This window comes from Ochrovirga pacifica (genome assembly GCF_000220525.1).
Lineage (GTDB): Bacteria > Bacteroidota > Bacteroidia > Flavobacteriales > Flavobacteriaceae > Ochrovirga > Ochrovirga pacifica.
This window is the reverse complement of the sequence record NZ_AFPK01000024.1, coordinates 1-46,245: the sequence shown is the minus strand read 5'-3', so window position 1 is coordinate 46,245 and position 46,245 is coordinate 1. Positions and strand designations below refer to the sequence as shown.

Below are 46,245 nucleotides of genomic sequence, written 5' to 3'. Positions count from 1 at the left end.
AAAGGATTTTGCTTTTTTTATGGAATATAGCAAGTACTTAAGCTAAAATTTCTAACTGAGTAAAATCTTTAGGGATTTCTAAGACACGTAGGCCAATCATGGTTTCTTCTAGGCTAACATCTTCATTGTCTATTCTAATGGTGCCTACAATAAACGGAAGTCCAATCAAATTGATGATAAAACTATCGTATTCTGTAACAAAAGCTCCAGACTTGTGTTGTTTAATGGTTAGGCTGTCAGATTTACCTTTTACAGTAAAGTTTCTTAAGCTAAATCTACCTTTGGTGTAATCGTAACCATCGTTTGCATCTTCGTAAACATCTGATACCTCTTTACCTTCTTTAAAGAAAATGTCTAAATACAATTTGTCAATTTTCTTTTCTCCAACGTATTGTTGTATAGGGTATTTTGGAATTACAGCACCTTCTTTAACAAAAATAGGCATGCTGTCTAAATCAGCATCTACCCACATTTCTTTTCCTCCGTCTACAGGCTCGTGAGACCAAAAGTTAAACCATTTTCCTCGAGGAATATATACTCTTCTTCCTTTAGAATTAGGTTCTCCTATTGGACAGGCAAGAATATGTTCACCAGAGATAAACTCATCTGTTCTGTAATGAGTTTGGTTGTCTTCTTGATCGTATAAGACAAGAGATTTAATCATTGGAATTCCCTCTTGGATATATTTGTAAAAAGCGGTGTAGATATAAGGCAATAATTGGTAACGTAATTCTATAAACTTACGAACCACATTGGTAATCTCTTCTCCAAATGTCCAGGGCTCTTGATCTCCATGGTCTCCTGATGAGTGTGTTCTACAAAAAGGATGAAATATTCCTAACTGAATCCAACGAGCATACAATTCTCCGTTAGGTTGTTGAGCAAATCCACCAATATCAGAACCTACAAAAGAAAAGCCAGACATTGCCATTCTTTGAGCTTGCACATTAGCAATCCATAAGTGCTCCCAATTGGCCACATTGTCTCCTAACCAGGTAGAGGTGTAACGCTGCGTTCCTGCATAAGCAGATCTTGTAATTACAAAAGGTCTTAAAGGATAGTTGTATTTTTTTAGCCCCATGTAGGTGGCTTTGGCCATTTGCATTCCGTAAATGTTGTGTGCTTTTCTATGTGAACAAGGGTTGCCGTCATAATCGTGTCTTACATCGTCTGGAAAGGATTTTCCGGGTACGTCCATTACAGCAGGTTCGTTCATGTCATTCCAAACTCCTTTTACACCAATATCCTCTATAAGCTCTTTAAATAATCCAGCCCACCATTCTCTAACTTCTTCTCTGGTAAAGTCTGGAAAGTAACATTCACCAGGCCAAACCTTTCCTTTCATGTATGGACCATCAGCACGTTTACAGAAATAGTCTTTTTCTAGACCTTCTTTAAAAATTTCGTATTCGTGATCTATTTTAATTCCTGGATCTATAATTACTACCGTTTTGTAACCGTCTTCCGAAAGTTCTTTAACCATTCGTTTTGGGTCTGGAAAATAGTCTTTGCTCCAGGTAAAGCATCTAAAGCCTTCCATATAATCAATGTCTAAGTAGATGGCATCACAGGGAATTTGTAAGTCTCTAAATTTTTGAGTGATTTCTTTTACATTAGATTCCGGATAGTAACTCCATTTACATTGATGGTATCCTAAAGCCCATAAAGGAGGTAGCTCTGGTGCTCCTGTTAAGTTGGTGTAAGAAGCAACAACATCTTGCATTTTGGGTCCGTAAAAAAAGTAATAGTTCATCTCTCCTCCATCAGCCCAAAAGCTGGCAACATTTCTTCTTTCAGAGCAAAAATCAAAATAAGAGCGGAAAGAGTTATCAAAGAAAATTCCGTATGCTTTTTGGTTATGAATCCCTGTAAAAAAAGGAATGGCTTTGTAAATAGGGTCGGTATATCGGCCAAAAGCGTAAGAATCTGTTGCCCAATTTTGAAAGCGTTTTCCTTTTAAGTTCGTGTGGTCGGCTTTGTCTCCAAGTCCATAAAAACTTTCTCCTTGTGGAGAGTTTTTGGTCATTTTTACAATATTTCCACCTAACTCGTAGCTTTCTTCCCAGTGAAAACCTAGTTCGTCTTCAGAGATTAGGGTGTGGTCTACGGCATCGTATATACGTGTTCTTAAATCGTTTTTAGAAATGTAACAAACCAGTTTAGATGTGGTAATAATGTATTTTTCTAGGTCTTCGGTAATTTCTAATTTATTGTATCCTTTTACTGCTTCTTTAGAGATGGCATAAGAAAAGTCATTCTCAAACTTTGCTTCGGTAGCAAAACGAAATCTAAACACACTGTCTCTTAGAATAGTCATTTGTAGTATAACTCCATTTTCGGTATGAAAATGTAAGGTATCGACATCTTTGGTAAAATCAACCACTTTAGAAGGAAACAAATTCCCTTTGTGTTCAATTTTTTCGTTTAAAATCATAATTATAAGTTGTTTAGAATAATAGCAATGCAACCAAATTAACAAAAATTGATAAAATTCACCTCTCTAAAAAGTGTTTTTTTAGAAAAATAAAGGATATTTAAAAAAGGTTGATTTTTTTCTATTTTTTTTAATGTTTGAATAAAAAAAACTCTCTTAATCTTAATAGAAAAAGAGAGTTAGAACTTGTACTGCAATGGTGATTTTTAGATTATTTTAAAGATAACTACTGCAAGTGGCGGTAAAGTGATTTTTGCGGAATTAGATTTCCAATTCCAACCTTCTTTTTCAATCTTAATGGCTTTGCTGTTGTGAACTCCACTACCTCCGTATTTTGTGGCATCAGAATTAAAAACTTCTTTCAATTTTCCTTTTCTGTGTACACCAATAAGATAATTTTCATGCACTGCAGGGGTGTTGTTGCAAACCACAACAAGGTCGTTTTCTATGTTGTGACCTTTTCTGATGTAGCTTAGTACGGAGTGTTCTCCATCTTCGTAATTAATCCATTCAAACCCTTCAGGAGAAAAGCTTTTTTCAAACAGGGCAGGAGCGTTTTTTAAGAAAGTGTTTAAGTCTTTTACGTATGTCTGAACCCCTTTGTATTCGGGATAATCTAGCAAATGCCAGTCTAAGCTTTTGGCAAAACTCCATTCGTTTTCTTGACCAAATTCCGCTCCCATAAACAATAGGTTTCCTCCAGGATGGGTGAACATGTTTCCGTAAAGCAAACGCAAATTGGCAAGTTTTTGCCAATGATCTCCTGGCATTCGTCCTATAATTGATTTTTTTCCGTATACAACTTCATCATGCGATAAAGGCAGCATATATCTTTCGGTAAAGGCGTAAGCTAAGCTAAAGGTGATTTCGTTGTGATGGTATTTTCTATGAATAGGGTCTTTTTTAAAATAACCTAAAGTATCGTGCATCCATCCCATCATCCATTTCATTCCAAAACCTAAGCCTCCGTGTTTTACAGCTCTTGTTACTCCAGAAAAAGCTGTAGACTCTTCGGCAATAGTTTGTATTCCAGGAAAACTATTGTATACTTCTTGGTTAAATTCTTTTAAGAAAGAAATTGCTTCTAAATTTTCGTTACCTCCGTATTGGTTAGGTTCCCATTCTCCATCTTTTCTAGAATAGTCAAGGTAAAGCATAGAGGCTACTGCATCTACACGCAAACCATCAATATGATATTTGTCTAACCAAAAACATGCATTAGAAATTAAAAAAGAACGGACTTCATTTCTTCCGTAGTTAAAGATCAAGCTTTTCCAATCTTTGTGGTATCCTTTTCTTTTATCGGGGTGTTCGTAAAGATGAGAACCATCAAAATTTCCTAATCCATGGCTGTCGGAAGGGAAATGCGAAGGAACCCAGTCTAGAATTACCCCAATATCATTTTTATGAAACTCATCAATCAGTGCCATAAATTCTTTAGGATGGCCAAAACGACAACTAGGAGCAAAGTAACCCGTAATTTGATACCCCCAAGATTGATCAAAAGGGTATTCCATAATGGGCATAAATTCTACATGAGTAAAATTCATTTCCTTTACATACTGCACTAAGCTTTGTGAGGCTTCCCAGTAGCTTAACGATCTATTTTCTTCTACTTTTTTCATCCACGATTCAAAATGAACTTCGTACACAGAGTAAGGCTTGTCTAGTCCGTTTTTGTCTTCTCTATACTGCATCCAATCTTTATCTTGCCATTTGTATCCTTCAAGATCATAGGTTACAGAAGCTGTTTTAGGCGGATGTTCTGTGTGGTAACCGTAAGGATCGCATTTTTCTGTTACAATGCCATGGTTGTTAGAGTGGATTTTGTATTTGTAAACTTCTCCAGTTTTTACGTTGGGAATAAATCCTTCCCAAATACCTGAGCTATCCCATCTTACGTTTAAGACGTGCTCGCTGTCATTCCAGTAATTAAAATCTCCAACAACAGAAACTCTGTTGGCTGTAGGAGCCCAAACAGCAAAATACATTCCCTCTACACCATCTACGGTTTGAGGGCGTGCACCAAATTTTTCGTAAAGTCTAAAATGTTTTCCATTTTTAAAGAGGTAGATATCAAAGTCAGTAAATAAACTATACGGTCTTACATGATTCATATGGTAGTTAAGCTTAAAAGAGTTTATAAAAAACACCCAAGAAGAGAATCTACTTGGGTGTTTATTTGTTTGGTTTGCAATTAAATAATGGTTGTGCCACTTGGCAGTACCACTCCGTTTTTAATCACAACAATTCCGTTTCTAACCGTGTACAATTCGGTATCTACATCTTCTAGATGAGGGCCTCCGTTTATTTTTACATCGTTTCCTATAGAAGAATTTTTATCGATAATACAGTTGTTAATATAACAACGTTCTCCGATACCTTTTAGAGGGGTTCCTTTTTTAAGTTTGTCTTGAATTTCCGCAGCATCTTCATACAAATCGTTCCCCATTACATAGCAGTTTGATAAGGTTGTCCCAATTCCGATTCTTGCACGAATACCTATAATGGTTCTTTCAATACGACTGGCATTAATCATTCCTCCTTCGGCAATTAATGTTTTTTCTAGTGTGGTTCCTGATATTTTGGTTGGAGGTAAAATTCTAGGTCTTGTAAGTACATTTTTTTCATTGTCAAACAAATCAAACTTAGGGATATCGTCTGTTAATCCTAAGTTCGCTTCAAAGAAAGATCCTATGGTTCCAATGTCTGTCCAATATCCTTCGTACTGGTAGCTTACTACTTTATGGGTTGTAATGGCTTGTGGAATAATTTCTCCTCCAAAATCTAAGGTTTCTTTATTGGCCATTAACTCCTTTAGCAATTTTCTGTTAAAGATATAAATTCCCATAGAAGCTAAATATTCTCTACCCTGAGATTTCATTTCATCGGTTACTTCTGAAGACCACTCAGGTAATTGTTCTTCTTTTGGTTTTTCTATAAAAGAAGTTATTTCTTGCTCAGAGTTGGTTTTTAAAATTCCAAAACCAGTAGCATCATGTGCATTAACAGGCAAGGTGGCAATAGAGATTTCTGCACCTGAATTTTTATGATTTTTAACCATTTGGTTAAAATCCATTTGGTACAATTGATCACCAGATAAAATTAGTGCATAGTCCCATTCGTAAGCTAAGAAGTGGGGCATAGACTGCCTTACTGCATCTGCAGTTCCTTGAAACCAGTTAGAGTTATCGGGTGTTTGTTCTGCTGCAACAATGTCTACAAAAGCACCCGAAAAATTTCCAAAAGTATAGGTGTTTTTTATGTGTTTGTTTAACGATGCAGAGTTGAATTGTGTTAAAACAAAAATTCTGTCTATTTGAGAGTGCAAACAGTTAGAAATGGGAATATCTACCAATCTGTATTTACCTGCAATAGGAACAGCAGGTTTTGATCTTGAAGATGTTAAAGGTTTTAATCTAGATCCTTGACCTCCTCCTAAAATGATTCCCAATACCTTTTTTTTCATAATTTTTTTTATTGTGCTAGTTGATTATATAATTGTATGTATTCATTTGCTGAGTTTTCCCAAGAATTATCAATATTCATGATTTCTTTTCTAATTCGTTTAAATTCTTCGGTGTCGTTATAAAGTTTGTTAGCACGAGTAATAGCCAAAGCTACATTGTCTACTGTAACATGGTCATGACGGATTCCAAATCCACCTTTTTCACCAATGTCTTTTACAGTATCTTTTAATCCCCCTGTGGTTCTTACAACAGGAATGGTACCGTATCTTAATGCGTACAACTGGTTCAATCCACAAGGTTCAAACCTAGAAGGCATGATTAAGAAATCAGCTCCTGCGTAAATTAAGTGAGATAACTCTTCACTATAACCTATATAAGTATTATATCTTCCGGGGTATTTTTCTTTAAGTTCGTTTAATAAATATTCAGCATGCGAATCACCAGATCCTAGCACCAAACCGTTAATGTCGTTAGCATCCAAAGCTTTGTCAAAAATACCAGCCATAATGTCTGCTCCTTTTTGGTATACCAATCTACCAATAAAAGCAACTAAAGGTTTGTTGATGTCTAAATTAAATTTATCACACAATATTTTTTTGTTGGCTAATTTTCCTGTTTCAACAGTTTTAACCGTGTAATTTTTTTCTATCATTTTGTCCGAAGAAGGATTCCAAACTTCGGTATCAATACCATTCAATATTCCTACAGACTTGTCTCTTTCTGTATCAAACAACCAGTCCAATCCTGTGGCAGCATAAGGCAGTTCTGTCATGTAGTTAGGAGATACGGTTGTAAAACGCCAACATGCTTTAATGGCAGCTGCCATAGGGTTAATGGCATAATCCCACTCTAACATTCCAGATTGTTCCAGGTCGTATTCTGGCAAATAATGTATTTTTTCAAAAGAAAATTCTCCTTGATATTGTGCGTTGTGTATGGTAAATATAGTGGGAATACTTCTTATTGGAATGTATGCTGTACATTGAGTAAGCATAAAAGGAATCAATCCTGTGTGATGGTCGTGACAGTGAATAACTTGAGGTTTTACAGCAAATTGCAATACCCAATCTAAAAATACTTTTTGAAAAGCAATAAAGCGTTCTGTGTCATCCCCGTATCCATATACCTCTTTTCGATCTAATAAGTCATCAATTTTTACTTGATAAAGAGGATATCCTAAGTCCTTTTCGCTGTTTTTTACTTTTAAGATGGTCGCTTTAAAGCTGTTTTCTCCTAGTTGTACAGTGGTTTTAAAATCGGTAATGTACTTACTAGATTTTGCAAACTTGTTTTCGTAGTATGGCATTACAACGGCAGCTTCATAATTAAGGTTGGTTTGGTACTTCGGTAGTGCACCTACAACATCAGCAAGTCCGCCTACTTTTGCTGCTGGATAACATTCAGCACTAACATGTATTACTTTCATATTGATTAGTTTGATTCACGCCATTAAACTTAATAAAAAAAACTGTTAACAAATATTTATTATCCAATAAATTGGGGGTTTTTATATTTATTTTTAAGAATATCTAAATAAAAAAGACCTCCGATAGGGAGGTCTTTGATTTTTAGTCGTTTAACTTTAGAACGGCCATAAATGCTTCTTGCGGAATTTCTACATTTCCAACTTGTCGCATTCGTTTTTTTCCTTTTTTCTGTTTTTCCAAAAGCTTACGTTTTCTAGAAATATCTCCCCCGTAACATTTAGCGGTTACATCTTTTCTTAGGGCTTTGGTGGTTTCTCTAGAAATAATTTTAGCTCCAATGGCTGCTTGTATTGGAATGTCAAATTGTTGACGTGGTATCAATTCTTTTAATTTTTCACACATCTTTTTTCCGATGTGATATGCATTGTCTGCGTGAATTAAGGCAGATAAAGCATCGACAGAGTTTCCGTTTAATAATACATCAACTTTTACCAATTTGGAAGCTCTCATCCCAATAGGATAGTAGTCAAAAGAAGCATATCCTTTAGATACGGTTTTTAATCGGTCGTAAAAATCAAAAACAATTTCGGCCAAAGGCATGTCAAAAATCAGCTCTACACGTTCGGGAGTTAAGTAGGTTTGGTTTACTATTTCTCCTCTTTTATCGATACACAAACTCATTACCTGACCTACAAAATCGGACTTGGTAATAATGGATGCTTTAATGTAAGGTTCTTCTACACGATCCATGCTTGATGGGTCTGGTAAATCGGTTGGGTTGTTTACCAAAATTACTTCGTCTGGATTTTTTTTGGTGTAAGCGTGATACGATACGTTTGGAACTGTGGTGATAACGGTCATGTTAAACTCGCGTTCTAATCGCTCTTGTATAATTTCCATGTGTAACATTCCTAAAAATCCACAACGGAAACCAAAACCTAATGCAGCAGAGCTTTCGGGTTGAAACACCAATGAGGCATCGTTTAATTGTAGTTTTTCCATAGATGCTCTAAGCTCTTCATAATCTTCAGTGTCTACAGGATAAATACCAGCATATACCATCGGTTTTACGTCTTCAAATCCTTCTATTTTGGCTTCGGTTGGACGGGCAAAGTCAGTAATAGTATCTCCTACCTTTACTTCAGATGCTGTTTTAATTCCAGTAATTAAATAACCAACATCCCCCGATTTAATGGTTTGTTTTGGTGTTTGTTTTAGTTTTAAAGTTCCTACTTCATCGGCAAAATAATCTTTGCCTGTAGCCATAAATTTAATTTTTTGTCCTTTTTTCATTTCTCCGTCAATCACACGGAAGTAGGTTTCTACTCCTCTGTACGAATTGTAAACTGAGTCGAAAATTAAGGCTTTAAGCGGTGCTTCTGGGTTTCCTGTTGGAGCAGGAATTCTATCAATTACAGCTTTTAATATGTTGTCAACTCCAAAACCTGTTTTTCCACTGGCATGAATTACATCTTCAGGATCACACCCTAATAAGTCTACAATATCATCAGTTACCTCTTCTGGGTTGGCACTTGGCAAGTCAACTTTGTTAAGTACGGGAATAATTTCCAAATCGTTTTCCAAGGCCAAATATAGGTTAGAAATAGTTTGTGCCTGGATGCTTTGGGCAGCATCTACAATAAGCAATGCTCCTTCGCAAGCTGCTATAGAACGAGAAACTTCGTAAGAAAAATCTACGTGTCCTGGAGTGTCAATCAAGTTCAAAACATACTCTTCTCCTTCGTATTTGTATTCCATTTGTATGGCATGAGACTTAATGGTAATTCCACGTTCTCTTTCCAAATCCATATCATCTAATAACTGAGCTTGTTCTTCTCTTTGGGTAACGGCTCCTGTAAAACTTAGCAATCGGTCTGCCAAGGTACTTTTACCGTGATCTATATGTGCAATAATGCAAAAGTTTCTGATGTTCTTCATCTATCTAAATACTAGCTTGTTCAACATACAAAGATAGAGTATTCTCTTGTATTTTAATTCATTGAAATTAATTAGTTATTTTGTGTAAGGCCTTCAGTATATTAGCAACAGAAATTTATAATCTGTAAATCATAATTAAATCATGAAAAAAGTAGTTCTTTTATGGGTGTTTGTAATGGCAATTTGCACAGTAAATGCTCAGAAATTTAGAGGGTTAGACAAAAGTCCATTAGATGCAGTAGCTTATCCTGTTAGTTATAAAAATGCTGACAAAATTGTAAAAGTGGTCTACAGTAGACCTCAGTTAAAAGGAAGATCGGTAGAAAGTTTAGCAAAACCTGGAAGTGTATGGAGAACAGGAGCAAACGAAGCTACAGAAATTACCTTTTTTAAAGAAGTAAAGGTTGCAGGAACAAAGGTACAGCCAGGTACGTATTCTTTGTTTACTATTCCTGGATCAACAAGCTGGACGGTAATCTTAAACAAAGACACTAATGTTTGGGGAGCTTATTCTTACAATCAAGAACACGATGTGTTAAGAGTTGAAGCAGTTGCCTCTAAAAATGAAGAAAATGTAGAAGCTTTTTCTATGGCTTTTGATGATGATATGAATCTATATATGGCTTGGGGAACTACCTTGGTAAAGCTTCCGATGAGTAAATAATTTTAAAGCCGTATTTTGATACAAAAGCAGCATTTTCTTGCTGCTTTTTTTGTTTTAATGAAAAAAACATGTGTTTTTTTGTGTTTTTTGAATTCAACGAGTTTTTTAATATCTTAGAGTTGTTAACTTAAAAACTTAGATTATGATTAAAAAATTACTTTTTTCGGCCGCTTTATTTGCGGGTACATTATTAACCTATGCACAAGTATCTGTTCAGCTACTTGCTTATCCAACAGAGTTTGGGCTTGTCTCAGGAACTACATACGGACCTTCAACGGGGCAAAGTGCTTGTATATTTCAAGTAAATAATATGCCTACAGGCTCGCTGTTGTATTCACCTATTATGCCAGTTGCCACTTTAAACACAAGAAACCCTCAAGCCACAGGGCAAACAGGTACTGGGAATGGAGCTGGTAACATTGGTACATGTTTAGGTTTGCATTCTTACACTATTAATGACGGATCAAGCTCTAGAATTTTAAATTATGTAGATAATGGAGACGGAACAGCTAGTTACACTATTGTAGCAACAAGGTTTACTATTAATAACACTCCAGATGAAGTGACAGAATACGCTCCTAATTTTCGTGTATTTGGACAAATATTCTTTTCACCAGTAAAAGAGGTTTCAGGAAATATTGAAGTTGCTGGAATGGTGTTTAATTCTGGTGCAACAGTAGAAACTGAAGCAAATTTATTAGCAGGTGCAGCAACACTTTCTTTCAAGTCAAATCAGGCAAGTATTGCATCATCGCTCTATCCAAATCCTGTTAGTGATGTGTTAACCGTAAACGTACAAGGAGCACAAACTTACCGATTGATAAATACAGTTGGGCAAACGGTAATAGAACAACAAGCAACAGGAAGCATTAACGTTTCTAGCTTGGCTTCGGGTGTGTACATTCTAGTAACCGAAGTTGGAACTGCAAAAGTGGTTGTAAAATAAGTCTAGCCAACAATCAAACAAGAAAGGCAGTCCTAAAAGGGCTGCTTTTTTTGTTTGTGAGAAAGAAGCTTCTTTAAAAAATCTTATTCACAGTCAAACAAAACTACTAAATTTGCCACTCAAATTCTAAGAAAATAGCATGGAGTACAACTTTAATGAGATCGAAGCCAAATGGCAAAAAAAGTGGGCAGACAATCAAACGTTTAAAGCTGAAAACAATTCAGACAAACCTAAGTTTTATGTGTTGGACATGTTTCCTTATCCGTCAGGAGCAGGATTGCATGTGGGCCATCCATTAGGGTACATTGCTTCAGATATTTTTGCACGATACAAACGCCATAAGGGCTTTAATGTATTGCACCCCCAAGGATACGATTCTTTTGGTTTGCCTGCAGAACAATATGCCATTCAAACGGGACAGCATCCTGCTATTACTACAGAAACCAATATCAATACCTACAGAAAACAGTTGGATAAAATTGGTTTTTCTTTTGATTGGTCTCGTGAAATTAGAACTTCCACACCAGAATATTACAAACATACACAATGGATTTTTACTGAGCTGTTTAATGCTTGGTACAATAAAACTACCGATAAAGCAGAAAAAATTGAAACCCTAATTGCGTTGTTTGAAGCTGATGGAACCCAAACGGTAAATGCGGCTTGTGATGAAGATGTGGTTAACTTTACAGCTCAAGAATGGAATGCTTTTTCTACAAAAGAAAAAGAGCAAGTACTGGCAAAATATAGATTGACTTACTTGTCTGAAACCGAAGTAAACTGGTGTCCTGCATTGGGAACTGTTTTGGCAAATGATGAAATCATCAATGGTTTGTCTGAACGTGGAGGACATCCTGTGGTTCGTAAAAAAATGATGCAGTGGTCTATGCGAATTTCTGCCTATGCTCAACGTTTGTTAGATGGATTAAACACGATTGATTGGCCACAACCTTTAAAAGATGCACAAACCAATTGGATTGGTCGTTCTCAAGGAGCTTCTGTACATTTTAAGATTGAAGGAAGTGATGAGAAAATAGAAGTATTTACCACTCGTCCTGATACCATTTTTGGAGTAACGTTTATGACCTTGGCACCAGAACATGAGTTGGTATCACAAATTGTAACTCATGAACAAAAAGAGGCAGTTGAAGCATATATAGAAGCAACAGCGAAACGTTCGGAAAGAGAACGTATGGCCGATGTAAAAACCATTTCGGGAGTGTTTACAGGAGCGTATGCTGTTCACCCATTTACTGGAGAAAATATTCCTATTTGGTTGGGAGACTACGTGTTGGCAAGTTATGGAACAGGAGCAGTTATGGCGGTTCCGTGTGGAGATCAACGGGATTACGATTTTGCCAAACATTTTAACATTCCAATCAAAAATATTTTTGAAGGTGTAGATATTTCTGAAAAAGCCTGTGAAGACAAAACTGCTAAAATTGCCAATTCAGATTTCTTATCTGGGTTGAATGTTAAGAAAGCAACCAAGTTGGCTATATACGAACTAGAAAAAGCTGGATTTGGACAAGGAAAAATCAACTATCGTTTGCGTGATGCTGTATTTAGTCGTCAGCGTTATTGGGGAGAACCTTTCCCAGTGTATTATGTAGATGGTATGCCACAAATGATTGCCAAAGAGCATTTGCCAGTTGTGTTGCCAGAGGTAGAAAAGTATTTGCCAACCGAAGACGGACAACCACCTTTAGGAAATGCTGAGGTTTGGGCTTGGAGTAGTACAGAGAACAAAGTAGTAAGTAATGAGTTGATTGATAATGAAGCCGTCTTTCCGTTAGAATTGAATACCATGCCAGGTTGGGCAGGTTCTTCATGGTACTTTAACCGCTATATGGATGCGAACAATGAAAATGAGTTTGCAAGTAAAGAGGCTTTGGACTATTGGAAAGAAGTAGATTTGTATTTGGGAGGATCGGAACACGCAACAGGACATTTATTGTATGCACGTTTTTGGCAAAAATTCTTGTACGATTTAAATTATGTTCCTGTAGATGAATTTGCAAAAAAGTTGATTAACCAAGGAATGATTACTGGAACGAGTGCTTTTGTACACTATGCGATAATTCACTTTACTAGTCCATCTACAGGAAATATAGCGATTGATACTAAAAGACCTATTATGGTTTTTTATTCCAAGAATACAGATTTAGAAAAATATGTTCAGGATAATTTTATAAAAGATTCGGATTTAGAATATACAATAGAAGATTTTAAAAGACATGTTGATGTTGTTTATGTTAATTCATCAGATGAATTAAATATTAAAGAGTTTGAATCAGATTCAAAATATTCTGATTTGTTTTCTGGAGTTTTAGAGTTTAGTTATTTACTAGAAAATGATAAATATATAACTACTAGAGAAGTAGAAAAAATGTCCAAATCGAAGTTCAACGTAGTCAATCCAGATGCAATTTGTGAGCAATACGGAGCAGATAGTTTACGTTTGTTCGAAATGTTCTTAGGGCCTTTAGAGCAATCTAAGCCTTGGAATACAGCAGGGATTTCGGGATCACATTCTTTCTTAAAAAAACTATGGCGTTTGTATGCCAATGCCAATGACTTTAAAGCAGTAGAAGGAGCACCAACTAAAGATGAATTAAAAGTTTTACACAAAACCATTAAAAAAGTAGAAGAAGATATCGAGAATTTCTCTTTCAATACATCCGTAAGTACCTTTATGATTGCTGTAAACGAATTGTCATCATTAAAATGTAATAAAAAAGAAATATTAGAGCCTTTATTGGTGTTAATTTCTCCCTATGCACCACACATTACCGAGGAATTGTGGGAGCGATTAGGAAATACAAATTCTATTGCTTTTGCGCCATTTCCAACGTTCGACGCAAGTCACTTGGTGGAGAACTCAAAAGAATACCCAATTTCTTTTAATGGTAAAATGAGATTTAAACTAGAGCTGCCTTTAGATTTGTCTAAAGAAGAAATAGAAAAAACAGTAATGGCACACGAAAAAACACAAGCACAATTGCAGGGTAGAACACCTAAAAAAGTAATTGTTGTGCCAGGAAAAATTATCAATATAGTGGGCTAAGAATTCACTTAAACTTTAAAAGACGATGCGAGGGCATCGTCTTTTTTGTTTCCTCAGAACTGAATGATTAAATTGGCTTGGCTTTTGCTACAAAAAAACTCCAATAGGATGAAAGCATATACCATGAAAAAAGTTTCATTACGTACTCGCATATTTGTTGCCATGTTGCTACTAGTAGGGTTGGCATCGGTATTGATTGCGGTAGTTACTGTAAAACAATATAAAAAACAAACCAAAGAGTATTACGATTCTCGTTTTGAACGCAAAGAAAGAGCCGCTCAAAAAAACGTGAATTACGAGTTGGAGAATACCATTTACCCAGCAGCACAACAGTTTTTAGGTTTTATTTTTAGAGAGCGTATTTATGAAATTGCAACAGTTCATAAAATGAAAATGAGCATTTACGATCTTAACGGACAATTGCAATTAAACTCTTACGAGCCTTGGTTCCGAATATTTAAAGAACGTATCTCTACCAAAGTCTTAAAAGAACTTAAAAAAAAGGAAGAGTACAAAGAATCTAAACCTTTAGAAGGAGGAAAAATTTCTCAGTACGCTTATTCTTACATTCGAGATCGAAACCTGAACAAGGTCGGAATACTAAAAGTGGAATACGTACAAGACAATACTCAGGAAGAAGAACAGCTGTCTAGTTTTTTAAATCGCCTGTTTTTAGTGTATGGAATGATGTTGTTTTTGGCTGTATCGATAGCCTATTTTTTGTCGAGTTATATCACAAGATCGTTACAGAATATTTCAGATAAAATCCAGAAAACGCAACTGCTTAAAAAGAATGAGAAGATTGAAGTAGAAGGAACAACATCAGAAATAGCAAATATTGTAGCTGCCTACAATAGAATGATTGATGAATTGGAGAAAAGTGCTGAAAAGTTAGCAAGAAGCGAAAGAGAGCAAGCGTGGAGAGAAATGGCAAAACAAGTAGCGCATGAAATTAAAAATCCGCTAACTCCCATGAAGCTAACTGTGCAGAATTTTGAACGTACTTTTGATCCTAATGAGGAAGGAATTAAAGAAAAAGTAAAAGACTATGCACAAATGCTTACACAACAAATAGATGTTATGTCGTCCATTGCCACGTCTTTTTCTGATTTTGCCCGAATGCCTAAGAAAAATGTAGAACGAGTAGAGTTGAACAGCGTGCTAAAATCGGCTATGGATATTTTTGATTCAAATGATATTACTTTTCATTGTAATAAAGAGGAAATTTATCTTAACTTAGATAAAAATCAAATCATTAGGGTGTTAAACAACCTAGTAAAAAACTCAATACAAGCAACAGAATCTAATACAGAACCCAAAGTTGAAATCATCTTAGAGGAAAAAGAAAATGAGGTTGAAATTAGAGTAAAAGATAACGGTAAAGGAATTCCTGAAGAAGATAGAGACTTGATTTTTGAACCAAAATTTACCACCAAAAGTAGCGGAATGGGGCTGGGGTTGCCTATGGTTAGGAATATTATAGAAACCTACAACGGAAGCGTAAGTTTTAACTCTGTTATTGGATTAGGAACAGAATTTATCATTAAACTACCCAAAAACGATCATCCACAATGGAATTAACAAACTTAACCTGTGAACAAAAAGGAGCTATTTACTACATTACCATCAACAGAGAAAAGCAATTAAATGCATTAAACAAACAAACTATTTTAGAATTAAACAAGGTGTTGTGCCACTGCCAAGAAGACAAAAGTATTCGCGTTCTGATTCTTACAGGAGCTGGAGAAAAAGCTTTTGTTGCAGGTGCAGATATTAAAGAGTTTACAGATTTTTCTAAAAAAGAAGGAGAAGAGTTGGCTCAGTTTGGACACGACTTGTTATTCACAAAAATCGCAAAATTTTCGAAGCCAGTAATAGCAGCCATCAATGGATTTGCTTTAGGAGGAGGGCTAGAATTAGCCATGGCAGCCCATGTTCGTATTGCCACAGCCAATGCAAAAGTTGGGCAACCCGAAGTTTCTTTAGGTTTGATTCCAGGATATGGAGGAACACAAAGGTTAACCCAATTGGTGGGAAAAGGAAAGGCTTTTGAAATGATTTTAACTGGAGATATGATTTCGGCTGCTGAAGCCTATCAAATTGGTTTGGTAAACTATGTTGTAGCTACCCAAGAAGAACTGATTACCAAAGCAGAAGCCATTGCTGCCCGAATGATAAAAAACTCACCATGTGCACTTAAAAAAAGCATCAAAGCCATCAATGCAGTGTACGGAAATATTGGACTTCAAAATGAAATAGAGCTTTTTGGGCAGTGTTTTGGAACGGAAGAGTTTAAAGAAGGAGTTTCCGCTTTTTTAGAAAAAAGAAAACCTAATTTTTAGTGACTAATTTTTAGATATTAGTAGTTTTGCATCTTTAATAAAAAAGAAAAAGTGGTTAAGTGATTGTTTTGCATCAAAACAATCACTTAACTTCTAAATCGTTTAATTTTAAGAAGATGTACATTTACAACGTTACTACAAATATTGAATTGGAAATAGAAAAAGATTGGCTAGCCTATATGAAAAATATACATATACCAGCCATGATTGCAACAGGTTGCTTTACAGGGGCTAAACTTACCAGAGTTATGGTGCAAGAAGAAATGGGAGGGAAGACCTTTTCTGTTCAATACGCAGTAAGCGATAAAGAAACGTTTAAAGACTACTACGTTACTTATGCAGCAGGATTGAACATAACGTTAGATGAACAATTCAAAGGAAAGTACGTTTCTTTTCAAACGGAATTAGAAGTTTTAGGAGACTTTTATTAATTGTTGTTTTTTTCTGATTCTCTCTTTCTTCTGATAAAATTGGCAAAAAAAGACTGTTTATTTTATAAATATCTTTAAATATAAGAAAATAGTGCTTATTTTGGTGGATTTAAGTCAACGATAAAATCTTAAATTCTTTTTAATTTGTTCTGATGCTAATTTCCTTTCTGGAAAGATAATTAAACAATTAAAAATGAAAAAAATAATTTGTTTGGCTTTGACCTGTGTTTCTATTGCATTCCAAGCCCAAAAGAAAAAACCAAATGTACTCTTCATTGCTGTAGATGACCTAAAAACAGAATTGGGTTGTTACGGTTCTGATATTGTAAAATCTCCAAATATTGATCGGCTAGCCAAAGAAGGGATTGTGTTCCGTAGAGCTTACTGTCAGCAAGCAATCTGTGGGCCATCTAGAGCAAGTATCATGACAGGTGCTAGGCCCGAAAGTATCAACGTAACAGATTTGTTTCAAGATTTTAGAGCCAACGTGCCTAGTATAAAAACCATTCCTCAACACTTTAGAGAGAATGGGTACGAAACTGCATATACAGGAAAAGTGTTTCATGGAAAATACAATGATAAAGAACTGTCTTGGAGTAAAAAAATAAACAAAGTTCCAAGAGATAAAAAAAGTCTAAAAACTATGGGAGGTTACGCTTTGGCCGAAAGTCAGTTGATGTGGCTAAAGAACAAAATGGAATTGGAGGAAAAATATGGAGAGAAAACAATTCGAGAAAATTGGCTAGATAAAGGGCCAGTAACCGAATGTGCAGACGTTCCAGACGATACTTACGAAGATGGATACAATACATCTTTGGCTATTGGTGCTTTAAAAGAACTGGTACAAGAAGAAAAACCTTGGTTTTTGGGCTTAGGCTTTAAAAAACCTCATTTAGATTTTATTGCTCCCAAAAAATACTGGGATTTATACGACAGAGAAAGCATACCTTTGGCGACTAATACAGAGCGACCAAAAAATGGAGCAGCCATGGGTTTGTCGGAATCTTTAGAAGTAAGAGTAGCTCCTGATGTGCCTAAAACAGGTGCGTTTTCTCCCGAGTTACAACGCAAATTACGTCATGGTTACTACGCTTGTATTAGCTATATAGATGCACAGTTAGGGCGAATGATTGCTGCGTTAAAAGAAACAGGTCAGTACGAAAATACCATTATTGTTTTTTGGTCCGATCACGGATTTAATCTAGGAGAAATGGGATATTGGGGAAAGGCAAATAACTACGAGGTAGCTACCAGAGTCCCTTTTATTATTTCTGCTCCTGAATTTTCAAAAAAAGTTAAAGGGCAAACGTCGGATGCTTTGGTAGAGTTGGTAGATGTTTTTCCAACTTTGTGTGACTTAGCGGGCTTAGAAAAGCCCAATCATTTGGAAGGGACATCTTTAGTTCCATTGTTAAAAAAGCCAAATAAAAAATGGAAAGAAGCTGCTTATAGCTTGTTTCCGTCACCAGCTTTAAGAGAGTGGGCAGCCATTCCTTTTACACCTCCTTTTAGAAAAACCTTTTTTGAACCGTTGATAGATAAAATTGAAAAAAGGATTGCACTACAAATGGGAGATAAGTGGAATCGTAAGACTTTTGAAGATTTTGTAATGGGATATGCCATGCGTACCGACAGATACCGAATTGTAGTTTGGAAAGATAGAAGAAAACCCGAAGATCAGCCCCTATTTGTTGAATTGTACGATCATAAAACTGATGTAAATGAAACAGAAAACATTGCAGAAAACAATCCAGTAATTGTAGCCAAACTAATCCAACAACTAAAAAAAGCAGGATGGCAAGGAAAGTAAGTAAAATCAAATAGAAAACTAAAAAGTCAATCGTAAGTTCGGTTGACTTTTTTTGTGCAACGACTTTAGTTGCTGTTCTACATAAATGATAAAATTACAATGTACTTTCCTATCTAAAAAGAATACAAACAAAAGTATTTAGTTGCTTGGTGATTTTAAGTTTTTTAAGGAATGTAAGCAGCTTGTATCACAAACAAATGTTTCATAAAGAGGTAAAAAAAACAGAGCTTTAAAAGCTCTGTTTTTTTAGATAAACTGTAAAATTTAAGGCCTTGGTTGTTGCTTTATCCAAGAATAACTGTCAAAATAAATGGTTTGCAAACCGCTAACGTCTGGATTGTCTGCTGTCTGAAATCTAATATCTATTTTGGTTCCCGAAGCAATATCTGCTACAGTAATTGTTTTTTCAATTTTTACCCATTTGTTTTTTTCAAGACCTTCTAAAGACCAAATTTCTTCTTGAACTAAGTTTGATCCTGATTTTATTTGAGTTCTAAATGTTTTGAGGTTGTTTATTTCGTCGTTCCCGTGGTCTACAATATAAACCCAGTAAGAAATTAAATAAGTACCTGCCTCAATTCCATTAGGTTTGCTTAGATCTAGACCAATAAAACTTATGTTTTTAATTCCATCCATAGAAAACTTCATACTAGCTTCTCCCTGATAAACTTGTTCACTGGTTCTGCTAAATATAGGGGCTTCTGCTGTACCATTTCCATTGCCAATAAAATAGTTTTGACAATACCCCTTCTTCCAGTTAGAGTTTTCGTTCTCAAAACCAGCTACATCATTTACAAATACATTTGTTCCAGGTGCGTTAACAACGGTTAAGGGACCAAAATTCTCTAACGTTCTACTGTCTACAGAAACAATATTTCCATCTGTAAAAGAGAGTTCAATGGTATCTGTATTGTACACTGTCTCTGCCAATTCTAGCTGAATTATAGATGGGTCATCAGGACTAATTTGTACTGTAGATATGGGAATATTGGCATCAAAATTAGCAGCCACGTTGGTTACATGTACAGTAAATTTAGAGGCTTGAGCAATTGCAGATTCAACTTCTCCTGTAACTCCAAAACGAATGATATTGTTCTCTAATGTAACTGTACCACTCTGCACAAAAGGTTTGGTTGATGGGATAACTTGTATAACCAATGGAATTAATTTTTCTGTGGTATACGCTGGCACCTCCGAACCACTTCTTTTACTTTCTATAGAAGTTGTGTATGTTCCTGGTTTGTTGTAGCGTATACTAGCTTCTTCTTTTGATGAGGTTTCGGGTTTACCACCTTTGGCATACCAGGTTCTTGACGTTGGTCTTCCTGTGGTTGATGCATCTGTAAATACAAGTTCTTCTCCTGCTTCGATGGTGGTGGTTGCCCATGTGTCTTTTTCTTCTATTAATGAGGTTGTGTTTTCATCAAAAGTAAGGACGGTTTCTAAGATTGGATTGTCTGGGTCTGTGTAATTGTATTTAGACACACTTCCTTTGGGATTCAATCTATCAAAAACATCTACGGTAAAGTTTTGTTCGGCAATCCAAGCATTTTCTACAAGAGTAGCTCCTTCTGTTTGCTTACTGTAGGTATTTTTTAGGCTGATGGTTTGCAATCCTGGTTCTGTAAAAATTACATTAATTTTAGTTTGTGTACTAGTATTTTCATCAGTATCTACAAGGTATGGTGTGTAATCTGTAATCCCTCTGTTTAAGTCTCCTTCTATGAACTTTGCAGTTTTGGGTATGGAAAATAAATGGGTTTTGGTGTTTTTTGATAAATCTAAAAGTGTAATGTAATCCTCAATTCCTATGGTGTAATCTGCTTCTTCAAAACCATTGCTGGTGTACCATAAAAAGGAAGTGTGTTCAGTAGAGAAATCTGTGTCATCTTCACAGCTAATAAGCGAGAAAATGCATAGAAATAAAAGAAATATTTTTTTCATGATAGTGTGATTTTATTTTAATGAACCTTGGTTGTACAATGTTTCAGAAATAGGCAAAGGCAAATAATCATGTAAGTCGCTACTGTAATTTGCTGCTGCTTCATCAAACTCATTAATAGTGATGGTTGGGTCTGAAGGGTCTGGACTGGTTCCTTTTTGTATCAAAGATTTGTTTCTGTTGGTTCCGGCTTGTGTTGTATAGTTTGTTAAGTAATACTCTTGATTAGCCAAATCATCAAAACGATTTTTTATAATCCCCCAACGTCTTAAATCAATACAACGTTCAGCATATCCTTCATTACATAATTCCAAAGGTCTTTCTTTGTACATCAGATGTTCCATTAAGGATTGTTCGGTGTATGTAATTTCATCAAAATCGTGAGTGCTTCCGTCAGAGGGACCTAATAAAAGCAAGCCCCAACGTTTTCTAATTTTGTTTATATAGAATAGGGCATCTTCTATATTTCCAGTTTTAATTTGACATTCAGCATACATTAAATACACATCTGCAAGTCTGTAAAGAACTAGATTTTTTCCAGATTTCCATGCCGTTTCTAAGATGTCTTCTTCACTTGTTACGCGATCGTGGTTAGAAAGTTTTTTAAAATACGAAAAAGTAGTTCCTGCAAACGAAGTAAATGTATTGGCTGCACTAGCTCCGTAGTATGCTGTGTTTTCATCATTAACCAAAGCAATCATTTGTGAGGCTCTTAAAGAAACATTTCTAAGTTTGGTTCCTCCGTTTCCATCATTAACATAATTCCTTGGGTCGTTGGTGTCTAGTTGTTCGGCACTGTACTCGTAAGTTAACCATGCAGTGGGTACCATAAACGCACCTCCTTTGGCAGTGTTTGGAGCTGTGTATCTAGCAAATCGATTAAAAAAACTTTCTTCATCAAAAGTTCCGTCTTGTTGTTGATGATCTTCGGAGTAGTTAATTTCAAAAATAGATTCGTCATTAAAATCACCTGCACTGGTAAACAAAAGCTTTACTTCGTCTCCTTCTAGTAATCTGTATCCGTAATCACTATTTGTAATCACATCTAGCAAATAGGTTTTTGCGTTTTCGTATTCTTTGGTGTACAAATAACTTTTTCCTAAAATGGTAGCTGCTGTACCTGCGGTTACCCTTGCTTTCTCTTTAAATTTAGGAGGAAGATTTTGGTAAGCATATTCTAAATCTTCTCTGTAAAAGTTGATAACTTCTTGGGAACTAGAAACAGCTTTAGAAAACTCAGAGCTTTTTTCAGGACTTTTGTCTCTAATAATTATGTTACCTTTATTGTAATTAGCGTTTAGATAAAAATGCATTAAACCTCTAAAAAAACGAGCTTGTCCCATTTGATGTTTCCACGCATCCTGAGATTTAAATTCTTCTTCCATACCGTTTAATCCTTCAATAACTTGATTGGCTCTCCAGATTACTTGGTACATCGCATCCCAGCTTTTTTCGTAGTCTTTTACACTATTGTTATAGGTTTTTCTATACCAAGGCAATGCGTTTTGGTACGGATTGTCTCGGTCTTTAGGATAAGTAATATCACTTCTCCACGATTCAAAATCAACAGAAATTAGGTAGTTGTTTAGCATTGCTCCGTATACAGAAGTAAGATTGGCATTCGATTCTTCTAAATTACTCCAATACAATTCTGCGGATATGGTGTTGGGATTTGTTTCTTCTAAAAAATCATCAGAACAAGAAGTATTTGTAAGAACTGATAACGAGAAACCAATGTATATAAATATTTTTTTCATGATGTTCTAGCTTTTAAAATTTAAGGTTCAATCCTACAGTATACAAAGCAGGTAATGGATATCTGGCTCTGTCCAAACCTCGAGTTGCAACGTTTCCTCCAACCTCAGGATTGTAACCTGTGTATTGGGTTAGTGTTAGTGCATTTTGTGCAGAGATGTAAAAACGTGCATTGGTAATTCCTAAATTTTTGCTAGTGCTTTTAGGTAGGTTGTAGCCTATAGTTGCTAATTTTAACCTTAAGTAGTCTCCGCTTTCCAGCCAGTAATCAGTGTTTCCTCTGTAGTTGTAAGAACCACTTTTGTTGTCTCCGTTGTTTAGCGGAATGTTACTGTTAGAATTCTGTGGTGTCCACATGTCTATCAGTCCTTTATGATTTCCTACAGCATAGGCTGCTGCTTTGGTCCCGTTTAGTATTTCAGAACCCATAGTTCCGTACCAATTCATTCCTACATCAAAGTTTTTATAGGTCCATTTTAGGTTAATTCCGTATTCAAAGTCAGGTAAACCGCTCCCTGCATAATGTCTATCGGCATCGGTAATGTCTCCGTCTTTATTATAGTCTACATAAATTAAATCTCCCAACTGTGCATTAGATCTCGATGGAAATTTTCGATATTCATCCAATTGTTCTTGTGTTTTAATAACCCCGTTGGTTTCCAATAAAAAGAAAGCTCCGGCCTCATAACCTTCTGCAATGGCTGTAGTAATGGCTTGTGGATCTCCGCTTATCAACGATGAGTTTGCGTTGTAAATAATGGAGCTACCTCCAGACATTTTGGTAATTTTATTTTTGTTTGTTGTAAATGTTGCGTTTACATCCAATTTACTTTTTCCGATACGCTCTCTATATTTTGTAGACAATTCCAATCCTGAGTTGGTCATGTTTCCAACATTAAGTGTAATATTGGGGTCATAATATGCTCCTGAAGAGCCTGGTACCCTTACAGGAAAAAGCATATCTTTTTTCTGAGTTCTGTAGTAGTCCGCAGAAAAAATGATTTTATTTTTTAGAAAACCAACATCAATACCAACATTTTGCTGTACCGAGGTTTCCCATTTTACATTTTCATTAGCATACGACCTAATAGCAGTTCCGTAAGATGTGTTTAAATCTGTAGCATCAAAAATATAATCACTACCAAAAGCAATATTAGAAGTGTATTCGTAAGGATTAAAACTTTCATTACCTACGGTACCATGACTAATTCTAAATCTAAAGTTATTAATGGTGCTTTTTAGATCTTTCCAAAAAACTTCATCAGAAATATTCCAAGCAACAGATGCAGAAGGAAAAACACCCCAACGGTATTTTTTTGAAAATTTAGAAGAACCGTCTCTTCTTGCCAACACCGAAACCAAGTATTTTCCTTTGTAGTTGTACTGTAATCTTCCTAAAAAACCAATAATTTTAGAAGTGTAGTTAAAGCCAGAATATGCATCTGGGTTAATGGTAGCACCATTTAATACTTCAACATTATTGTTAATAACCCCTTGTTTATAAGCTGTAAATTCTTTTTGATCTGTTTGATTGATAGAAGCTGTGGCTAAAAAACGAAAACTATGATTATCAATTCTTTTTCTATAGTTTAGAATGGCTTCGGCTGTGTAATTGGTTCTACGTCTGTTAAAAGCGGTAACACTACTACGGGTAGGGTCTGTGTTAGAAACACCATCGTCAATATCAACTTCGGTATATTGCGGACGAAATTCATTTTGATTTTGATTTAGGATAGTTCCTCCAATACGTCCAGTAATGTCAAGTTCGGCTGTTAATTTTCGGGTAACGTTTAAGCTTGCATTAATCCTATCGGCATCGGTTACGTTGGTGCGTGCTAAAGCTTGAGCAAAGTTGTTTACGTTAGATCTACCCAAGGCATCTGTATATACAACATCTGCATTAGGATCTACTCTAGGGTAATAAGCAGGATAGCGAATAGCACTTACGACCAAACCACTGCTTACCCTATCATTAACTTCTGTTGATGCAGCCAAACTTCCATTAATTTGCCAATTATCTGATTTGTACCTAGTACTCACTCTAGCATTGTACCTTTTAAAACCAGAGTTGATTAGGGCACCTTCTTGATTAAAGTAACCTCCTACAAGATTGTAAGAAAAGTCTTTTGTGCCACCAGATACATTTAAAGTGTATTGTTGTGTTTGTGCTCCATTAACCAACACCAAATCGTCAAATTTATTGTCGTTGTTTAACCAATCAGGGTTTCTTAGTGGTCCAGGTATACCAATGTCTGGAGTACCTAAGTTGTATTTGGTTAGTTCGTAAGAAAGTCTTTCTTGAGCATTCATTAAAGGAACTACATTTCCCAAATATTGAAAACTGTTTGAAGCGTTTAGGCCAATGCTCATAGCCCCTTCTTTACCTTGTTTTGTGGTAATTAAAATGACACCAGCAGCTCCTCGGGTTCCATATACTGCAGTAGATGCTGCATCTTTTAAAATGTCAATGGTTTCAATTTCATTTGGACTTAATCTAGGATCTCCTTCTTGCGGAATTCCATCAACCACGTACAAAGGAGTGTTGGTTCCACTTAAGGAAGTAATTCCTCTAATCTGAATGTTAGCACTTTCGCCAGGTTCTCCGCTGGGTGATGTAACATTTACTCCCGATATTTGTCCTTGTAGGCTAGAAGCAACATCTTGATTTACAAAATCTTCAATGCTTTCAGCTTTAATTTGTGCAACAGCTCCTGTTATTTCTTTTTTCTTTACCGTTCCGTATCCGATAACCACCACTTCTTCTAAGTTTTCTACACTTTGGGTGAGTTCTACATTGATGTTTTTTTGATTGATTTTAACAGTCTTTTGTAGCATTCCTACATAATCAAAAATAAGAATGTCTCCTATGTTGGCTTTAATGTTGTAATTTCCGTCAAAGTCGGTATAGGTTCCTTTGTTGGTGTTTTTAACTAGAACACTTACTCCTAAAAGAGGTTGTTTGTCAGCTTCATTTGTAACTGTACCCCTTACAACAATCTTTTGCGAGAAACTAATCCCCCAGCAAAAGAAAAAGAAGGACCAGAATATCCATTGTCTATTTCTCATTTTTATATGGTTTATTTATTTTTTTATAGATTGGTTTTTTTGAAATGTTAATGATTTGATAATTAACAGTTAGGATTGTTGCAAATACAACTATACAAAGAGACGAGAAATAATAGAGTTTTCTTTTATAGTAATTGGCTTATATCAGTACTATTTTGATGTGCTGAACAGAAGTGATAGTAAAAAGAGTCTCTTTTTAATTTTAAAAAAAACAAAGTGATGTGTGTATGTAGTTCAAAAATAAATGTATGGAGCCCTATTGTTAAAAAGAACAAGTGCAGGGTTATAGTTGTTTTGAATTTGGAAATAAGATGAATAGGAAACAATCTATACTTAGATTGACCTATAAAATGATTAATTTTCTCAGTTGGATTAAAAGAGAAAAAAGGTTAAGAAAATTAAGAAGTTAATTGTGATTTCTTAAAAAAAAACTACTACAGGCTATGTTAGTAAAGTTTAAATAACATGATCAAACAATTCTGGTTTTTGGTTAAGGTATTCTCCAAAAAATCCACGCTCTTTCATTCTACGTAACAAAGGTTCAAAATCTTTTTTATGAGCTAATTCTATTCCCACCACGGCAGAACCTGTACTTCGACTATTCTTTTTGGTATATTCAAAATGTACAATATCGTCTGTTTCGGATAGCACTTTTCCTACAAATTCTTTTAAAGAGCCAGCTCTTTGTGGAAAACGAACAATAAAGTAATGCTTTAGCCCCTGATAAAGAAGTGCACGTTCTTTCATTTCTTCCATTCGGGTAATGTCGTTATTACCACCACTTAGTATACAAACTACATTCTTTCCTTTAATCTCATCCGTATACAAATCTAAAGCTGCTACAGATAAAGCTCCTGCAGGTTCTGCAACAATAGCATTTTCGTTGTACAATCTTAACAGAGTTTGACAAATATGACCTTCATCAATCAGGCAAACATCATGTAAGTAGTCTTTACAAATAGGAAAGGTACGGTCTCCCATTTTTTGAACAGCAGCACCATCTACAAACTTATCAATGTTTTCTATTTTGGTGTTTTTACCTTTTTCTATTGAGGTTTTAAGAGAAGGAGCACCTTTGGGTTCTAGTCCTATGATTTTGGTAGTAGGACTTAAATTTTTAAATACAGTAATAATTCCAGAAGCTAAACCACCTCCACCTACAGGTAAAAAAAGATAGTCTATAGGGTCAGAAGCACTTTCTAAAATTTCTAGACCAACAGTACCTTGGCCAGCAATAACATCCCAGTCGTTAAAAGGATGAACATAAATTGCATTGTTTTTTTGTTGATAGGCTTCTGCTGCTTGAGAACTTTCATCAAAAGTATCTCCAAAAAGTTGAATGTTGGTATACGAACCTCCAAACATTTTTACTTGAGAAATTTTTTGTTTTGGTGTAGTTACAGGCATAAAGATAGTTCCCTGAACTTGTAAAGCATTACAGGCAAACGCAACTCCTTGAGCATGGTTTCCAGCACTAGCGCAAACCACTCCGTTTTGTAGTTCTTGTTTGTTAAGATTTTTAATGCGGTTATAGGCACCACGTATTTTGTAAGATCTTACTTGTTGTAAATCTTCTCTTTTAAAAAAAATACGAGCATTGTAACTTTTAGAATAGTTATCAATATAGTTAAGAGGAGTGTGTTGTACTACTCCTTTGATGTTCATTTGTGCTTTGATGATGGATTCTACAGTAATCATGCTAGGGGGATTCTAAAAGGCCAAAAATAAAAAAAGCCATTGCAACTAGGCAATGGCTTTGTAAGTATTAAGTTTCGTTTATAAAAATTAAACGATTTTTTTCATTGCAGTCATTGCTTCACGTAATTCTTCACCAATAATTTCTACATCATGCTCACGGATTACTCTGTTTACAGCGATTAATTCGGCATTGTCTACACTGTTAGACTCTGCTCCAAAAGGTCTACCAATTAAGTTGCTTGGTGCGTTGTTAACGTACTCAGCAATTAATGGCTTACATGCGTGGTCAAACAAGTAACATCCGTACTCAGCAGTATCAGAAATTACACGGTTCATTTCAAATAACTTTTTACGTGCAATTGTGTTAGCGATTAACGGAGTTTCGTGTAAAGACTCGTAATAAGCAGACTCATCAATAATTCCAGAATCAACCATTGCTTCGAAAGCTAATTCAACACCAGCTTTAACCATAGCAACCATTAAAGTACCATTGTCAAAGTATTCTTGTTCAGAAATCTCAACATCACCAGCTGGAGTTTTCTCAAAGTTAGTTTCTCCTGTAGCAGCTCTCCAAGTTAATAAGTTCACATCGTCGTTAGCCCAGTCTTCCATCATGGTTTTAGAGAAGTGACCAGAGATGATATCATCCATGTGCTTTTGGAATAAAGGTCTCATGATTTCTTTTAATTCTTCAGAAACTTTGAAAGCAGCAATTTTAGCTGGGTTAGACAATCTGTCCATCATGTTTGTGATACCACCGTACTTTAAAGCTTCAGTAATTGTTTCCCATCCGTATTGGATTAATTTAGAAGCGTATCCAGCATCAACACCTTCTGCAACCATCTTATCAAAACATAAGATAGATCCAGTTTGTAACAATCCGCATAAGATAGTTTGCTCTCCCATTAAGTCAGACTTAACCTCTGCTACAAAAGAAGACTTTAATACACCAGCAGTGTGTCCTCCTGTACCTACAGCATAAGCTTTAGCGTAATCCCATCCTTTTCCTTCTGGGTCGTTTTCTGGGTGAACAGCAATTAAAGTAGGAACTCCAAATCCTCTTTTAAATTCTTCACGTACTTCAGATCCTGGAGACTTAGGAGCTACCATAATTACGGTAATATCTTCACGAATTTGCATTCCTTCCTCTACAATGTTAAAACCATGAGAGTAAGATAAACACGAACCTTTTTTCATTAAAGGCATTACAGCAGTAACTACATTAGTGTGTTGTTTGTCTGGAGTAAGGTTGATTAATAAATCAGCCGTAGGAATCATTTCTTCGTAAGTACCTACAGCAAAATTATTTTCTGTTGCGTTTAAGTAAGATTGTCTTTTTTCTTCAATTGCAGCGGATCTTAAGGTGTAAGAAACATCCAAACCAGAATCACGCATGTTCAATCCTTGGTTTAAACCTTGAGCACCACAACCAATGATTACAATCTTCTTTCCTTTCAAAGCTTCTACTCCATTGTTGAACTCACTTCTGTCCATAAATTCACACTGTCCTAATTGCTCTAATTGCTCTCTTAAAGAAAGTGTGTTAAAATAATTTGCCATTTTGCGTTTATTTTTATGCTAATATTTATACTTGATTAACAACTTAAACTGATTTTCTTAATGGGCTAAACCTCATAAACTCAGTTTAAATTCGTGCCAAATTTAGTGATTTCTATTTATTAAAATCGTTTAATATTTGACGAATGTTCATCGCCTCTTTAGAAACCGCTATTTTACCCGAGCGGACAAATTGTGCAATTCCAAAAGGTTTAAATTTTTCGTACAAGGCATCAATTTCGTTTTGACGGCCTGCTTTTTCTACCACAAAAAAGGTTTTGTTAACCGTAACAATATTCAAATTGTTTTCTTTGATGATATTCTGGATTTGTGGTTCGTCAAACAACAAATCTGAACGGAATTTAAACATTGCTGTTTGCGTAAAAATTAACTCATCATCAGTATGATAAAAAGCCTTGATAACTTCGATTTGCTTTTCTATTTGTCCGATAATTTTTTTTACAGCAACTTCTGTCATGTTTACAACAATCACAAATCTAGAAACGTTTTCGATTTCTGAATACGAAACAGTTAAGCTTTCTATATTAATGTGTCTTTTTACAAACAACGTAGAAATTCGGTTTAACAAACCTAGGTTGTTTTCTGTGTATATAGATATGGTATATGTTTTTGTTTCCATTTTCTTTTGAGTTTAAAAGTTTATAAAGTTCATCAAGTTTTAAATGTATAAGAACACTTTCTAACGTTCAACTTTTCAACCTTATAAATTGTCTATTCCAATCTTACATCAGAAACGCTAGCTCCTGTGGGTACCATCGGGAATACATTGTCTTCTTTTTCAACACAAACTTCTAAAAAATAAGCGTCTTTATGTGCAATCATTTCATCAATAGCTCCTTGTAAATCTGCTCTAGAGGTTACCTTTTTTGCTTTGATGTCGTAAGCCTCGGCCAATTTGATAAAATCAGGATTGATCATTTCTGTTGAGGCATAACGTTTGTCAAAAAACAACTGTTGCCACTGACGAACCATTCCTAAAAATTCGTTATTTAATACTACAATTTTTACAGGTACTTTGGTTTGTAAAATAGTTCCTAATTCCTGACAAGTCATCTGGTATCCACCATCACCAATTACGGCAACAACATGTCTGTCCATAGCTCCCATTTTTGCTCCAATGGCTGCAGGTAATGCAAATCCCATAGTTCCTAAACCGCCTGATGTTACATTGCTACGTGTGTGTGTAAAATTGGCGTAACGAACTGTCATCATTTGATGTTGTCCTACATCTGATACAATAACAGCATCATCTTTAGTAGCTCTATTAATTCCTTGCAAAACTTCTCCCATGGTTAAACCTTCTTTAGTTGGGTTTAGCTGAGCTTTGATTACTTTTTCGTATTCAATTTTATCGTAGTTTCTAAATTCTTGTAACCATTCATTATGAGATTTTTCGTCAATCAGTGGTAAGATTTTAGTCAAAATTTCTTTAGCATCCCCTAAGACTGCAGCATCAGTTTTTACATTTTTGTCAATCTCTGCAGGGTCTATTTCAAAATGAACTATTTTTGCTTGTTTTGCATAAGTGTTTAAGTTTCCTGTAACACGGTCGTCAAAACGCATACCAATGGCAATTAATACATCGCATTCGTTGGTTAGCTTGTTAGGGCCGTAGTGTCCGTGCATTCCTACCATACCAACATTTAAAGGATGATTGGTTGGCAACGCAGACAAACCTAAAACGGTCCATGCAGATGGAATTCCAGCTTTTTCAATAAAAGCTTTAAATTCTGCTTCAGCATTTCCTAAAATAACCCCTTGTCCAAAAACAATCATAGGTTTTTTAGCTTTGTTAATAAGTTCAGCAGCTTTTTCTACAGCCTCTATTTTGGTAGAAGGTGCAGGAATGTAGCTGCGTACCCCTGTACATTTTTCGTATCCTTTGTAATCAAAAACAGATTGCTGAGCATCTTTAGTGATATCGATAACTACAGGTCCTGGTCTTCCAGATTTGGCAATGTAAAAAGCTTTGGCAATGGCAGCAGGAATTTCTTCTGCTTTGGTTACCTGATAATTCCACTTGGTTACAGGTGATGAAATGCTAATAACATCGGTTTCTTGAAAAGCATCTGTTCCTAATAAATGAGAAGCAACTTGTCCTGTAATACATACAAGAGGGGTTGAGTCTATTTGTGCATCGGCAATTCCAGTGATTAAATTGGTTGCTCCAGGTCCAGAAGTAGCCATGGCGACTCCTACTTTACCCGAAGTTCTGGCAAAACCTTGGGCAGCATGTACAGCTCCTTGTTCATGACGAGTTAATACATGATGAAATTGGTCTTGGTACTTATACAACTCATCGTATATGGGCATAATGGCTCCTCCTGGGTAACCATAAGCCAACTCAGCACCTTCAGCAATTAGACATTTAACTACTGCTTCGGCACCTGTTATTTTTTCTGTTTGTAAGCTCATATTTATTCGCTTGCTTTTGGCTTTTAGCTTTTGTCTTTAGCAAACAACTAATGACTAACAGCTAATAGCTCTAATTAATATTTATCTGTGACACATCCTTCAGATGCAGGAGCTACAGATTTAGCATATTTAAATAAGATTCCTTTTGTGTGTTTTGGAGCAGGAGCTTGCCACTTTGCTCTACGTTCTGCCAATTCCTTCTCAGACACATTTACGGTAATCGAATTGTCTTCGGCACTAATTGTAATGATGTCTCCAGTTTCAACTAAGGCTATGTTACCTCCAGTTTGTGCCTCTGGCGTTATGTGCCCAACAACAAACCCGTGAGTTCCCCCAGAAAAACGACCGTCAGTAATCAAAGCAACCGATTTACCTAATCCAGCTCCCATGATTAGTGATGTTGGTTTTAGCATTTCTGGCATTCCAGGTCCACCTTTAGGTCCAACATAACGGATAACGACGACATTTCCTCTTTCTACTTCTCCATTAGAGATTCCATCATTAGCTTCTTGCTCACTGTTGTAAACAACTGCTTTTCCTTCGAACAACAATCCTTCTTTACCAGAGATTTTTGCAACCGCTCCTTCTTGAGCTAGGTTACCATATAAAATTTGTAGGTTTCCAGAAGATTTTAATGCTTTGTCTGTAGTGTATAATAAATCTTGTTTTTCAAACTCTATAGCTTCTACATTGGCTAAGTTTTCTGCTAAAGTTTTTCCTGTAACAGTCATACAGTCACCATGTAAAAAACCTTCGTTTAGCAAGTATTTCATAATTGCAGGTGTACCTCCAATGCCGTGTACATCTTCCATCAAATATTTTCCAGAAGGTTTTAAATCTCCAATTAAAGGAGTTCTATCGCTAATTCTTTGGAAATCTTCTAGTGTAAACTCAATATCTGCAGCATAAGCAATAGCTAAATAATGCAAAACAGCATTGGTAGATCCTCCTAAAGCATTGACCAAAGTAATGGCATTTTCAATAGATTTTTTAGTAACAATATCTTTGGGTTTTAAATCCAGTTCCAATAAATTTTTCATGGCTTGAGCAGTACGTTCTGCTTCTGATAATTTATTTGGATTTTCAGCAGGGATAGAAGAATTATACGGCAATGCCAACCCCATACATTCTATAGAAGAAGCCATGGTGTTTGCTGTATACATTCCTCCACAAGCACCCGCTCCTGGAATAGATCTTTTGATAATTTCTTTGTATTCTGCTTCGTCAATTTCTCCAGCAACCTTTTGTCCCAAAGCTTCAAAAGCAGATACGATATTTAATTTTTTTCCTTTGTATTTACCAGAAGCAACACTTCCTCCATAAACCATAATAGAAGGTCTGTTTAAACGAAGCATAGCAATAATAGCACCTGGCATGTTTTTGTCACACCCAACAACTCCAATCAATCCATCGTAAGACATTCCGTTTACTACAGTTTCCATAGAATCTGCAATGATATCTCTAGAGGCTAAAGAATAGTTCATTCCAGAAGTACCCATGGAAATTCCATCAGAAACTCCAATGGTTCCAAAAGTAAGACCAATCATTCCGTTAGGTCTAGAATGTTTTTTAATTTCCTGAGCCAATCCGTTCAAATGCATGTTACATGGGTTTCCATCGTACCCTGTACTACCAATAGCAATTTGAGGTAAATCCATGTCTTCTTCTGTAAACCCTGTTGCGTATAACATTGCCTGAGATGCAGGTTGAGATGGATTTTGTGTGATCTTTTTACTATACTTATTTAGTGCCATTTTAAAATCTTTTTTACAAATCTAGCTTATAGGCTAGCAAAAGTAGAATAGTTTAAGAATCCTAAAAAAAAGATTCAAAAAAAGTTACGTCGTTCAATAAGGGCGTGGTGTTTTTAAGTTGCTGATAGTCTTCTTTTTATGTTGTATATTTGATGGTATTTACCATCTTAAAAGTACTGTACTCTATATCTTAGTTAAAAATTTATGTTTTTTAGCAGAATGTGTTTAATAATTATTTTTACGTATATATACGTAGTGTAATTAAGTATTTAATAGTTTTGTGAAAACTTATTTATTTGTAGTTTTGTGAAACTCGAAAAATTAACAGGTAATATTACATATAAAGAACATGTCAAAAACAGCAGTATTAGAAATTGAAGGAAAAAAATATGAATTTCCTTTAGAGGTAGGTTCAGAAAAAGAATTAGCGATTGATATCAAACAGCTAAGAGGTGCTACAAATGGGGTGACAACAATTGACCCTGGATTTAAAAATACTGGGTCATGTAAAAGTGCTATTACTTTTTTAGACGGGGAGCAAGGAATATTAAGATATAGAGGATATGCTATTGAAGATTTAGCAGAAAAAGCTTCATTTTTAGAAGTGTCTTATTTGTTGATTTTTGGTGAATTGCCAACCAAAGTACAATTAGATAAATTTGAGCAAGACATTAAAGATCAATCTTTGGTAGATGAAGATGTACACAAAATTCTAGATGCATTTCCTAAAAATGCACATCCAATGGGAGTTTTATCTTCTTTAACAAGTGCATTAACTGCTTTTAACCCAAAATCAGTAGAGTATAGCTCTGCAGACGATATGTACAAAGCAATTGTAATGTTAATGGGTAAATTTCCAGTGTTAGTTTCTTGGTGTATGCGTAAAATGAAAGGATTGCCGTTAGATTTTGGTGATGTAGATTTAGGGTACGAAGAGAACTTTGCTATGATGATGTTTAAAAGACCAAACAAACAATACAAAGCAAGTAAAGTAGTCTTAGATGCATTGGATAAGTTGTTGATTTTACATGCAGATCACGAACAAAACTGTTCTACCTCTACGGTAAGAATCGTTGGTTCTTCACATGCTGGATTATTTGCTTCTATTTCTGCAGGAATTTCTGCATTATGGGGACCTTTGCATGGTGGAGCAAACCAAGCAGTAATTGAAATGTTAGAAGCTATTAAAAACGATGGTGGAGATTACGAAAAATACATCGCTAAGGCAAAAGATAAAAACGATCCATTCCGTTTAATGGGATTTGGGCATAGAGTGTATAAAAACTTTGATCCTAGAGCTAAAATTATCAAAGTTGCAGCAGAGCAAGTGTTGAATGATTTAGGAATTGAAGATCCTGTATTAGACGTAGCTAAAGGCTTGTCTGATGTAGCTTTGAATGACGAATACTTTAAATCTAGAAACTTATATCCTAATGTAGATTTTTATTCAGGTATTATTTACCGTGCTTTAGGAATTCCTGTAGAAATGTTTACTGTTTTATTTGCTATGGGACGTTTACCAGGGTGGATTGCTCAGTGGAAAGAAATGAGAGAAAATAAAGAGCCTATTGGTAGACCAAGACAATTGTATGTTGGTGAACCTTTAAGACCATATGTTTCAATCGAAAATAGATAAGAAGAACCTTATAAAAGAAAATAAAAAAGCTAGTTGTTTTAATTACAACTAGCTTTTTTTAATAAATATACAAATGTGTGTCTAGTTAATTAATGCCTTTAATTCTGCAACGGTTTTTGTTGGGTTTTCTGCTCCAAAAACATAACTACCAGCAACCAATACGTCGGCACCTACTTCTATCAGATTGTTGGCATTTTTATCGGTAACTCCTCCATCAATTTCAATTTTTGTGTCACAACCTTTAAAAGTAATTAGGTTCTTTAATTGCTGCACTTTAGTATAAGTGTTTTCTATGAAAGACTGTCCTCCAAACCCTGGGTTTACACTCATTATACATACCAAGTCTAGTTCCTGAATAATATCTTCTAGCACAGCAATAGGGGTGTGCGGGTTAATGGCAACACCAGCTTGCATTCCTTCAGCTTTTATGGCCTGAATAGTTCTGTGTAAATGTGTGCATGCTTCGTAGTGAACGGTTAAAATATCAGCACCGCAGTCTTTAAATGTTTTAATGTATTGGTCAGGATTTACAATCATTAAATGCACGTCCAAAGGTTTCGTTGCATGCTTTTTAATGGCTTTCATTACTGGCATACCAAAAGAAATATTAGGAACAAATACCCCGTCCATTATATCTATATGAAACCAATCGGCATCACTGTTGTTAATCATTTCAATATCGCGTTGAATATTGGCAAAATCGGCTGCTAATACCGATGGAGCTACTAATTTATTCATGTTTATTGGCTATGTAATTCATTAAAAAGAGTCAGTAAAACAAAATTTTACTGACTCCATATTTTTTTGTTTTTAAATTTATCCTAAGTAAGTCATTAAAATTTTACTTCTGGATGTATGTTTTAACCTTCGAATGGCTTTTTCTTTAATCTGGCGAACACGCTCACGAGTCAAATCAAAAGTTTCTCCAATTTCTTCCAATGTCATGGGTTGGTGTTCTCCCAATCCAAAGTACAAACGTACAACGTCAGCTTCTCTTGGCGTAAGTGTTTCCAAAGCTCTTTCTATTTCCACTTTTAAAGATTCGTGTAAAAGCGTTTTGTCTGGATTTGGAGATTCTCCAGAGTTTAACACATCGTATAAATTAGAGTCTTCTCCTTCAATTAATGGAGCATCCATAGATACGTGACGACCAGAGTTTTTCATAGATTCTTTAACGTCGTTCACGGTCATGTCTAACTTCTTAGCAATTTCTTCGGCAGATGGTGGGCGTTCGTTTTCTTGTTCTAAGAACGCGTACATTTTGTTTATTTTGTTGATAGAACCAATTTTGTTTAATGGCAAACGTACAATACGAGATTGTTCTGCTAAAGCCTGTAAAATAGATTGACGAATCCACCATACAGCATAAGAGATAAATTTAAAACCACGGGTTTCATCAAAACGTTTGGCAGCTTTTATCAAACCTAGGTTTCCTTCGTTAATCAAATCAGGAAGGGTAAGTCCTTGGTTTTGGTATTGTTTCGCTACCGATACCACAAAACGCAAATTTGCTTTGGTCAATCTTTCTAAAGCAGCTTGGTCCCCAGCTTTAATTCGCTGAGCTAATTCTACCTCCATGTCGGCTGTAATCAAGTCTACTTTACCAATTTCTTGCAAATATTTGTCTAAAGATGCGGTTTCACGATTGGTAACTTGCTTGGTAATTTTAAGTTGTCTCATCTACTATTTCTTGTTAAACTATAATTCTGTATATCTATATACGTAAAGTGCTGTAATTTTGTTACAAAAAAAGAGATGTTTTTTTTAGAAAATAATAAACGTGACAATATGTACCTGTTTAAAGGTTTGAAAACCCTTAAAGAAGTATTTTTTAGGGTTGAATATTGGCGAAGATTTACAATGTTTTTTTTCTAAAAATTGAAAAAACGGGAAAATGGTCACTAAATCCTCCACGGTAAAACTTACCGATATAAGTTCGCAAAGGTTCTCCTTTGTTTCTGCCAGTCCAATCGGTTAAAAATTCTTTATTAAAAATTTTGGCTTTTACAAACTGATTGCCTTTTTCTATAAAAGAATTGCTGTGCAAAATTTGATCAAACAAATGCCAGGTTCCGTTGTGTATTAAACTTCCTTTTTGGTTGGATAATAGGCTTTTCATAGGATTTTGTAGTTTGCTGGGTAGCAAATGTTTTTGTAGACTTTCGGAAAAAGGGTCGTCGTTAAAATCTCCCATAATCAAAAGCTTTGCATCGGGTTCTTGTTCTAAAATTTGAGAAATTTTATTGGAAAGCAATTGGGCCAAGGCAATCCTTTTAAGATGTGTTTTGTCTATTCCTTTTCTTCTAGAAGGCCAATGGTTTACAAATACATGTGTGGGTTCTCCATGAAGTTCTCCTTTTACGTACAAGATGTCTCGAGTATCGTCTTTTATACCTGTTGTTTCAAATACATTTACAGGAATGGGTTCGGAATGGTGTAGTTTAAAAAAATCTTTGTGATACAAAAGAGCAACGTCAATTCCTCTTTCGTCTGGAGATTCGTAATGAATACAATCGTAATCTAGATAACGTAAAGTTTCGCAATGTATGATATCAAGGGCAACTTGCTTGGTTTCAATTTCAGCCAAACCAATCAACGTAGGAGGGTACATGCAGCTGTCAGTTCCTATTTTTGAAATCACTTTGGCAATTTTATTTACCTTGTGTTGGTATCTGTAATGTCCCCATTTTTTTCTTCCTCCAGGAGTGTAATCGCTGTCTAAAGTATGTTTGTCGTTCTTATAATCAAATAAGTTTTCGGTGTTGTAAAAAGCAATTGAAAATAAGTCTTCCTCTACCACAAATCGTGTTTTTTGGTTGGTAAAGATATTCTTATTCTTTAGAATCATCAAAGAAAAATAAGTGATGTTTTTAAAATTATAACATCAAAAATGATTAAAAAATGAATGTTCTTGATAATAGGGGAATTATGTACCTTTGCGGCATGATAGAAGCAAAAAAGGTAACCTCTGAAAAAACGGTATTGGTGGGAGTAATTACTCAGTATCAAGACGAGGAAAAGTCTGCAGAATATTTAGACGAATTGGAGTTTTTAGTAAATACAGCTGGAGGTGAGGCTGTAAAACGGTTTGTTCAAAAATTAGACAAACCCAATCCAAAAACTTTTATTGGTGCAGGTAAATTAGAAGATGTAAAGGCGTATATAGATACGCACACAATAGGAACGGTAATTTTTGATGACGAATTGTCTCCGGCACAATTAAGGAATATTGAACGCGTGTTGGATACCAAAATTTTGGATAGAACCACGTTAATTCTAGATATTTTTGCACAAAGAGCAGAAACGAGTTATGCACGTACCCAAGTAGCTTTGGCTCAGTGTCAATATTTGCTGCCAAGATTAACCAAGCTATGGACTCACTTAGATAAGCAAAAAGGAGGGATAGGGATGCGTGGTCCTGGGGAAACAGAAATTGAAACAGATAGGCGTATTGTACGTGATCAAATAGCTTTGCTGAAAAAGAAATTAGCTACTATTGATAAGCAAATGGCTGTGCAAAGAAAAAATCGCGGACAAATGGTGCGTGTTGCCTTGGTGGGCTATACCAATGTGGGGAAATCTACATTGATGAACTTGATTAGTAAAAGTGAGGTTTTTGCAGAAAATAAGTTGTTTGCAACTTTAGATACCACGGTGAGAAAAGTTGTTATCAAAAACATTCCTTTTTTAATGACGGATACCGTTGGGTTTATTAGAAAATTGCCAACGCAACTGGTAGAGTCTTTTAAATCTACTTTAGATGAGGTAAGAGAGGCAGATTTGTTGTTGCATGTGGTTGATATTTCGCATCCTACTTTTGAAGATCATATAACTTCGGTAAACGGTATTCTAAAAGAGATTGAAAGTGCAAACAAGCCCACTTTAATGGTGTTTAATAAAATAGACAACTATAAGCACCAAACCATTGATGAAGATGATCTAATTACCGAAAGAACTGAAAAGCATTATACTTTAGATGAGTTAAAGCGTACTTGGATGTCTAGAATGGACGAAGATTGTGTTTTTATTTCAGCAATTGATAAAGATAACATCGAGGAGTTTAAAGAGAAAACATTCGAGAAAGTAAGAGAAATACATGCCAAACGTTTTCCTTATAACAACTATTTGTATACAGAGTATGATCAAGAAGGAAACAAAATAAATTAAGAATGATATTAGATACAATTCAAAATGCTTATTTGTATAAAGCACTAGGAGAGCGTTTGTCTATCGGTCTGGAGTATATAAGTAATACCGACTTTTCTAAATTAGAAATGGGAGTACATAAAGTAAAGGAAGATGAAGTCTTTGCAATTTTACAAACCTACGATACAAAAATAGAAGAAGAGGTAAGATTAGAGTCGCATCAAAAATATATAGATATACAATATCTACTACAAGGAGAAGAGTTGATAGGGGTTGAGCCCTTGACAAATCAAGAGGTATTGTTGGATGAACTGGAAGAGAAAGATGTTATTTTTTACAAAGGGAGTGCTTCTAAAATCAAATTATCAAAAAATAGTTTTATGATTTTCTTTCCAACGGATGTACATGCTCCTGGAATAAAAATTCAATCTTCTAAAAAAGTAATCAAAGTAGTGGTAAAGGTTGCTGTCTAGATTTTTCAAGTTGCCTTAAACAAAAAAACAGCCCAATTGGGCTGTTTTTTTTGTATGTGCTCTAAGAATTAAAACTTATAATTAAATCCTAAACCAAAAACTTCTCTTATTTGTATTTCTGCTATAGCATTATCGTCATAAATGGCTTGTGCAGTAATGTTTGCAGATAAGAACTTGTTGATTTTCATGGCTACATTCAAAGTGTAGTCAATATCAATATTTCCTGGATTTTCTAGATAATTTGCGTATAGATTTAAGATGTTTTCTATGCTAACATTGGTAACTACGTCTGTTTTGTAGTATGCAGAAATGTTTGCTCCTAGTTCAAATCTGCTAGTTTCTCCCTGTTTTACACCAAAAGCACTACCGTCTTCTGTAAACTCATCACTAACAAAAATAGCTCTTGCAGATGCAGGAGTGATGTTTACTTTAAAATTATTTGATTTTTTCCAAAGCATACCAGGACCTGCTTGCAAATAGGCAGGAGAGAAAAAGTCCGAAATTCGTTCTTTATCTTTATTAAGACCTTCGGCAAATTGTGTTTTTAAGTTGGCGTATGCAGAAAAATACCAGTATTTACCTGTTTTTTTACCGTATAAAGAAGAAATTTCTAGGCGGTCGTCTGTTTTTTGAATGTCTTCGGTACCATCAATTTTAGTAAGACCATAGGCAAAAATAAATTTGTTGTCCCAAACAACATCATCTTTTTTGTAGTTGGCATCGTAATTAATGCTTGCATTGGTTGCAATGTTGCTTACACCACCTCCTTGCCAGTTGTTGTTAAAAGCAGATTGGTTGAAAAGTAAAGTGAAAACTCCGTTTTTTTTCCAGCCATTTTCTTCTTCTTTTTGTTGTGCAAAAGAGAATGCTGTACATAGTGCAATTGCTGCAAAGCTAATTTTTTTGATCATAATTCTATTGTTTAGGTTTTTTATACAGAGGTACGGTAGAGCATGCTTCTCCATACATAATATTCTTTGCTACAGGAAGTAACTTTTGAGTTAACAGTGTATAAGCTGATTCTGGAATGGGCTTGCTGGCACATCCTTTAATAATTACAGGTTTGTCTGTATAGCGTGTGGTGTCTAAATGCTGAATAATCTCAGAAAACAAAATGGTTTCTAAAGTAGCTAAGTCTCCAACAATACATTTTTTGGCAAAAGGACTTGCTTTGGTGGTTAGTAAAAGATATGCCCAAGATGGAATAATTGCATCGGCCGAACAAGTAAAAGCTATGTAAGAGTCTTGTAGTTGAGACCAGTCATAGGTTTCAGCGTGTTGTCTAAAGTCTTTTTCTCTTAAAATAAGTCCTTCAAACAACCAGTCTTTTATGTCAAACACCACTCTTTTTCCTTTGGGGTAAAAATCTTCTAAATCAATATTTTGTAGGTTGCTATTGGCAACACGATTGATAATTTCGTCCATAGGATATGGTTTTAAAATAGGTTCTTATAAAAAACCCAATTCTAGTTTGGCTTCTTCACTCATCATGTCTTGTGTCCAAGTAGGATCAAAAGTCAATTCTACCTCAGTGCTGTCTATTTCTTCTAAAGCAGATACTTTTTCTTCTACTTCTTTTGGTAAGGTTTCGGCAACAGGGCAATTAGGAGATGTTAAAGTCATTAAAATCTTAGCTTGTTTTTGGTCGTTTACCAAAACGTCATAAATTAATCCTAATTCGTAAATGTCTACAGGAATTTCTGGATCGTAAATTGTTTTTAAAACATTTACAATTTTATCGCCTATTTCTATAGTTTCTTTTGGATTCATGGTAGGTTATTTTTTGGAGTTAAGCATTAAGTTTGCTTTGCATTCCTAATGCGTATAGTTTAATTTGTTTAATCATAGACACCAATCCGTTAGCTCTTGTAGCAGACAAGTGTTCTTTTAGGCCTATTTGGTCGATAAAACTTAAATCGGCTTCCAAAATATCTTTTGGTTTTTGATTGTTAAAAACACGTAGCAAAACAGCAATGATTCCCTTGGTAATAATTGCATCGCTATCTGCTGTAAACAATACCTTATCTTGATCTAGTTCAGAGTGTAGCCATACTTTAGACTGGCAACCTTTGATTAGATTGTTGTCAGTTTTGTAGGTTTCTTGTATTACAGGAATAGATTTTCCTAGTTCTATCATGTATTCGTAGCGTTGCATCCAATCTTCAAACATCATAAACTCATCTACAATTTCCTCCTGTATTTCTTTGATAGTCATATTTTAAACTTATTTTTGCACTCGCAAAGATACTGAGTATAAAACTAGCAAACAAGGTTGTTTAAGGCCTACTTGCAAATGACCCCTTTTGAAATAAAAAAACATGAGTAAATTATTGATTATTGGTACAGTAGCGTTTGATGCTATTGAAACTCCTTTTGGAAAAACTGACAAGATATTAGGAGGAGCAGGAACTTATATTGGTTTGTCTGCTAGTAATTTTAAAAATGTAGACACGGGTTTGGTGTCTATTGTTGGAAACGATTTTCCGCAAGAGCATTTTGATTTATTAGAAAAAAAAGGAATCAATACCGAAGGAATAGAGGTGGTAAAAGATGGGAAAACTTTTTTCTGGAGTGGAAAATACCATACCAATATGAACAAAAGAGACACGTTGGTGACCGAGCTAAACGTGCTAGAGCATTTTAATCCTGTAGTTCCAGAAAAATACAAAAATGCAGAAATTGTGATGTTAGGAAACTTACATCCGCTTGTGCAAAATGAAGGTTTAGAACAATTGCATCAAAAACCTAAGATGGTGGTTTTGGACACGATGAACTTTTGGATGGATATTGCTTTAGAAGATTTAAAAATGTTACTAAAAAAAGTGGATGTCATTACAATTAACGATGAAGAAGCACAACAACTTAGTGGAGAGCATTCTTTGGTTAAAGCTGCTAAAATTATTCATCAAATGGGGCCTAAATATGTAGTGATAAAAAAAGGAGAGCATGGTGCTTTGTTGTTTCATGAAGGGAAAATATTTTCGGCACCCGCTTTGCCTTTAGAAGAAGTTTTTGATCCTACAGGAGCTGGAGACACTTTTGCAGGTGGTTTTACAGGATATTTGGCTCAGCAAAATGACCTTTCTTTTGATACAGTTAAAAATGCTGTGATTTGGGGGTCTAACTTGGCTTCTTTTACCGTTGAAAAGTTTGGAGTAGAGCGTATTGCAGAAGTTACTGAAGCAGAGGTTTTGGAGCGATTAGAGAATTTTAAAGACTTAACGAAATTTTCTTTGTAATTTTGCAAAAAATTAACACTTCTACGACAAATGTAGGAGACAACTAATATTTTAAAGATACAACTATGTGTGGTATTGCAATGGTAAGGTTGCTTAAGCCTTTAGAGTACTATAAAGAAAAGTACGGTTCTGCTTTTTACGGAGTAAACAAAATGTACTTGTTAATGGAAAAGCAACACAACCGTGGACAAGACGGTGCCGGGTTTGCAAGCATTAAATTTAACGTAAACCCAGGAAGCCGATACATAAGCAGAATACGTTCTAACAAAGCACAGCCTATTCAGCATATATTTAAAAAAATCAACACTAGAATTAGCGATGTTATCGAAGCTAACCCAGATAAGAAGGACGACATTCCTTGGCTGGAAGAAAATGCACCTTACATAGGAAACTTGTTTTTGGGGCATGCTCGTTATGGTACTTATGGGGGAAATTCTGTAGAAAACGTACATCCTTTTTTACGTCAAAGCAATTGGAGGCATAAAAACCTAATAGTGGCTGGAAACTTTAATATGACCAATGCAAAACAATTGCTAGATGAGTTGATTGAGTTAGGACAACATCCCAAAGAAAATACGGACACTGTAACCGTAATGGAGAAAATAGGACATTTTTTAGATGATCAAGTAGAGTCTATTTATCAAGATATCAAAAAAGATTATACCAAAAAAGAAGCGTCACCTGTTATTGCTGAGAAAGTGGATCTAGTACGCATTTTAAAACGTGCTACCAAAAGTTTTGATGGAGGCTATACTATGGCTGGATTGCTAGGGCATGGTGATGCATTTGTGATGCGTGACCCAAATGGAATTCGTCCTGCTTTTTATTACAAAGATGATGAGGTGTTGGTGGTAGCTTCTGAAAGACCTGCTATTCAAACCGCTTTTAATTTGGATATGAATCAGGTAAAAGAATTGGAGCCTGGACATGCAATTATAGCTAAAAAGAACGGTAAAGTTTCTGTGAATAAAATTTTAGAGCCTAAAGAAAAGAAAGCTTGTTCTTTTGAGCGTATTTACTTTTCTAGAGGAAGCGATGCGGAGATTTATCAAGAAAGAAAAGATTTAGGGGTAAGAGTGTTTCCTAAGGTAGTAGAAAGCATTAAGGGAGATATTGCCAATACCGTTTTCTCTTACATTCCTAATACTGCAGAGACTTCATATTTTGGAGTTTGTCAAGCCGCAGAAAATTACTTGAATGAGCAAAAGATCAAAGCAATCCTAACAGGAGGAAAACAGCTAACAGCGCAACAAGTGGATGAAATTTTAGCTGTGCATCCAAGATTCGAGAAGTTAGCTATTAAAGATGCGAAACTTAGAACTTTTATCACGGCAGATGATAGTAGGGATGATTTAGTAGCTCACGTATACGATGTGACGTATGGAGTGGTAAAAAAGAATGATAATATTGTAATTATTGATGATAGTATTGTAAGAGGTACTACCTTAAAGAAAAGTATTATTAAAATTTTAGATAGAACCAGTCCTAGAAAAATTGTAGTGGTTTCTTCAGCTCCACAAATTCGTTACCCAGATTGTTACGGAATTGACATGGCTAAGTTAGGAGATTTTATTGCTTTTAGAGCGGCTATAGAGTTGTTAAAAGAGTCAGGACAGTATCAAATTGTTACAGATGTTTATAATAAGTGTATCAAACAACGTAGCAAAGAAGATGCAGGAATAGAGAATTATGTAAAAGAAATCTACAAGCCTTTTACTCCAGAGCAAATTTCTGCTAAAATATCCGAAATGTTAAAAACATCAGAAATTAATGCAGAGGTAGAAATTATTTTCCAAAGTATAGAAGGTCTACATGCAGCATGTCCAAACCATGAGGGGGATTGGTATTTTACAGGAGATTACCCAACAAATGGAGGTAAGCGTGTAGTAAATGAGGCTTTTATTAATTTTTATGAAGGGAACAACAAAAGGGCTTATTAATAAGTAGCTTGTAGGTATTGAATATAAAAGAAGGGATTATACAACTATAATCCCTTCTTTTATGCCAAATTTTATCAGTTGTATATTGTTCTTTGTACTGGTTTTGGTAAATAAATTTTGTTTGTGGGTTTTTAAGGTATTGATGCTTATACCTAAAGAGTCGGCAATTTCTTTTTCAGTAGAAAAAATAAAACATGCTTTTATAATGTCAATCTGTCTAGCTGTTAGCTCGCAGCTACTTAGCTGGGGTTGTATGGCGTTGTGTATTTTAATATCGCTTGTTAGGATGGTTTTTATTAAAGCTGGGAAGTTTTCAATAGAATCATCTTTTCCTAAAAAGTGATCGACACCATTTTTAATTGCTTCGTTTTTTATGATTTTGTTGTTGTAGCTGGTTAGGCAGACGATTTTAAATTTACTTTTTTCAGGACGGATCTGTTTAATAAAGTCTAATGATCTTACACCTCTAAAGCTTAGGTCTAAAATCAGTAAGTCAAAATTAGTGCTATTTGTTTGTTTTATAGTATCATCAATAGTGTTGCAAGTGGCTAAAACATCAAAACTTTTCTTTTTGTTTAGAAAGTCTCTTAAGGCATCGGCAAAAAAACGATTGTCGTCTGCAATTATTATTTTAAATATTCTTTTGTCCATAACGCGGTAAATATAACAAAAATCATGTTGATTTGGCTCATACTAAAGTTGTAATGTTTGATAAAAAATGTGTAATATCATGCTATAGTATGAGTTTTATTTTTTAGAAATATCTTTTCTTTAAACCATCAATAAAAAAACACACTTATTTCAGTTATAAATAAAATAGTATTGTCTTTTTGGACTGTGTTCAAGTTCCGTTTTTAAGTAAGTTTTGCGGGATAGTTCGCGTTTGTAGCATCGACTACTCTCTTTAGTTAACATTAAATTAACATTAAAAAGGGTTTTTTAGACTTCCTGTTTTATGGCAGTTTGTGATATTGCTAAAAAAGCAATAACTAATTTTATAATATGTCAAAAACTAAAACAAGATGTTTTTTTAATAACGTACACTAATGTGTTGTTTTGCTAAGTTGATGAAAATAACCTTTTCATTTTTAAAGGATTATATTTCATGTTCTCTTAAACTAGGTCTTTTACAACCGCTGTATCTTTGAAATAACAAAACCATACAAGTTATGAGAAAATTTATTTTAATTGCAGTATTAGTGTTGGTAGGAGTTACAACCTACGGGCAAAACTATAACTATCCTGTAGGATTGTATAGTTACGAATCTTTAACGGGAATTGAAACTTCGGTAAGAGATTCAATTTCATCAACTACTTATTCTAAATCTCAGAATACAGCTAGCACGTCACGCAGAAGCCAAAATTACAATTACCCAGTAGGATTGTATAACTACAACTCTATAAGTTCAGTAAAATTAAAAAACTTTGATGCTGATTATGTAAAAGGAGCAAAAAGCAAAAAAGAATTGTTGGCAGAAGATGTAAAAAGGAAAAATGAGAAATCTAGAAAAAATATTGTTATCAGAAAGGCAAAAGATGAAGTGCTTGTTAGGTACAATGGAGATTACTCAAGTATTAAATTGTTAGATTTTTCGGGAAAAGAGGTAAAAGCAAACTTTAGTAAAAAATATAGAGGTTTGATAGTTCCTAGAGACAAACAAGAAAAGAAATGTTTCTTGGAGGTTGTGAAAAACGAAGCAAACGTATATTATCATCTAGTAAGTTTATAGTTCATCAGAGTTAAATCATAGTCTGTCTTAAGACTTGTAAAAGACTTCCAAAACTCCACAGCTTTTGCTGAGGAGTTTTTTTTATTCTGTATATTGTTGTTATTTAGGTTTTTAAGAAATATTTCAAAAAAACTTACAAAAACAGCTTGTTTAATTGAGATTCTTGTGTATCTTTGCACCCGCAAACGCAGTAAGGCATACTTACTGAGAGAGCAAAAGTTCATTGTAAGGGTAAGAGTTTAAGTGACGGATAGTCAGGGAGAAGAGTAGCAAAGCTGTTTTTTAAAAACGAGTATTTCGAGCTTAAAATTTCTAAAAAAACTTTCAAAAAAGTTTGTTAGAAA

General features: G+C 35.1%; 34 protein-coding genes. 13 read left to right on the top strand and 21 right to left on the bottom strand.

Features of this window, described 5'->3' with window-relative positions:
* Positions 1 to 37: 37 nt before the first annotated feature.
* The 5 genes from FS85_RS0103440 to lepA all read right to left on the bottom strand — a co-directional run bounded on the left by FS85_RS0103440 (position 38) and on the right by lepA (position 9,269).
* Positions 38 to 2,434, bottom strand: coding sequence for a glycoside hydrolase family 31 protein (locus tag FS85_RS0103440; RefSeq protein WP_010134640.1), 2,397 nt, complete (start codon positions 2,432 to 2,434; stop codon positions 38 to 40).
* Positions 2,435 to 2,640: 206 nt separating this feature from the next.
* Entirely contained in the window at positions 2,641 to 4,551 is a 1,911-nt protein-coding gene (gene glgB / locus FS85_RS0103435) for a 1,4-alpha-glucan branching protein GlgB (protein WP_010134639.1), read from the bottom strand.
* An 80-nt stretch (positions 4,552 to 4,631) separates the two neighbouring features.
* Complete coding sequence (locus FS85_RS0103430; protein ID WP_010134638.1) at positions 4,632 to 5,903, bottom strand: glucose-1-phosphate adenylyltransferase; 1,272 nt, start codon at positions 5,901 to 5,903, stop codon at positions 4,632 to 4,634.
* An 8-nt stretch (positions 5,904 to 5,911) separates the two neighbouring features.
* Entirely contained in the window at positions 5,912 to 7,330 is a 1,419-nt protein-coding gene (locus FS85_RS0103425; RefSeq protein ID WP_010134636.1) for a glycogen synthase, read from the bottom strand.
* Positions 7,331 to 7,472: 142 nt separating this feature from the next.
* On the bottom strand, positions 7,473 to 9,269 hold the full coding sequence (gene lepA / locus FS85_RS0103420; protein ID WP_010134635.1) for a translation elongation factor 4: 1,797 nt from the start codon (positions 9,267 to 9,269) through the stop codon (positions 7,473 to 7,475).
* A 142-nt stretch (positions 9,270 to 9,411) separates the two neighbouring features.
* Here lepA and FS85_RS0103415 point away from each other — a divergent pair, with 142 nt between their 5' ends.
* From FS85_RS0103415 to FS85_RS0103385, 7 genes are all read left to right on the top strand, one after another.
* A complete protein-coding gene (locus tag FS85_RS0103415) occupies positions 9,412 to 9,933 on the top strand; it encodes a DUF2911 domain-containing protein (protein WP_010134634.1) in 522 nt (173 codons plus the stop codon).
* Between the two features lie 142 nt (positions 9,934 to 10,075).
* The gene (locus FS85_RS0103410) at positions 10,076 to 10,879 is read left to right on the top strand and encodes a T9SS type A sorting domain-containing protein (RefSeq protein WP_010134633.1); all 804 of its coding nucleotides are present in this window, start codon (positions 10,076 to 10,078) and stop codon (positions 10,877 to 10,879) included.
* Between the two features lie 139 nt (positions 10,880 to 11,018).
* Positions 11,019 to 13,946 (top strand): leucine--tRNA ligase, encoded by a 2,928-nt coding sequence (locus FS85_RS0103405; RefSeq protein WP_010134632.1) that lies wholly within the window; start codon positions 11,019 to 11,021, stop codon positions 13,944 to 13,946.
* A gap of 108 nt (positions 13,947 to 14,054) precedes the next feature.
* Positions 14,055 to 15,527: a sensor histidine kinase gene (locus FS85_RS0103400; RefSeq protein ID WP_010134631.1), complete on the top strand. Its 1,473-nt coding sequence runs from the start codon at positions 14,055 to 14,057 to the stop codon at positions 15,525 to 15,527.
* On the top strand, positions 15,518 to 16,288 hold the full coding sequence (locus FS85_RS0103395; protein ID WP_010134630.1) for an enoyl-CoA hydratase/isomerase family protein: 771 nt from the start codon (positions 15,518 to 15,520) through the stop codon (positions 16,286 to 16,288). Before FS85_RS0103400 ends, FS85_RS0103395 begins: the two co-directional genes overlap by 10 nt.
* Before the next feature lie 116 nt (positions 16,289 to 16,404).
* The gene (locus FS85_RS0103390; RefSeq protein ID WP_029489241.1) at positions 16,405 to 16,719 is read left to right on the top strand and encodes a DUF4286 family protein; all 315 of its coding nucleotides are present in this window, start codon (positions 16,405 to 16,407) and stop codon (positions 16,717 to 16,719) included.
* A gap of 193 nt (positions 16,720 to 16,912) precedes the next feature.
* Positions 16,913 to 18,529: a sulfatase gene (locus FS85_RS0103385; RefSeq protein WP_010134628.1), complete on the top strand. Its 1,617-nt coding sequence runs from the start codon at positions 16,913 to 16,915 to the stop codon at positions 18,527 to 18,529.
* A 264-nt stretch (positions 18,530 to 18,793) separates the two neighbouring features.
* Here FS85_RS0103385 and FS85_RS0103380 read toward each other — a convergent pair whose 3' ends face one another.
* The 8 genes from FS85_RS0103380 to ilvD all read right to left on the bottom strand — a co-directional run bounded on the left by FS85_RS0103380 (position 18,794) and on the right by ilvD (position 32,737).
* On the bottom strand, positions 18,794 to 20,473 hold the full coding sequence (locus tag FS85_RS0103380; protein ID WP_010134626.1) for a PKD domain-containing protein: 1,680 nt from the start codon (positions 20,471 to 20,473) through the stop codon (positions 18,794 to 18,796).
* Between the two features lie 12 nt (positions 20,474 to 20,485).
* Positions 20,486 to 22,228, bottom strand: a complete 1,743-nt coding sequence (locus FS85_RS0103375; protein WP_010134624.1) for a RagB/SusD family nutrient uptake outer membrane protein — start codon at positions 22,226 to 22,228, stop codon at positions 20,486 to 20,488.
* Between the two features lie 13 nt (positions 22,229 to 22,241).
* Positions 22,242 to 25,292, bottom strand: coding sequence for a SusC/RagA family TonB-linked outer membrane protein (locus tag FS85_RS0103370; protein WP_010134623.1), 3,051 nt, complete (start codon positions 25,290 to 25,292; stop codon positions 22,242 to 22,244).
* A 456-nt stretch (positions 25,293 to 25,748) separates the two neighbouring features.
* The gene (gene ilvA / locus FS85_RS0103365) at positions 25,749 to 26,990 is read right to left on the bottom strand and encodes a threonine ammonia-lyase IlvA (RefSeq protein ID WP_010134622.1); all 1,242 of its coding nucleotides are present in this window, start codon (positions 26,988 to 26,990) and stop codon (positions 25,749 to 25,751) included.
* An 87-nt stretch (positions 26,991 to 27,077) separates the two neighbouring features.
* A complete protein-coding gene (gene ilvC, locus FS85_RS0103360; RefSeq protein ID WP_010134621.1) occupies positions 27,078 to 28,550 on the bottom strand; it encodes a ketol-acid reductoisomerase in 1,473 nt (490 codons plus the stop codon).
* 112 nt (positions 28,551 to 28,662) lie between these two features.
* Positions 28,663 to 29,187: an acetolactate synthase small subunit gene (ilvN, locus tag FS85_RS0103355; RefSeq protein WP_010134620.1), complete on the bottom strand. Its 525-nt coding sequence runs from the start codon at positions 29,185 to 29,187 to the stop codon at positions 28,663 to 28,665.
* Between the two features lie 92 nt (positions 29,188 to 29,279).
* Complete coding sequence (gene ilvB, locus FS85_RS0103350) at positions 29,280 to 30,983, bottom strand: biosynthetic-type acetolactate synthase large subunit (protein WP_010134618.1); 1,704 nt, start codon at positions 30,981 to 30,983, stop codon at positions 29,280 to 29,282.
* A gap of 74 nt (positions 30,984 to 31,057) precedes the next feature.
* Positions 31,058 to 32,737, bottom strand: a complete 1,680-nt coding sequence (gene ilvD, locus FS85_RS0103345; RefSeq protein WP_010134617.1) for a dihydroxy-acid dehydratase — start codon at positions 32,735 to 32,737, stop codon at positions 31,058 to 31,060.
* Positions 32,738 to 33,086: 349 nt separating this feature from the next.
* Between ilvD and FS85_RS0103340 the strand changes: the two genes are divergently transcribed.
* A complete protein-coding gene (locus tag FS85_RS0103340; protein WP_010134616.1) occupies positions 33,087 to 34,373 on the top strand; it encodes a citrate synthase in 1,287 nt (428 codons plus the stop codon).
* Positions 34,374 to 34,454: 81 nt separating this feature from the next.
* Here FS85_RS0103340 and rpe read toward each other — a convergent pair whose 3' ends face one another.
* The 3 genes from rpe to FS85_RS0103320 form a co-directional block, all read right to left on the bottom strand.
* A complete protein-coding gene (rpe, locus tag FS85_RS0103335; RefSeq protein WP_010134615.1) occupies positions 34,455 to 35,111 on the bottom strand; it encodes a ribulose-phosphate 3-epimerase in 657 nt (218 codons plus the stop codon).
* Between the two features lie 78 nt (positions 35,112 to 35,189).
* Positions 35,190 to 36,053 carry a sigma-70 family RNA polymerase sigma factor gene (locus FS85_RS0103330; RefSeq protein ID WP_010134614.1) on the bottom strand — a complete coding sequence of 288 codons (864 nt, stop codon included), beginning with the start codon at positions 36,051 to 36,053 and terminating at the stop codon, positions 35,190 to 35,192.
* Positions 36,054 to 36,228: 175 nt separating this feature from the next.
* Complete coding sequence (locus FS85_RS0103320) at positions 36,229 to 37,221, bottom strand: endonuclease/exonuclease/phosphatase family protein (RefSeq protein ID WP_010134613.1); 993 nt, start codon at positions 37,219 to 37,221, stop codon at positions 36,229 to 36,231.
* Positions 37,222 to 37,316: 95 nt separating this feature from the next.
* Here FS85_RS0103320 and hflX point away from each other — a divergent pair, with 95 nt between their 5' ends.
* On the top strand, positions 37,317 to 38,540 hold the full coding sequence (gene hflX / locus FS85_RS0103315; protein WP_010134612.1) for a GTPase HflX: 1,224 nt from the start codon (positions 37,317 to 37,319) through the stop codon (positions 38,538 to 38,540).
* A gap of 2 nt (positions 38,541 to 38,542) precedes the next feature.
* Positions 38,543 to 38,992 carry a YhcH/YjgK/YiaL family protein gene (locus FS85_RS0103310; protein ID WP_010134611.1) on the top strand — a complete coding sequence of 150 codons (450 nt, stop codon included), beginning with the start codon at positions 38,543 to 38,545 and terminating at the stop codon, positions 38,990 to 38,992.
* Positions 38,993 to 39,060: 68 nt separating this feature from the next.
* Here FS85_RS0103310 and FS85_RS0103305 read toward each other — a convergent pair whose 3' ends face one another.
* The 4 genes from FS85_RS0103305 to FS85_RS0103290 are packed head-to-tail and all read right to left on the bottom strand — an operon-like array spanning position 39,061 to position 41,207.
* On the bottom strand, positions 39,061 to 39,903 hold the full coding sequence (locus tag FS85_RS0103305) for a DUF3078 domain-containing protein (RefSeq protein WP_010134610.1): 843 nt from the start codon (positions 39,901 to 39,903) through the stop codon (positions 39,061 to 39,063).
* Between the two features lie 4 nt (positions 39,904 to 39,907).
* Positions 39,908 to 40,417 (bottom strand): DUF2480 family protein, encoded by a 510-nt coding sequence (locus FS85_RS0103300; RefSeq protein WP_010134609.1) that lies wholly within the window; start codon positions 40,415 to 40,417, stop codon positions 39,908 to 39,910.
* A gap of 24 nt (positions 40,418 to 40,441) precedes the next feature.
* A complete protein-coding gene (locus tag FS85_RS0103295) occupies positions 40,442 to 40,762 on the bottom strand; it encodes a DUF59 domain-containing protein (RefSeq protein ID WP_010134608.1) in 321 nt (106 codons plus the stop codon).
* Positions 40,763 to 40,781: 19 nt separating this feature from the next.
* A complete protein-coding gene (locus FS85_RS0103290) occupies positions 40,782 to 41,207 on the bottom strand; it encodes a SufE family protein (RefSeq protein ID WP_010134607.1) in 426 nt (141 codons plus the stop codon).
* A gap of 103 nt (positions 41,208 to 41,310) precedes the next feature.
* On the opposite strand from FS85_RS0103290, the gene FS85_RS0103285 reads away from it, so the two are divergent.
* Together FS85_RS0103285 and FS85_RS0103280 are read left to right on the top strand one after the other, a co-directional pair.
* Positions 41,311 to 42,231: a PfkB family carbohydrate kinase gene (locus tag FS85_RS0103285; RefSeq protein WP_010134606.1), complete on the top strand. Its 921-nt coding sequence runs from the start codon at positions 41,311 to 41,313 to the stop codon at positions 42,229 to 42,231.
* Positions 42,232 to 42,296: 65 nt separating this feature from the next.
* Positions 42,297 to 44,171, top strand: coding sequence for an amidophosphoribosyltransferase (locus tag FS85_RS0103280; protein ID WP_010134604.1), 1,875 nt, complete (start codon positions 42,297 to 42,299; stop codon positions 44,169 to 44,171).
* 36 nt (positions 44,172 to 44,207) lie between these two features.
* Here FS85_RS0103280 and FS85_RS16055 read toward each other — a convergent pair whose 3' ends face one another.
* Entirely contained in the window at positions 44,208 to 44,822 is a 615-nt protein-coding gene (locus FS85_RS16055; protein WP_010134602.1) for a response regulator transcription factor, read from the bottom strand.
* 518 nt (positions 44,823 to 45,340) lie between these two features.
* On the opposite strand from FS85_RS16055, the gene FS85_RS0103270 reads away from it, so the two are divergent.
* Positions 45,341 to 45,901 (top strand): hypothetical protein, encoded by a 561-nt coding sequence (locus FS85_RS0103270; RefSeq protein WP_010134601.1) that lies wholly within the window; start codon positions 45,341 to 45,343, stop codon positions 45,899 to 45,901.
* The last annotated feature ends 344 nt before the right edge of the window (positions 45,902 to 46,245 follow it).

Bases quoted from the DNA above. Each gene is read 5' to 3' on its own strand.
- FS85_RS0103340 (WP_010134616.1), top strand. From the start codon at position 33,087: ATGTCAAAAACAGCAGTATTAGAAATTGAAGGAAAAAAATATGAATTT.
- FS85_RS0103440 (WP_010134640.1), bottom strand. From the start codon at position 2,434: ATGATTTTAAACGAAAAAATTGAACACAAAGGGAATTTGTTTCCTTCT.
- FS85_RS0103270 (WP_010134601.1), top strand. From the start codon at position 45,341: ATGAGAAAATTTATTTTAATTGCAGTATTAGTGTTGGTAGGAGTTACA.
- FS85_RS0103370 (WP_010134623.1), bottom strand. From the start codon at position 25,292: ATGAGAAATAGACAATGGATATTCTGGTCCTTCTTTTTCTTTTGCTGG.
- FS85_RS0103390 (WP_029489241.1), top strand. From the start codon at position 16,405: ATGTACATTTACAACGTTACTACAAATATTGAATTGGAAATAGAAAAA.
- FS85_RS0103400 (WP_010134631.1), top strand. From the start codon at position 14,055: ATGAAAGCATATACCATGAAAAAAGTTTCATTACGTACTCGCATATTT.
- ilvA (WP_010134622.1), bottom strand. From the start codon at position 26,990: ATGATTACTGTAGAATCCATCATCAAAGCACAAATGAACATCAAAGGA.
- FS85_RS0103310 (WP_010134611.1), top strand. From the start codon at position 38,543: ATGATATTAGATACAATTCAAAATGCTTATTTGTATAAAGCACTAGGA.
- FS85_RS0103405 (WP_010134632.1), top strand. From the start codon at position 11,019: ATGGAGTACAACTTTAATGAGATCGAAGCCAAATGGCAAAAAAAGTGG.
- ilvC (WP_010134621.1), bottom strand. From the start codon at position 28,550: ATGGCAAATTATTTTAACACACTTTCTTTAAGAGAGCAATTAGAGCAA.
- FS85_RS0103380 (WP_010134626.1), bottom strand. From the start codon at position 20,473: ATGAAAAAAATATTTCTTTTATTTCTATGCATTTTCTCGCTTATTAGC.
- FS85_RS0103320 (WP_010134613.1), bottom strand. From the start codon at position 37,221: ATGATTCTAAAGAATAAGAATATCTTTACCAACCAAAAAACACGATTT.
- FS85_RS0103375 (WP_010134624.1), bottom strand. From the start codon at position 22,228: ATGAAAAAAATATTTATATACATTGGTTTCTCGTTATCAGTTCTTACA.
- rpe (WP_010134615.1), bottom strand. From the start codon at position 35,111: ATGAATAAATTAGTAGCTCCATCGGTATTAGCAGCCGATTTTGCCAAT.
- FS85_RS0103385 (WP_010134628.1), top strand. From the start codon at position 16,913: ATGAAAAAAATAATTTGTTTGGCTTTGACCTGTGTTTCTATTGCATTC.
- glgB (WP_010134639.1), bottom strand. From the start codon at position 4,551: ATGAATCATGTAAGACCGTATAGTTTATTTACTGACTTTGATATCTAC.
- ilvD (WP_010134617.1), bottom strand. From the start codon at position 32,737: ATGGCACTAAATAAGTATAGTAAAAAGATCACACAAAATCCATCTCAA.
- FS85_RS0103425 (WP_010134636.1), bottom strand. From the start codon at position 7,330: ATGAAAGTAATACATGTTAGTGCTGAATGTTATCCAGCAGCAAAAGTA.
- FS85_RS0103290 (WP_010134607.1), bottom strand. From the start codon at position 41,207: ATGACTATCAAAGAAATACAGGAGGAAATTGTAGATGAGTTTATGATG.
- ilvN (WP_010134620.1), bottom strand. From the start codon at position 29,187: ATGGAAACAAAAACATATACCATATCTATATACACAGAAAACAACCTA.
- FS85_RS0103295 (WP_010134608.1), bottom strand. From the start codon at position 40,762: ATGAATCCAAAAGAAACTATAGAAATAGGCGATAAAATTGTAAATGTT.
- hflX (WP_010134612.1), top strand. From the start codon at position 37,317: ATGATAGAAGCAAAAAAGGTAACCTCTGAAAAAACGGTATTGGTGGGA.
- FS85_RS0103415 (WP_010134634.1), top strand. From the start codon at position 9,412: ATGAAAAAAGTAGTTCTTTTATGGGTGTTTGTAATGGCAATTTGCACA.
- FS85_RS0103410 (WP_010134633.1), top strand. From the start codon at position 10,076: ATGATTAAAAAATTACTTTTTTCGGCCGCTTTATTTGCGGGTACATTA.
- FS85_RS0103300 (WP_010134609.1), bottom strand. From the start codon at position 40,417: ATGGACGAAATTATCAATCGTGTTGCCAATAGCAACCTACAAAATATT.
- FS85_RS0103330 (WP_010134614.1), bottom strand. From the start codon at position 36,053: ATGAGACAACTTAAAATTACCAAGCAAGTTACCAATCGTGAAACCGCA.
- FS85_RS16055 (WP_010134602.1), bottom strand. From the start codon at position 44,822: ATGGACAAAAGAATATTTAAAATAATAATTGCAGACGACAATCGTTTT.
- ilvB (WP_010134618.1), bottom strand. From the start codon at position 30,983: ATGAGCTTACAAACAGAAAAAATAACAGGTGCCGAAGCAGTAGTTAAA.
- FS85_RS0103305 (WP_010134610.1), bottom strand. From the start codon at position 39,903: ATGATCAAAAAAATTAGCTTTGCAGCAATTGCACTATGTACAGCATTC.
- FS85_RS0103430 (WP_010134638.1), bottom strand. From the start codon at position 5,903: ATGAAAAAAAAGGTATTGGGAATCATTTTAGGAGGAGGTCAAGGATCT.
- FS85_RS0103280 (WP_010134604.1), top strand. From the start codon at position 42,297: ATGTGTGGTATTGCAATGGTAAGGTTGCTTAAGCCTTTAGAGTACTAT.
- FS85_RS0103395 (WP_010134630.1), top strand. From the start codon at position 15,518: ATGGAATTAACAAACTTAACCTGTGAACAAAAAGGAGCTATTTACTAC.
- FS85_RS0103285 (WP_010134606.1), top strand. From the start codon at position 41,311: ATGAGTAAATTATTGATTATTGGTACAGTAGCGTTTGATGCTATTGAA.
- lepA (WP_010134635.1), bottom strand. From the start codon at position 9,269: ATGAAGAACATCAGAAACTTTTGCATTATTGCACATATAGATCACGGT.